General features: G+C 64.7%; 53 protein-coding genes and 1 tRNA gene (1 of these 54 only partly in view). 20 read left to right on the top strand and 34 right to left on the bottom strand.

The features are described from left to right. Nucleotides 1-331 carry the end of a LysR family transcriptional regulator gene (locus tag ACODTA_RS12565; protein ID WP_489066255.1) on the top strand. Its footprint begins 578 nt before the window's first position, so 331 of the gene's 909 nt are visible here — the last part of the coding sequence; its start codon lies beyond the left edge, outside the window; its stop codon occupies nt 329-331. A 189-nt stretch (nt 332-520) separates the two neighbouring features. After that, nucleotides 521-1234, top strand: coding sequence for a response regulator transcription factor CtrA (gene ctrA / locus ACODTA_RS12560; RefSeq protein WP_222993312.1), 714 nt, complete (start codon nt 521-523; stop codon nt 1232-1234). Nucleotides 1235-1307: 73 nt separating this feature from the next. On the opposite strand, the gene ACODTA_RS12555 is transcribed toward ctrA, so the two are convergent. From ACODTA_RS12555 to ACODTA_RS12540, 4 genes are read right to left on the bottom strand one after another with little or no spacing between them, the layout of a single operon-like run. Continuing rightward, nucleotides 1308-1487, bottom strand: coding sequence for a hypothetical protein (locus ACODTA_RS12555; RefSeq protein WP_489066254.1), 180 nt, complete (start codon nt 1485-1487; stop codon nt 1308-1310). Beyond that, the gene (mnmA, locus tag ACODTA_RS12550) at nt 1487-2596 is read right to left on the bottom strand and encodes a tRNA 2-thiouridine(34) synthase MnmA (protein WP_489066749.1); all 1110 of its coding nucleotides are present in this window, start codon (nt 2594-2596) and stop codon (nt 1487-1489) included. The genes ACODTA_RS12555 and mnmA overlap by 1 nt, the downstream gene beginning before the upstream one ends. 30 nt (nt 2597-2626) lie before the next feature. Next, on the bottom strand, nt 2627-3100 hold the full coding sequence (locus tag ACODTA_RS12545; RefSeq protein ID WP_222993317.1) for a DUF2721 domain-containing protein: 474 nt from the start codon (nt 3098-3100) through the stop codon (nt 2627-2629). Nucleotides 3101-3143: 43 nt separating this feature from the next. Beyond that, on the bottom strand, nt 3144-3878 hold the full coding sequence (locus ACODTA_RS12540) for a Crp/Fnr family transcriptional regulator (RefSeq protein ID WP_489066253.1): 735 nt from the start codon (nt 3876-3878) through the stop codon (nt 3144-3146). A 278-nt stretch (nt 3879-4156) separates the two neighbouring features. Here ACODTA_RS12540 and murA point away from each other — a divergent pair, with 278 nt between their 5' ends. Then, entirely contained in the window at nt 4157-5440 is a 1284-nt protein-coding gene (gene murA / locus ACODTA_RS12535) for a UDP-N-acetylglucosamine 1-carboxyvinyltransferase (protein WP_489066252.1), read from the top strand. A gap of 9 nt (nt 5441-5449) precedes the next feature. Here the strand turns inward: murA and ACODTA_RS12530 are convergent, their stop codons facing one another. The 4 genes from ACODTA_RS12530 to ACODTA_RS12515 all read right to left on the bottom strand — a co-directional run bounded on the left by ACODTA_RS12530 (nt 5450) and on the right by ACODTA_RS12515 (nt 12786). Further along, on the bottom strand, nt 5450-7063 hold the full coding sequence (locus ACODTA_RS12530) for a hypothetical protein (RefSeq protein ID WP_489066251.1): 1614 nt from the start codon (nt 7061-7063) through the stop codon (nt 5450-5452). Between the two features lie 81 nt (nt 7064-7144). Then, nucleotides 7145-8416 carry a DUF445 domain-containing protein gene (locus ACODTA_RS12525; RefSeq protein ID WP_489066250.1) on the bottom strand — a complete coding sequence of 424 codons (1272 nt, stop codon included), beginning with the start codon at nt 8414-8416 and terminating at the stop codon, nt 7145-7147. Nucleotides 8417-8474: 58 nt separating this feature from the next. Further along, nucleotides 8475-11558 (bottom strand): efflux RND transporter permease subunit, encoded by a 3084-nt coding sequence (locus ACODTA_RS12520; RefSeq protein ID WP_489066249.1) that lies wholly within the window; start codon nt 11556-11558, stop codon nt 8475-8477. A 46-nt stretch (nt 11559-11604) separates the two neighbouring features. Continuing rightward, nucleotides 11605-12786, bottom strand: coding sequence for an efflux RND transporter periplasmic adaptor subunit (locus ACODTA_RS12515; RefSeq protein WP_489066248.1), 1182 nt, complete (start codon nt 12784-12786; stop codon nt 11605-11607). Between the two features lie 163 nt (nt 12787-12949). On the opposite strand from ACODTA_RS12515, the gene ACODTA_RS12510 reads away from it, so the two are divergent. From ACODTA_RS12510 to ACODTA_RS12500, 3 genes are all read left to right on the top strand, one after another. Beyond that, nucleotides 12950-13096, top strand: a complete 147-nt coding sequence (locus ACODTA_RS12510; protein WP_489066247.1) for a hypothetical protein — start codon at nt 12950-12952, stop codon at nt 13094-13096. A gap of 40 nt (nt 13097-13136) precedes the next feature. After that, on the top strand, nt 13137-13406 hold the full coding sequence (locus ACODTA_RS12505) for a GlsB/YeaQ/YmgE family stress response membrane protein (protein ID WP_489066246.1): 270 nt from the start codon (nt 13137-13139) through the stop codon (nt 13404-13406). 74 nt (nt 13407-13480) lie between these two features. Further along, entirely contained in the window at nt 13481-14206 is a 726-nt protein-coding gene (locus tag ACODTA_RS12500) for an SIMPL domain-containing protein (RefSeq protein ID WP_489066245.1), read from the top strand. Nucleotides 14207-14286: 80 nt separating this feature from the next. Here the strand turns inward: ACODTA_RS12500 and ACODTA_RS12495 are convergent, their stop codons facing one another. The 4 genes from ACODTA_RS12495 to ACODTA_RS12480 all read right to left on the bottom strand — a co-directional run bounded on the left by ACODTA_RS12495 (nt 14287) and on the right by ACODTA_RS12480 (nt 16508). Beyond that, on the bottom strand, nt 14287-14544 hold the full coding sequence (locus ACODTA_RS12495; protein ID WP_489066244.1) for a GlsB/YeaQ/YmgE family stress response membrane protein: 258 nt from the start codon (nt 14542-14544) through the stop codon (nt 14287-14289). Nucleotides 14545-14729: 185 nt separating this feature from the next. Beyond that, nucleotides 14730-15029 (bottom strand): CtrA inhibitor SciP, encoded by a 300-nt coding sequence (gene sciP / locus ACODTA_RS12490; protein ID WP_222993335.1) that lies wholly within the window; start codon nt 15027-15029, stop codon nt 14730-14732. A 96-nt stretch (nt 15030-15125) separates the two neighbouring features. Further along, nucleotides 15126-15404, bottom strand: coding sequence for a hypothetical protein (locus tag ACODTA_RS12485; RefSeq protein WP_489066243.1), 279 nt, complete (start codon nt 15402-15404; stop codon nt 15126-15128). Nucleotides 15405-15962: 558 nt separating this feature from the next. Then, nucleotides 15963-16508, bottom strand: coding sequence for a hypothetical protein (locus tag ACODTA_RS12480; RefSeq protein WP_489066242.1), 546 nt, complete (start codon nt 16506-16508; stop codon nt 15963-15965). Between the two features lie 134 nt (nt 16509-16642). Between ACODTA_RS12480 and ACODTA_RS12475 the strand changes: the two genes are divergently transcribed. Beyond that, a complete protein-coding gene (locus ACODTA_RS12475) occupies nt 16643-17920 on the top strand; it encodes an MFS transporter (protein ID WP_489066241.1) in 1278 nt (425 codons plus the stop codon). A 22-nt stretch (nt 17921-17942) separates the two neighbouring features. Here ACODTA_RS12475 and ACODTA_RS12470 read toward each other — a convergent pair whose 3' ends face one another. Continuing rightward, the gene (locus tag ACODTA_RS12470) at nt 17943-18191 is read right to left on the bottom strand and encodes a DUF2171 domain-containing protein (protein ID WP_489066240.1); all 249 of its coding nucleotides are present in this window, start codon (nt 18189-18191) and stop codon (nt 17943-17945) included. Nucleotides 18192-18249: 58 nt separating this feature from the next. Then, nucleotides 18250-18738, bottom strand: a complete 489-nt coding sequence (locus tag ACODTA_RS12465; protein ID WP_489066239.1) for a thermonuclease family protein — start codon at nt 18736-18738, stop codon at nt 18250-18252. Nucleotides 18739-19009: 271 nt separating this feature from the next. On the opposite strand from ACODTA_RS12465, the gene ACODTA_RS12460 reads away from it, so the two are divergent. Next, nucleotides 19010-19321 carry a hypothetical protein gene (locus ACODTA_RS12460; protein ID WP_489066238.1) on the top strand — a complete coding sequence of 104 codons (312 nt, stop codon included), beginning with the start codon at nt 19010-19012 and terminating at the stop codon, nt 19319-19321. Nucleotides 19322-19375: 54 nt separating this feature from the next. Here the strand turns inward: ACODTA_RS12460 and ACODTA_RS12455 are convergent, their stop codons facing one another. Together ACODTA_RS12455 and ACODTA_RS12450 are read right to left on the bottom strand one after the other, a co-directional pair. Continuing rightward, nucleotides 19376-20176 carry a LytR/AlgR family response regulator transcription factor gene (locus ACODTA_RS12455; RefSeq protein ID WP_489066237.1) on the bottom strand — a complete coding sequence of 267 codons (801 nt, stop codon included), beginning with the start codon at nt 20174-20176 and terminating at the stop codon, nt 19376-19378. Then, nucleotides 20173-21270 carry a sensor histidine kinase gene (locus tag ACODTA_RS12450; RefSeq protein ID WP_489066236.1) on the bottom strand — a complete coding sequence of 366 codons (1098 nt, stop codon included), beginning with the start codon at nt 21268-21270 and terminating at the stop codon, nt 20173-20175. Before ACODTA_RS12450 ends, ACODTA_RS12455 begins: the two co-directional genes overlap by 4 nt. A gap of 134 nt (nt 21271-21404) precedes the next feature. On the opposite strand from ACODTA_RS12450, the gene ACODTA_RS12445 reads away from it, so the two are divergent. From ACODTA_RS12445 to ACODTA_RS12430, 4 genes are read left to right on the top strand one after another with little or no spacing between them, the layout of a single operon-like run. After that, nucleotides 21405-21815, top strand: a complete 411-nt coding sequence (locus tag ACODTA_RS12445) for a hypothetical protein (RefSeq protein WP_489066235.1) — start codon at nt 21405-21407, stop codon at nt 21813-21815. 56 nt (nt 21816-21871) lie between these two features. After that, entirely contained in the window at nt 21872-23869 is a 1998-nt protein-coding gene (locus ACODTA_RS12440) for a TonB-dependent receptor family protein (protein WP_489066234.1), read from the top strand. Nucleotides 23870-23876: 7 nt separating this feature from the next. Next, on the top strand, nt 23877-25175 hold the full coding sequence (locus ACODTA_RS12435; RefSeq protein WP_489066233.1) for a PepSY-associated TM helix domain-containing protein: 1299 nt from the start codon (nt 23877-23879) through the stop codon (nt 25173-25175). A gap of 40 nt (nt 25176-25215) precedes the next feature. After that, nucleotides 25216-25809, top strand: coding sequence for an HD domain-containing protein (locus tag ACODTA_RS12430; RefSeq protein WP_489066232.1), 594 nt, complete (start codon nt 25216-25218; stop codon nt 25807-25809). Nucleotides 25810-25889: 80 nt separating this feature from the next. Here the strand turns inward: ACODTA_RS12430 and ACODTA_RS12425 are convergent, their stop codons facing one another. From ACODTA_RS12425 to lepA, 3 genes are all read right to left on the bottom strand, one after another. Continuing rightward, on the bottom strand, nt 25890-28478 hold the full coding sequence (locus ACODTA_RS12425; RefSeq protein WP_489066231.1) for a TonB-dependent receptor: 2589 nt from the start codon (nt 28476-28478) through the stop codon (nt 25890-25892). Between the two features lie 318 nt (nt 28479-28796). Continuing rightward, nucleotides 28797-28976, bottom strand: coding sequence for a hypothetical protein (locus ACODTA_RS12420; protein WP_489066230.1), 180 nt, complete (start codon nt 28974-28976; stop codon nt 28797-28799). After that, entirely contained in the window at nt 28976-30769 is a 1794-nt protein-coding gene (lepA, locus tag ACODTA_RS12415) for a translation elongation factor 4 (protein WP_489066229.1), read from the bottom strand. The genes ACODTA_RS12420 and lepA overlap by 1 nt, the downstream gene beginning before the upstream one ends. Before the next feature lie 239 nt (nt 30770-31008). Here lepA and ACODTA_RS12410 point away from each other — a divergent pair, with 239 nt between their 5' ends. From ACODTA_RS12410 to ACODTA_RS12400, 3 genes are all read left to right on the top strand, one after another. Next, the gene (locus ACODTA_RS12410) at nt 31009-31782 is read left to right on the top strand and encodes a CsgG/HfaB family protein (protein WP_489066748.1); all 774 of its coding nucleotides are present in this window, start codon (nt 31009-31011) and stop codon (nt 31780-31782) included. A 100-nt stretch (nt 31783-31882) separates the two neighbouring features. Continuing rightward, nucleotides 31883-32845, top strand: coding sequence for a YVTN family beta-propeller repeat protein (locus ACODTA_RS12405; protein ID WP_489066228.1), 963 nt, complete (start codon nt 31883-31885; stop codon nt 32843-32845). 105 nt (nt 32846-32950) lie between these two features. Continuing rightward, nucleotides 32951-34831, top strand: coding sequence for a CocE/NonD family hydrolase (locus ACODTA_RS12400; protein WP_489066227.1), 1881 nt, complete (start codon nt 32951-32953; stop codon nt 34829-34831). 35 nt (nt 34832-34866) lie between these two features. On the opposite strand, the gene ACODTA_RS12395 is transcribed toward ACODTA_RS12400, so the two are convergent. Further along, the gene (locus tag ACODTA_RS12395; RefSeq protein ID WP_489066226.1) at nt 34867-35835 is read right to left on the bottom strand and encodes an AAA family ATPase; all 969 of its coding nucleotides are present in this window, start codon (nt 35833-35835) and stop codon (nt 34867-34869) included. Beyond that, the gene (gene pnuC / locus ACODTA_RS12390; RefSeq protein ID WP_489066225.1) at nt 35832-36404 is read right to left on the bottom strand and encodes a nicotinamide riboside transporter PnuC; all 573 of its coding nucleotides are present in this window, start codon (nt 36402-36404) and stop codon (nt 35832-35834) included. Before pnuC ends, ACODTA_RS12395 begins: the two co-directional genes overlap by 4 nt. Before the next feature lie 96 nt (nt 36405-36500). On the opposite strand from pnuC, the gene ACODTA_RS12385 reads away from it, so the two are divergent. The 3 genes from ACODTA_RS12385 (at nt 36501) to ACODTA_RS12375 (ending at nt 38224) form a co-directional block, all read left to right on the top strand. Continuing rightward, nucleotides 36501-37799, top strand: a complete 1299-nt coding sequence (locus tag ACODTA_RS12385; RefSeq protein ID WP_489066224.1) for an FAD-dependent oxidoreductase — start codon at nt 36501-36503, stop codon at nt 37797-37799. 76 nt (nt 37800-37875) lie between these two features. Then, a tRNA-Pro gene (locus ACODTA_RS12380) sits at nt 37876-37952 on the top strand. 32 nt (nt 37953-37984) lie between these two features. Further along, entirely contained in the window at nt 37985-38224 is a 240-nt protein-coding gene (locus tag ACODTA_RS12375; RefSeq protein ID WP_489066223.1) for a hypothetical protein, read from the top strand. A gap of 47 nt (nt 38225-38271) precedes the next feature. Here ACODTA_RS12375 and ACODTA_RS12370 read toward each other — a convergent pair whose 3' ends face one another. From ACODTA_RS12370 to ACODTA_RS12325, 10 genes are all read right to left on the bottom strand, one after another. Further along, the gene (locus tag ACODTA_RS12370) at nt 38272-40284 is read right to left on the bottom strand and encodes a TonB-dependent receptor (RefSeq protein ID WP_489066222.1); all 2013 of its coding nucleotides are present in this window, start codon (nt 40282-40284) and stop codon (nt 38272-38274) included. After that, nucleotides 40281-40919, bottom strand: coding sequence for a maleylacetoacetate isomerase (gene maiA, locus ACODTA_RS12365; RefSeq protein WP_489066221.1), 639 nt, complete (start codon nt 40917-40919; stop codon nt 40281-40283). The genes ACODTA_RS12370 and maiA overlap by 4 nt, the downstream gene beginning before the upstream one ends. Continuing rightward, complete coding sequence (locus ACODTA_RS12360; protein ID WP_489066220.1) at nt 40916-41917, bottom strand: DUF2891 domain-containing protein; 1002 nt, start codon at nt 41915-41917, stop codon at nt 40916-40918. The genes maiA and ACODTA_RS12360 overlap by 4 nt, the downstream gene beginning before the upstream one ends. 27 nt (nt 41918-41944) lie before the next feature. Continuing rightward, nucleotides 41945-42895 (bottom strand): DUF979 domain-containing protein, encoded by a 951-nt coding sequence (locus ACODTA_RS12355; protein ID WP_489066219.1) that lies wholly within the window; start codon nt 42893-42895, stop codon nt 41945-41947. Next, a complete protein-coding gene (locus ACODTA_RS12350) occupies nt 42892-43584 on the bottom strand; it encodes a DUF969 domain-containing protein (RefSeq protein WP_489066218.1) in 693 nt (230 codons plus the stop codon). The genes ACODTA_RS12355 and ACODTA_RS12350 overlap by 4 nt, the downstream gene beginning before the upstream one ends. 36 nt (nt 43585-43620) lie before the next feature. Then, nucleotides 43621-47202 carry a hydantoinase B/oxoprolinase family protein gene (locus tag ACODTA_RS12345; RefSeq protein ID WP_489066217.1) on the bottom strand — a complete coding sequence of 1194 codons (3582 nt, stop codon included), beginning with the start codon at nt 47200-47202 and terminating at the stop codon, nt 43621-43623. 7 nt (nt 47203-47209) lie between these two features. Continuing rightward, nucleotides 47210-48085, bottom strand: coding sequence for an S-methyl-5'-thioadenosine phosphorylase (locus ACODTA_RS12340; protein ID WP_489066216.1), 876 nt, complete (start codon nt 48083-48085; stop codon nt 47210-47212). A gap of 68 nt (nt 48086-48153) precedes the next feature. After that, a complete protein-coding gene (locus ACODTA_RS12335; RefSeq protein ID WP_489066215.1) occupies nt 48154-49104 on the bottom strand; it encodes an SO2930 family diheme c-type cytochrome in 951 nt (316 codons plus the stop codon). Between the two features lie 148 nt (nt 49105-49252). Next, entirely contained in the window at nt 49253-50455 is a 1203-nt protein-coding gene (locus ACODTA_RS12330; RefSeq protein WP_489066214.1) for a parallel beta-helix domain-containing protein, read from the bottom strand. A gap of 11 nt (nt 50456-50466) precedes the next feature. Then, nucleotides 50467-51867 (bottom strand): amino acid permease, encoded by a 1401-nt coding sequence (locus ACODTA_RS12325; protein WP_489066213.1) that lies wholly within the window; start codon nt 51865-51867, stop codon nt 50467-50469. Between the two features lie 203 nt (nt 51868-52070). Between ACODTA_RS12325 and ACODTA_RS12320 the strand changes: the two genes are divergently transcribed. After that, nucleotides 52071-54500: a TonB-dependent receptor gene (locus ACODTA_RS12320; RefSeq protein ID WP_489066212.1), complete on the top strand. Its 2430-nt coding sequence runs from the start codon at nt 52071-52073 to the stop codon at nt 54498-54500. 120 nt (nt 54501-54620) lie between these two features. Here the strand turns inward: ACODTA_RS12320 and ACODTA_RS12315 are convergent, their stop codons facing one another. Both ACODTA_RS12315 and ACODTA_RS12310 read right to left on the bottom strand, forming a co-directional pair. Continuing rightward, nucleotides 54621-55526 carry a crotonase/enoyl-CoA hydratase family protein gene (locus ACODTA_RS12315; RefSeq protein WP_489066211.1) on the bottom strand — a complete coding sequence of 302 codons (906 nt, stop codon included), beginning with the start codon at nt 55524-55526 and terminating at the stop codon, nt 54621-54623. 31 nt (nt 55527-55557) lie between these two features. After that, nucleotides 55558-56175 (bottom strand): 2-hydroxychromene-2-carboxylate isomerase, encoded by a 618-nt coding sequence (locus tag ACODTA_RS12310; RefSeq protein ID WP_489066210.1) that lies wholly within the window; start codon nt 56173-56175, stop codon nt 55558-55560. Between the two features lie 75 nt (nt 56176-56250). Here ACODTA_RS12310 and ung point away from each other — a divergent pair, with 75 nt between their 5' ends. Continuing rightward, the gene (gene ung, locus ACODTA_RS12305; RefSeq protein WP_489066209.1) at nt 56251-56937 is read left to right on the top strand and encodes a uracil-DNA glycosylase; all 687 of its coding nucleotides are present in this window, start codon (nt 56251-56253) and stop codon (nt 56935-56937) included. A gap of 94 nt (nt 56938-57031) precedes the next feature. On the opposite strand, the gene ACODTA_RS12300 is transcribed toward ung, so the two are convergent. Then, the coding region (locus tag ACODTA_RS12300; RefSeq protein WP_489066208.1) for a hypothetical protein at nt 57032-57228 on the bottom strand (197 nt) is incomplete at its 5' end.

Below are 57228 nucleotides of genomic sequence, written 5' to 3'. Positions count from 1 at the left end.
CTACACCAATCTCGCGACCCCCGATGTCTGGCGGTTCCGCAACGCCGCGCGCGAGGAAGCGATCGTCCGGCTCAAGGGCCCCATCCGAACCAATAGCGGCGAAGCGATGGTTCCGGCGCTCTGCGCCGGGCTGGGCATCGCGGTGTTGCCCGGCTTCATCGTCGATCGGCATATCGCCGAAGGCAGGCTCGTCACGATCCTGCAAGAGTGGACACGGCAGGATCCCGTCGGCCTGCACCTGCTGAGCCCGCCGGGAAGCCATCGCCCCGCGCGCGTCGAGCGGCTGATCGATTTCCTGTCGCAGCGCTTCCGAAAATTGTGTGCGTCCTGAGCGCACCGCTCCGAATCACTAACATGTCCTGCGCGAATCTCTCCAGAACTGGTTACCGGACTCGCCGCGACTCGCGGATTTCCTTGGCTTAATCTGAAATTAACCTTTTGCGTTCAGAGGTCCTTTGGTTAATGGATATGTCTGGAAGCGCGGCCCGAGCGGTCCCGCAGCCACACAGGGGGTTGTCACATGCGGGTGCTGCTGATCGAGGACGAGCCGACGACGGCCAAGGCCATCGAGCTCATGCTCACGACCGAAGGGTTCAACGTCTACACGACCGACCTTGGCGAGGAGGGCTTGGACCTCGGCAAGCTGTACGATTACGATATCATCCTGCTCGATCTCAACCTGCCGGACATGCACGGCTATGACGTGCTCAAGAAGCTGCGCGTCGCCAAGGTGCAGACGCCGGTGCTGATCCTGTCAGGCATCAACGAGATGGATTCCAAGGTGCGCAGCTTCGGCTTCGGCGCCGACGATTACGTGACCAAGCCTTTCCATCGCGAAGAGCTGATCGCACGTATCCATGCCGTAGTCCGCCGTTCCAAGGGACATAGCCAGTCGGTGATCCGCACCGGCAAGCTCGCCGTCAATCTGGACGCCAAGACCGTCGAGGTCGATGGCTCGCGCGTCCATCTGACCGGCAAGGAATATGCGATGCTGGAGCTGCTCTCGCTCCGCAAGGGCACCACCTTGACCAAGGAAATGTTCCTAAACCACCTTTATGGCGGCATGGACGAGCCCGAACTCAAGATCATCGACGTCTTCATCTGCAAGCTGCGCAAGAAGCTGAGCCTGGCGTGCAGCGGAGACAATTATATCGAGACCGTCTGGGGACGCGGCTATGTGCTGCGCGATCCCGACGATGTCGAAGGCCGTCTTGCGGACGCACAGGTCGCCTGACGTTCATTCCCTGGTGCAAAGGAGCCGGCGGAGCGATCCGCCGGCTTTTTTGTGCGCGATCAGCCTGCCTCGGTCAGTCGATCCATTCCACCCCGCCAGGCCAGATCATATCCTCGACCCAGTCGCCGAGTTCGACCAGCCCGCTCAGGATGAGCACCGCGACCGCGATGTCGAGCAACAGGATCAGCGCATAGAGCGCCCATTGTGGACGCGGATTGCGGACCGCCCCGCGCCAGCGCGGATCGTCGCGCATCAGGCCGCCACCGCCAGCATCGCCGGCTCCGTCTCCGCGATCCAGCCGCCGCCGAGCACCCGATCCCCCTCGTAGAGCACCGCCGCCTGCCCCGGTGCCACGCCATATTCGGGGGCGTCGAAGATCAGCCTGCCGTCATCCAGCCGCGCCGGGACCGGCTTCGCCAGCGAGCGCACCTTGGCGGTGAGCGGACCGTCACGGTCTCCGCCCAGCCAGTTGATATCGGTCAGTCTCGCCGCCGCGACCGCCAATGCCTCGCGCGGGCCGACGACGACGCGGCGCGTCTCGGGCTCCAGCCGCACCACATAGAGGGGCTGTGCCTGCCCGCCGATCTCCAGCCCGCGCCGCTGGCCGACGGTGAAATGGATGAAGCCGCGATGGCGGCCTAGGACGCGACCGGCAAGATCGACGATCTCACCCGAGGTATCGGCCTCCGGCCGCACCTTGCGCACGATCGCGGCATAATCGCCGTCGGGCACGAAGCAGATATCCTGGCTGTCGGGTTTCAGCGCCACCGCCAGACCCAGCTCCGCCGCGACCTCGCGCACCTGGGGCTTGGGCAGGCCGCCCAAGGGAAAGCGCAGATAGTCGAGCTGCGCGCGCGTCGTCGCGAACAGGAAATAGCTCTGGTCACGCGCAGGATCGGCGGCGCGGTGCAATTCGGCGCCGTCCACGCCGACGACGCGGCGGACATAATGGCCGGTCGCCAGGCAATCGGCGCCGAGTTCCTTGGCCAGCCGGAACAGATCGGTGAACTTCACCCCCATATTGCACTTCACGCAGGGGATCGGCGTGCGCCCGGCCATATATTCGTCGGCGAAATCCTCGATCACCGACTGGCGGAACGCGCTTTCGTGATCGAAGACATAATGCGCTATGCCCAGCCGATCGGCGACCGCGCGCGCATCGCGTATGTCCTGCCCCGCACAGCAGCTTCCGGTTCGCCCCACCGCCGCGCCATGATCGTAGAGCTGGAGGGTGATGCCGATCGTCTCCGCACCACTGCGCGCCGCGAGCGCGGCCACCACCGAACTGTCGACGCCACCGGACATGGCGACGACGATACGGCGCTTCGAAAGCGGCGCTTCAAGCTGGAAATCGGGGATCATGATGCTGCGCGCCATAGCGCAGCCGCGCGTTCAAGGCAAAGATCGGCGTCCCTTGCGCTCCAGCAGTTCCTCGCGGATGCGGATGCTGCGCAGCGCCAGCCGCACCTCCAGCAGGAACAGGCCGAGCGCGAGGATCAACAGCGCCATCGCCAGGACGAACACGATCGCGACCGCATTGCCGATCTCCAGATGCGTCAGTTCCGCGATGAACAACAGCGCGACAAGCAGGCAGACCGCGATCGCGCTCATCACGATCACCGAAATGGAGGCGTTGATCACGGAGATGCGGCGATCGAGCAGCCGCAATTCCCAGACATGGCGATCATGTTCGGGGCCAACGCTCTTGGGATGCAGTTGCTCCAGCATGCGCGCGCGATCGACCACCCGGCCCAGCCGACCGGCCATCACGTTCAGGATCGCACCGATGCCCGCGAGCAGGAAGACCGGCGCGACCGAAAGCTGGATGGTCTGCGCGATCGTGCTGACGGCGTTCGATGTGAGCATGGAACGATCAATCGCGCGCTCCACAAGCGCCGGTCAAGCCCATTCAGCGCGGCTTGGGAAGCCACCGCAGATCGAGTTCGGCGTAGCGGTTCACATAATTGGCGGTGTGCGCGAGCGCGGCCTCGTTCAGGATGCGGACATGGCCGTCGCGGCGGGCGATCAGCCGCTCCTCGCTGAGCGCGCGCATCATGCGGTTGACGTGAACGGCGGTGAGGCCGGTGGCGTCGCCGATTTCCTCCTGCGTCAGCTTGAGCGGGATGGTGTCGACGATCTGCGTGTTGAGGAACCGCAGCCGCACCAGCACATCGACCAGCAGCGCCGCCACGCGCGCCTTGGCGGACGTGCGGCCGAGCGATGCGAGCCGGTCGGTCAGCGAAACGCGTTCGGCCTGGGCGACGATGTGGAACAGCGCGGCCAGGCGGGGATGCTCCTCGAAGATGACGCGCAACGCGCTCTTGTCGAACGGGCAGATCGTCGCTTCGCTGAGCGTGACCAGGGTTTCCGGCGCCTCGGCAAAGGCGGTGCTCGACATGCCGATCATGTCGCCCGGAAAATGGAGCCGCAGGATCTGCCGGCTGCCATCGTCGAGGATGACATAGCTCATCACCCAGCCATGGCGGATCACATAGATGTCGTCGGTGGCGTCGTTCTCGCGCACGATGGTCGTGCCACGCGCCAGTTCGCGCTGATGGTCCTCCAGCGACGCGAGCGCGTGCGCCTCCCGTTCCGTCAGCGGCAGATACCGCTCCAGCCTTTCCGCGAAGCAGCTTCGCGTCATCAGGACCCGACGACTTCCCGCACGAAATACCCCCTCCGACCTGGACAGTCCCTGGCCGAGACCGGCCCCGGGCGCGCGGCGCGGCCCCGCCATGACGCGGGCCCGGTTCACGCTTTCGACGAACGCGGGCAGCGTGGCCCCCGTCCATGGATCGGCTCTAGCGGATGGATTCGCCTGCGCGCCTTAACACCGATCAATGCCCGCCCAATTTTATTGATAAGGCGCAATGACTTGTGACCCGTTTGCGTGAGCCGGGGACGAGCGGCTAAGGAGGCGGAATGGACAGCATCATCATCCGGGGCGGCAAGACGCTCCAAGGCCGCCTTCCCATCTCCGGCGCAAAGAACGCGGCGCTCACGCTGCTGCCCTGCGCATTGCTCACGGATGAGCCGCTGACGCTCAGGAATCTGCCGCGTCTGGCCGATGTCGACAGCTTCGGGCATCTGCTCAATCAGCTTGGCGCCTCGACCATGGTGGAAGGCGCGCGGCCCGAGGATTTCGGCCGGGTGATGACGCTGCGCGCCGGCAAGGTCACCTCCACTGTCGCTCCCTATGACATCGTCCGCAAGATGCGCGCCTCGATCCTGGTGCTTGGCCCGCTGCTCGCGCGCGAAGGCGAAGCCACCGTGTCGCTGCCCGGCGGCTGCGCGATCGGCAACCGCCCGATCGACCTGCACCTGAAGGCGCTGGAAGCGATGGGCGCGGATATCGAGCTGGCGGCCGGCTATGTGAAGGCGAGCGCACCCGCCGGCCGGCTGCCCGGCGGCGACTTCACCTTCCCTGTCGTCTCGGTGGGCGCCACCGAAAATGCGGTGATGGCGGCCGTGCTCGCCAAGGGCGGAACACGGCTGCACAATGTCGCGCGCGAGCCCGAGATCGTCGATCTGTGCCGCTGCCTCGTCGCGATGGGCGCCCGGATCGAGGGCATCGGCAGCGAGACGCTGACGATCGAGGGCGTGGATCGGCTCCACGGCGCAACCTATCAGGTCATGCCCGATCGCATCGAGGCGGGCAGCTATGCCTGCGCGGCGGCGATCACCGGCGGCAACGTCGAACTGGCGGGCGCTCGCGCTGAGGACATGGGCGCGACGATCGCGGCGCTGCGTCAGGCCGGCGTGACCGTCGAGGAGGTTCGCGACGGGCTTCAGGTCTCGGCGAGCGGCAAACTGCAGCCGCTCACCCTCTCCACCGCACCCTTTCCCGGTTTCGCGACCGACATGCAGGCCCAGTTCATGGCGATGGTGCTGCTGGCGAACGGCGCCAGCGTCTTCACCGAGACGATCTTCGAAAATCGCTACATGCACGTGCCCGAACTGGCGCGGATGGGCGCCGATATCGAAGTGCGCGGCCGCACCGCGGTGGTCCGCGGCGTCGCGGGGCTCAAGGGCGCGCCCGTGATGGCGACCGACCTCCGCGCCTCGATGAGCCTGATCATCGCCGGGCTCGCCGCCGAGGGAGAAACCCAGGTGAACCGTATCTATCACCTGGACCGCGGCTATGAGCGCCTAGAAGAGAAGCTCCAGGCCGTCGGCGCGGATATCGAGCGGGTCAGCGCGGGATAAAGCGATGCATCAGCGCTTGCCGTTGGCCGCGCGCTCCCGGATTGCCTTGCGCGCAGCCACTTCCTCGGGCGTCGGTATCACCGTCCTGAGCTCGGCGATCACGGCATCGGCATCGAGATAAAGATCGGATGTGATGCCCGGATCACCGGGCTTGCCGAAGCGAACCCAGCCGATAGCGGGGTTCTGCGGCCTCATCATCATGAAGAAGCCGGGAAAACCGCGCGCCTTGGCCGTCACCGCAGAATGCAGCACCATCGCATCGACCTGCGTCAGCGGCCCGGCCTGTCCCACATAAATGGGATAGGCATTGAGCGTCTTGTTCAACGTCTTGCCGACCATGCGGGACTTATCGCCGTTCCAGACCGCCTTGGACTGGCTTTCATACGCGGTGGCCGAAGCATAAGGCAGGATGCGCGCCCAGAGCCGCTTGTTGTTCTTGTCCGCTTCGAGCAGGGCGGCCAACGACTGGTCGCGCCGCTCGGTCCACATCTGATCGGGCGATTTCGCGAGCGCCCCGAACAACTCGTCCGGTTGCGCACCCGCACGCAACATGGCGTTCACCGCCGTCACCTGTCCGAAGCTCGGCGACAGCCACTGCGAGCGCGCCGCGAAATTGCGGCGCGCGGGCGCCAGCTTGCCATCATGGACAAGCCGGACCACATCATAAAGATCGAGCAGTTCGACGATCGCCGGTGCGTTGCTCTCGGGTTTGCCGCTCGCGGCCCGGCTCGCAAGGTCGGCGCGCGCCTGCTTGGCACGCTCCTCCGCGCCGGGCCAGTCGCCCGCCAATGCGTGGGTCAGCGCAGCCGACGCCTTTGGAAACAGGCCACGGTTCTCCTGGTCGAAGCTGTTCGACAGCAGATCGACGGAATCGCGCAGACGCGCGGCTTCCTCGAAGCGCCCCTCCTCTTCCATATGCGCGGCGGCAGCGGACAGCGCGTTCGGCGAGATCCGGGCCAGCGCCTTGAATCGGGTCAGCCCCATCGGATCGAGCGGCCGAGCGAATGCGCGGAAATCATCGGCACCCACCAGCGCGTAATAGCTGTAGGGGTGGCTTGCGACACGACGCAGCGAAACCGCGCGGGCTCGCGCGACATCGCCGTCGCGCAACAGCGCTTCGGCCTCGATCATATCGAACGATACTCCCATCGAACGGTCGAAATAGGGATCTTCGGCAAGCTTCGCGGCTGCCGCTTCCTCACGCGCGCGCGCGACGTCGGCGAGCGCGCCCTTGTAGTCCTTCGCTTCGATCCGGTGTAGCGCCCGCCCCAGGATCAGCGGCAGGCGACGGATCGTCTTGCCCTCCGCCTTCTCTCCGTCGATGAGTCCGGTGCACGCGGCGACGCCAGCCTCGCCGAACTTGCGCTTGGACGGATCAGGCGATTCGACGGGCGGCGCGAACAACGCCAGCAGCGTAACGGCGCCGACGAAGCGCGCCACGCTTTCTCCCGCCGACATATTGTTGGGATTGCCGTCGCACTGAAGATAGAGCGACCCCGCCTTGGGGTCGACGGCCTCGACCGGGACGGGCGGTGATGCGACCACGTCCTGTGCCAATGCCACAGTCGCCGATGCGCAGCACAGCAGCGCAGCCAATCCGCGCCGCACGAACTTGAACGTCATGATTCCCCCCTGAAACGCCCCGGATCATGGCGTTAGCGCAAGCATCGCCTCATCGGAAGCGTCGAAGGTCTGAAACGCCGATCAGAACCAGACGTTGAGCGCGTGGATGGTCAGGCCGACCAGGCCGCCGACGATCGTGCCGTTGACGCGGATATATTGCAGATCGCGGCCAACCGCGTTTTCCAGCCGTCCGGTGACGGTATGCGCATCCCAGCCGCGCACCGTATCCGAAACCAGCCGGACGATGCCGTCGCCATAGCTGGCGGTGGCGCCTACCGCCGCACGGCGCGCGAAACGGTTGATCGTGGTGCGCAGCCGTGCGTCATGCTGCAATGTCTGGCCGAGCTGGCGCAACATCTCTCCGAACTTGCCGGCAAGCACCGCATCGGGATCGCGCGCCGCCTTGAGCAGGCTGCCGCGCGCCTGTTCCCATAGTCCGTCGAGCCAGCGCTGAAGCGCGGGGTTGTCGAGGATCACGCCCTTCCACTGCGCGACCTTCGCCTTCATCGCCTTGTCATGCTGCATGTCGAAGGCGAGGTTCGCGAATGCCTCGTTCACCTTGGCGCGCAGTGGATGATCGGGATCGTCCGCCATGTCGAACAGCAGCTTGTGCAGGCCCTTGATGATGGCATTGGCGATATCTTCGTCCAGCCCGGTCCAGCGCAGCAGCGTATTGGCGCGTTCGTGCACCATCGCACGGATCAAATCCTCGTTGGCGGCAAGCGTCTGGCCTGCCCAGTCGATGATGCTTTTCTGAAGCGGCAGGTGCCGCCCTTCCTTCATCGCGGCTTCCAGCGCCTGGCCCAGGATTGGCGAGACGTCTAGCGCGCGCAGGCGCTGCCCGATCGCGGACTTGACCATGCCGCCCAGCCGTTCCTGGTCGAGCGCGTCGAGGATCGTCGCGAACAGGCGCGAAGCGCCCTGCCGCAGCCGCCCCTCCCCCGTCACGTCCGGATTGTCGAGGAAACGCCCGATCGCGGCGGCGACATCAACCTTGTACATGCGGCGCGCGACCACCGTCGGCGTCAGGAAATTGTCCTTCAGGAACAGCGCCAGCGTGTCGCCGATGCGATCCTTGTTGCGCGGGATGATCGCGGTATGCGGGATCGGCAGGCCCAGCGGATGGCGGAACAGCGCGGTGACCGCGAACCAGTCCGCCAGCCCGCCGACCATCGCAGCCTCCGCGAAGGCACGAACGAACCCCAGCGCCGGATGACGATCCTCGAAAGCGCGCGCGGCCAGATAGACGCAGGCCATGACGACGAGCAGTCCGGTCGCGACGACGCGCATGCCAGCGGCACCGCTCTGGACGGGGCTGAGCCGCGAGATGCCCGTGCGTGCGAACACATTCATAATGTTAGAATGATCCGCCCGCGAAATGGTTCAAGCCCTTTTCGCGAGCGGATGCGGATCACTCCGCCGGATATGGCGTCGCCGCCGCCTTGTCGTCACCCGGCTTGTACGTCAGCAGGCTCCGGCGCAGCTTCGGCCCGATCTTCTTTTCGAAGCCGTCGGCCAGGCTAAAGCCGGCCGGTACGATCAGCAAAGTCAGCAATGTCGACATGATCAGCCCCCCGATCACGACGGTGCCCATCGGCGCACGCCAGGCGCCGTCGCCCGTCAGCGACAGGGCCGTCGGGACCATGCCGGCCACCATCGCGACCGTCGTCATCACGATCGGCTGGGCGCGCTTGTGCCCGGCCTCCATGATCGCATGGAACTTGTCGGCGCCCGACTGCATCTCCTCGATCGCAAAATCGATCAACAGGATCGAGTTCTTGGCGACGATGCCGAACAGCATCAATATGCCGATGAACACGGGCATCGAGATCGGCTGGCCGATCAGGGCGAGTGCCATCAGGCCGCCGAGCGGCGCCAACAGCAGCGATCCCATGTTCACCAGCGGCGACATGAAGCGCTTGTAGAGCAGCACCAGCACCGCGAAGACAAGCAGGATGCCGGAGACCAGCGCGATGCCGAAGCTCTTCATCATCTCCGCCTGCCATTCGTCCTCGCCAAAGGGCGCGTTGGACACGCCGAGGGGCAGGTTCTTCATGACCGGCAGATTGTTGATCGCCGTCATCGCCGTGCCCTTGACGGTGCCGGGCGAAAGATCCGCGCCGACGAAGACGCGCCGGTTCTGGTTGTAGCGCTGGATCGAAACCGGGCCGGATCCGAAGCCGATCTCGGCAACGCGGCTCAAGGGCACCGATCCGCCATCTGCCGTCTGGACCGGCAGATTCTCGATCGTCGCAAGGTCGCGCCGCGATCCTTCGGCCAGCATAACGCGGATCGGCACCTGACGGTCCGACAACGAGAATTTGGCGCTGTTCTGATCGATATCGCCCAGCGTCGCGATGCGGATCGCCTGGCTGAGCGCCGCCGTGGTCACGCCAAGCTGCGCGGCCAGATCGAGCCGGGGCTTGATGATCAGTTCCGGCCGCCGCATGTCTGCGTTCACACGGGGCGAACGAATCTGCTTCAATCCCTTCATCTGCTCGACCAGCTTCACCGCCGTCTGATCGAGCAGCGCAGGATCGGAGCCCGACAACATGACCGAGATGTCGCGACCGGTGCCGCCACCGCTGTTCTGCGCCTGGAAATAGACGCGCGCATCGGGGATGTTGGCCAGTTGCGGCGCCAGATCGCGTTCGAACTCGATGCTGGTCCGCTCCCGCTTCTTCTTCAGGCTGATATAGATCTGGCTATTGCCTTCGCGCACGCTCTCCATCGTCACTTCGGTTTCAGGCTGTTGCTTGAGCAGCGCGTTGACGCGCTCCGCGACCGCCTCGGTCTGCTGCAGCGTGGTGCCCGGCACCATCTCGATGCGGACCTGGCTGGTGTCCTGATTGACCGTTGGAAAGAACTGCATCGGGATGATCTTGAACATGCCGATCGTCGCCACGAAGGCGAGAACGCCGATCCCCATCGTCCACCAGCGATTGTGGAGCGACCAGTCCAACACCTTCATATACCGGTCCATCAGCGCGCCGCCGCCATGTTCGGCCTCGCCATGCGCCTTCAGGAAATAGGCGGCGATCATCGGCGTGATCATGCGCGCGACCGCAAGGCTGATCAGCACCGACGCGACGACGGTCAGTCCGAAATTCTTGAAGAACTGCCCCGACACGCCGGGCATCAGGCCCACGGGCAGGAAGACCGCGACGATCGAGAACGTCGTCGCCACCACCGCCAAGCCGATTTCGTCGGCGGCGTCGATCGACGCCTGATAGGCGGTCTTGCCCATTCGCATATGTCTGACGATGTTCTCGATCTCGACGATGGCGTCATCGACCAGCACGCCGGCAACGAGGCCGAGCGCGAGCAGCGACAGCGAATTGAGCGTGAAGCCCATGAGGTCCATCACCCAGAAAGTCGGGATGGCGGACAGCGGAATGGCGAGCGCCGAGATGAATGTCGCCCGCCAGTCGCGCAGGAACAGGAAGACGACGACGACGGCAAGTAGCGCGCCTTCGATCATCGCCGCCATCGAACTGTGATATTGCGCTTCGGTATAGACGACATTGTTGAACATCGGGATCACCTTGACCCCGGGATTCTCCTTCTCGATCTGCGCGATCGCCGTTTCGGTGGCATGGAAGACCGAGACGTCCGACGCGCCGCGCGCGCGCGAGATCGAGAAGCTGACGACCTGCTTGCCCGAAACCTTGCCGATGCGAACCTGCTCGCTGTACCCGTCGGTGACGTTGGCGACATCGCCCAGCTGGATGGTACGACCGTTGCCGAGCGAAATCTGGGTCTGCGAAAGCTGATACGCATCCGCGGCGTTGCCGAGCACGCGCACCGACTGGCGCGATCCGGCGATCTCCGCCTTGCCGCCCGCCGCGTTGATGTTCACCTGGCGCAGCACATTGTTGATCTGCGCGGCGGTCACGCCCTGCGCCTGCATCCGCGCGGGATCCAGGATGACGCGGATCTCGCGATCGACGCCGCCATTGCGCTCCACCTTGCCCATGCCGCTGATCGCCATCAGCCTTTTGGCGATGGTGTCGTCGACGAACCAGCTCAACTGCTCCATCGTCATGTCGGATGCCTGGACCGCGAAATAGGCGAGCGGCTCCCCGGCGGTGGTTTCCTTCTGGACGAACGGCTCCATGATGCCGTCGGGAAGCTCGCCGCGGATCTGGTCGATCGCGTTCTTCACTTCGTTGACGGCCTGGTTGATATCCGTGCCGATCTGGAATTCGATCATCGTCGACGAAGAACCCTCGCTCGCCGTCGAACTGATGTTGCGGACCCCGTCGATGCTGCGCACCGCCGATTCGACGCGCTGCGTGATCTGCGTCTCGATCTCGGTCGGCGCGGCGCCGGGCTGGGAGATCGACGCGATCACCAGCGGGAATTCGATATCGGGCTGGTTCTGGACCTCCATGCGCATGAAGCTGACGATGCCGGCAAGCGTCAGACCGACGAACAGCACGATAGGGACGACCGGATTGCGGATCGACCAGGCGGAGATGTTCCTGAAGTTCATCGTCTCATGTCCATGTTTCGATGCCCGTCATGACGGGCGATCGATATCAGTTCTTGCCCGCCAGGGCCGGCTTGACGGTTTCACCCGGGTTGAGAAAGCCGCCGGCGCGCATCACCACCTTCTCGCTGCCGTTCAGGCCGGAGGTGATCGCGATGCCGGTCGCCGTCACCGTGCCGGTGGTCACCGGACGGCGCTCGACCTTGTTCCCCTTGCCGATGAGATAGACGAAATTGCCCTTCTCATCGCTCAGCACTGCGGATTCGGGCAGCAGCGGCTGCTGCTGCGTTCCGCGCACGATCCGGGCCGTGGCGAAGCCGCCGGGGCGGATGGCGGGATCGTAAGGCAGGACGAGCCGGGCGATGCCCTGGCGCGTCGCCGGATCGATGACGGGAGACACCTGCCACACGCGGCCGGTGAAGCTGCGATCGGTGCCGACGGGCGTGACCGCCGCCTGCGCGCCGACCGGCAGGCCCGACAGGTCGGTTTCGCTCAACCGCGCAAGCAATTCCATCTCGCCGCCCTTGGCCATGCGGAACAATACGCCGCTGCCCGAGCTGACGACCTGACCCGGTTCGACGTTGCGGGTCAGCACGAGGCCGGCTTCGGGGGCGCGGATGTCCAGCCGGGCGGTACGCGCACGCGATTCGCCGAGCGATGCCTCCGCCACGCGCACGCGCGCGACCGTCTGATCGCGCGTCGCGATCCGGCGATCGACATCGGCCTTCGAAACGAAGCCGCGCGCGACCAGCGACTGGGCGCGCTCGAGCTCGGACTGGGCAAGTCGCGCATCGGCGCGGGCGACATTGATCTGCGCGGCAAGCTGGGCGTCGGTCTGGACCTGGACGGAGCGATCGATGGTCGCGAGCACCTGGCCCGCCGACACCCACTGGCCGGGCTCGACCAGCACGCGCGACACCATGCCCCCCTCGCCCGCGACGCCAACCGGCATTTCGCGGCGCGCCGCCAGCGTGCCAGTGACCGAGATCACGTGATCGACCGCCTGCTGGCCGGGTTGGATCACCGTCACCACGGGCATAGCCTGGCTGGGCGCCGCATCCGTTCCCGCGCCGCCGAAGAAAGCCCTGTAGGCAAGCAGACCCGCAAAGGCGACGGCGATCAGCGCGACGACGCCGATCATCATGCGACGACGCCGAGCCTGGCGCGCGGCCTCCTCATCGGAAAGCAGCTCGACGCCTTGGTTGGCCGTCAAACGCGTCTCGTAGTTCATCATCTTCTGCCTTCAGCTTCGTGCCGGTTCCCAGGACGGCGGTGTATTACATCAATAAGTCAGTAGTCTCAAGCAGGACTTTTCGTGCCGGGCACGGAAAGTCGAACCAGGATTTTCCGCCGAATACGGCGCGACCATTGCAGGACGGGCGCCTCTGCGCCTGATGACGTCGCCGATCAAGCGGAACCGTAGCGATTCCGGCAATAATTCCAAGCAGCAAGCACTCAATGCCCCTACCGGCCATCAATCGAACATTATCACTCAAGCTTGTGGTTATCTGACGTTACGGCTTGCCAAAGCCGTGCATTGACGAAACAACATGCGCAGAAACTGCACAGCAGGAACGGCCGATGGACATTTTCTGGTGGATCTTCGTCGGATTGATCGCGGGCGCGCTGGGCAAGTTCATCATGCCCGGCCGGGATCCGGGTGGTTTCTTCGTCACCATATTGATCGGCATCGCCGGCGCGGTGCTGGCCGGCTATGTGGGGCAGATCATCGGCCTTTCCGAACCCGGCGAACCCTCTAGCCTGTGGAAGACGATTCTTGGCGCCACGCTGGGCTCGATCGTGCTGCTCATCCTCTACCGCCTGATCATGACCGGCCGCACGCGCCATTAAGCTTCCGTGCAGCGTCGCTCTGCTTATGCAGCGGCACCGCCGCGTTTTGGCGGAACAGAGGAGTATATGAGTTCATGACCAAGGCCCCGATCGCCGTGGCGCTCGCCGCCCTTGCCCTGACGCCCGCCACCCTGGCGGCGCAGACGACCGTTCCGGTGCCCGTCGCCGTCCTCCAGGGGACGCGCCTCGACATCGTCGCGACCGGAGAGACGAAGCGCGTGCCCGACATCGCGGTGATCAGCGCCGGCGTCGTCACACAAGCGGCCGACGCAGCCGGCGCGATGCGCGAGAATGCGCAGCGCATGTCCGGCGTCGTCGCCGCCCTCCGCAAGGCGGGCGTTGCCGAACGCGACATCGCCACCGCCACGATCAGCCTCAATCCGCAATATCGCTATGGCGAGAATGTGCCCCCGGTGATCACCGGCTATCAGGCGACGAACACGGTTTCGATCCGCTTCCGCGACGTCGCCAAGAGCGGTGCGATCCTCGACGCGCTGGTCGCGCAGGGCGCCAACCAAATCAACGGCCCGAACCTCCAGATCGACAAGCCCGAGGCAGCCGAGGACGAGGCGCGCACCGACGCGATCCGCAAGGCGCGCGCGCGCGCCGAGCTTTACGCGAGCGCCGCCGGCCTGAAGGTGAAGCGCATCCTGTCGATCAGTGAATCGGGCGGATACGCACCGCCGCCTCCGATCGCCTATATGCGCGCGAACATGGCGGGCAAGGAAGCCGATACGATGGTGGTGGCCGGCGAACAGTCGGTCGGGATCACCGTTTCGGTCAGCTTCGAGCTCGAATGACGTCAACGCCGATCACGGCGGGCAAAAAAAGGGCCGCGCGGGCAACCCGCGCGGCCTTTTCTTTCTTCGGGTTCAACCGATCAGCGCAGCCGGCCACGGCGCACGAGATTGACGATCCCGAGCAACACGATCGCGCCGACGAACGAAGCGATCAGCGAACGCGCGTCGAAACCCGCATTGTTGATCGAGCCGCCGGTAACGAACAGTCCGGCGATGAACGCACCGACGATACCGACGATGATGTTCAGGAAAATGCCCTGCTGCGCGTCGGTACGCATCACGATGCTGGCAAGCCAGCCGATAATGCCACCCACGATGAGCCAAATAATGATACTCATATGGAAGGTCCTCCTGTCGCTGCCATCCGTTGACCGCCGGATGGCCTGAGCAAGGACAATACGATTGGCCCATGGCCTTTGTTCCGTTGGCGTCACGGCCGCAAATAGCTGCCGGACAAGAAAAACCCCACCGCGCCATCGTCTGGCGGGTGGGGTGAAATCAGCCGGCTGGGCCTACGGGAAGCTCAGTAACGCTGCTGCCGTTCGTACAGCGAACGATAATGCTGGATGCGCGTCACACGCAGACCGGGCATGCCCGAGCGATCGACCGCCCGCTGCCAGCCAGCAAATTCCTCGAGAGTCAGGCCATAACGCTCGCACGCCTCATCGACGGTCAGCAAGCCGCCGTTGACGGCCGCGACCACTTCGGCCTTGCGGCGAACGACCCAGCGGGTCGTCGACGGCGGCGGCAGCGTATCGAGCGTGAGCGGCTCGCCGAGCGGACCGATCACTTGCGCGGGCCTTATCTTCTGATTTTCGATCATTCCTACCTCAAACCAGTTCGCGGTCTGTCAATGTGCTGAATCGCGTTACACCAGGGACGTTGAAATAAGCCTAAACCCGGAGAGTAAATATTCCGGTCATGTTTGCAGTCCGGATGAAATGCGGCGAGCCGCGGCGATATTGAAACTGCCGCTGAGTTCGGCCGGCGAGATCGCCGCGCCATCGGCGAACATCATGATCATCGGGTCGTGCGACGGCCCCGTATCCACCGCGTCGCGCTCGATCAGGATCTGGCACCGCGCCGTCGCGGTCACCGATTGGCGCGCGGAAAGCCCGGCGAGCAGTACCGGAAAATCGGGTACCACTCCCAGTGGCCGCGCGAGCAGCCTTTCGAACCGGGCGAATGCAAAATCCATCCGCGAGGGTGTAGGGAAAGTGGGTGAATCACTGGTAAAGACCCAGCCGAAAATTACGGTTTTGAGACAATCCGCACCGTAGCGGCGATCAACCCTTGGTGAAGGCCGCGCGAAATCTGAAACGCACGAGCCGCTCGGATGGTCGTGATCGCATCGCTGTTACGGAATGCAGATTCCCAGCCTCGACTCCGCGGTGGCAGGCTTTTTCCACACGATGCTCTTAATTTCCTCGCGGACTGCCGTCCGCATCGCTTCATTATCAATCATGCCGGATATGAAAAGAGGCTGCCGGGCCTGACGGCCCGGCAACCCCCTAACATGGTCAGCGGCCGGAGTATCCAGCCCGGGAGACCATTTATCGCGCTATTAGCCGCGCGTCCCCCGAACGGACTGAACCGACCTCATTGCTGAACCATGAGACATCGGATCACCTCCTTTCGCTTGTTGAAGCCCTTGTGCCTCTTGGCACGCCCCATGTGTGAATCATCGCGATTCGCGACACAAGACTTGTTTTGATTTTTTTTCTGGGCAAGATTCAACGCTTCGCGCCGAGCCGCGTCAGCCCCGGCAATCCTCCACCACCCGCGCGACCTCCGCCCAGCCTGGCAGGACCATTTCCTCCGCCCCGTCCGCCCGCACGAGAAAGCGGCCGCGCGTGTAGACAAGCTTGTCGAGAAAGGCGTCGTTCGCTGCGGTCGATGCCCCCACGCTCGGCGGCGAACCGCCGATATTGGCAAGCGCATAGCTCGCGGTCCCAGCCGTCGACGTCAGCGTCAACCGTGCGCTGCTCCCCGGATCGAGCACACCCGAACGCTCGAAACGAATGCGCCGCGACGCCTTTTCGCAGCGCACCGCGAAACGCGGCGGGACACCAGGCAGACCGAACTGGGCAACCGAACCGCCCGAAACGTCGCGATAGCTCCAGTCGCCCGGTGTCGCCGCACGATCCGTCCATTCTCCGGGAGGTGGCGGCGGTGGCGGAACCGGCGCGGGCGCGGGAACGGGCGGCGGAGGTGCCGGCGGCGGTGGAGCAGGCTCGCTCGGGCGGACGCACCCGCCAAGCGCCGCCAAGACGACTACCGATACGAGGCAGGCCTTACGCATTCCAATCCTTCCAGAACCACCGATACCGGCGCCAGCATAGGCGCTGGCCCGACCGGCACAAGCCGCACCCGTCGCGCGACCGCGCTTGCCCGTCGCGACGGCGCCGCACATAAGGTGTCGAAACAGGGGGATGCATGTCGATCGAAGCCAGGAGACTGAAGTCCATCATCGGCGGATCGGCCGGCAATCTCGTCGAATGGTACGACTGGTTCGCCTATGCGTCGCTCGCCATTTATTTCGCGCCGGCTTTCTTTCCGAAAGGCAATCCGACCGCGCAACTGCTGAGCACCGCGGCGATCTTCGCCGTCGGCTTCCTGATGCGGCCGCTGGGCGCGTGGATCATGGGCATCTATGGTGACAGGCACGGCCGCAAGGCCGGGCTGGCGCTATCGGTGGGGCTGATGTTCGCGGGTTCGCTGATCATCGCGATCGCGCCGACCTATGATCAGGCCGGTGCGCTTTCGCCGCTGATCCTGCTGTTCGCGCGCATGCTGCAGGGGCTTTCGGTCGGCGGCGAATATGGCGCGAGCGCCACCTATCTTTCCGAAATGGCGACACGCGACCGGCGCGGCTTCTATTCGAGTTTCCAGTATGTGACGCTGATCGGCGGCCAGTTGACCGCGCTCGCCGTGCTGCTGGTGATGCAGGCGGTGCTCAGCGAGGCCGCGATCGAGGGCTGGGCCTGGCGCATCCCCTTCCTGATCGGCGCCCTGCTCGCACTCGCCGTCTATCTGCTACGTCGCAATCTGGCGGAAACCGCGGCGTTCCAGGCGATGGACCGTACGAATCTGCCTACCTCGTCGGCACGGCATCTGGTGAAGGCGCATCTGCGCCCGACGATCCTGCTCGTGATGATGACGGCGGGCAGTTCATCGGCTTTCTACGCCTACACCACCTATCTCCAGAAATTCCTGGTCAACACCAGCGACTTCGACCGCGAGACCGCCACACAGATCACCGCCCTGGCGCTCGTCGTCTTCATGCTGCTCCAGCCGCTGCTCGGCCTGCTGTCCGACAAGATCGGGCGCAAGCCTTTGCTCCTCTGGTTCGGCATCACCGGCATGATCGTGACCGTACCGGTGTTCACGATGCTGTCCACGACCACCGATGCGGCCGTCGCCTTTGTGCTGAGCCTGATCCCGCTCGTCGCGATCGCGCCCTACACTGCGATCGGCGCGGTGGTGAAGGCGGAGATGTTCCCCGCCCATATCCGCACGCTGGGTGTCGCCCTGCCCTATGCCATCGGCAACGCCGCGTTCGGCGGCACCGCCGAGACGGTCGCGCTCTGGCTCAAGAACCAGGGCGTCGAGGCGGCCTTCTACTGGTATATCACCGCGCTGATCGGCATCGCGACGATCGCGTTCCTGCTGGTGCCCGATACGCGGCGCAACAGCATGATCGTGGAGGACTGAACCCGGATCCGAGCGCGGGCGATCAGCCGGCCTCTTCCTCCTCGAACGTCACAGCAACGTCGCCGTTCGCGGACAGGCGAACCTTGTCGCCCTCAATGTCGGCGACAAGGCCGATCGATATGAAATGATGATGCCCTTCGTGGCGGCCTTGCCCGCTATCGGCCTTGGTCAGCTTGATCCGGTGCCCATCGACCTTGTCGACGGTGCCGACATGGACGCCGTCGGCGCCGATCACTTCCATATGTTCGCGGATGCGGCTGGTGTCGGTCATGGACTATCTCCTTCGAATGCCCGCGCTCAACGCACGATCGTGCCGCAAGGATGCATGATCAATCACACCAGGATCGCCGGCCACGCCCATAGGGCCGCGCCAGGCCTTCGGCGACGAGCAGGTCACCGATCGACCTGCCATCACGCGTAACCGTGCGGAGCTGGCGACCGTAACGATCCGTGGCACGCCCGCTGATTTCCAACTCGAAAGGCCCCTGGTTGAGCAAGGCCTGCAGACGGCGCGTCGCACGTGCGCCCAGTTCAGCCTCCTCCGCGCAACGCGGCGGATGGGTTTCGGGTGTATCGATATCGGCGATTCGGATTTTCGCGCCGTCCACCCGGAAGGTATCGCCGTCGACCACGCAGTTGCGCCCGCCACCGCTGTGACAGAGTCCGAACCGAACCGCCGCCCGGCCCGCTCCAGTCGCCGCCAGGCCATCGGGCTGGGCATGCTCCGCGGGCGGTGCCGCCGTATCCACCGCGACCGGATCGATCCGGAAATCGATCTGCGTATAGCCCAGCCCGGCCAGGCAAGCGGCAAGCAACAATATGAAGAATCCGGGCCGGCGTGGGCGCCTGCCCCGCCCCCATCCAGTCCGACGATAATATCCCTGCTGACTGCGTCTCGGCCCGCCGCGAAATGAAACGATATTGTGCATCACCCGCCCCGATTAGGCGGCACCGGACGAACCGTGGCTTAAGCACCTGCCTGCGGAATCATCGCATCAGCCCGGTGCCGCCACGGCCCGGCGCAAGCCCCGGTAGAAGACGCGATGGCGATCCGTTGGCGGGCGGTGTTCAACGATGAGGAGACGAGCCATGCAGGTTACCATGATCGCGCTCACCCTGGGCGGAATGGCGCTCGCAGCGCCCGCCATCGCCCATGACAGCCCGGCACCGGGCGATCCCGACAATGCCTATTGGCGCGACTATCAGACCGATCTCAGCGAAGCTCGGCGCGAGCTCGCCAGCGATCTGCGCCGCGCGCGCAAACCCAGCGATCGTGAAGAGGCCTGGAGCGAATATCGGCGCGAACTCGCCGATGCGCGCAGCGATTATCGCAAGGAAATGATCGAGAAAGGCTATTCCGTGGGAACAGTGCAGGTTCTCGATGATGCACCGGAAGATTGAGGCTCCTGGCGTCCCGCCCCGGACCGGCCGGGGCGAGATGCTGGTCCATGACGATCAGTGGACGAAGCGCGCCACCACGTCGCGATAGGAACGGCTGACCTTCACCTGCGCACCCGAATCGAGCACCAGGAAACATTCGCCATTGGTATGCGGCTTCACCTGCTTGACCAGATCGAGGTTCACGATGGTCGAACGATGGACGCGCTGGAAGCGGCGCGGATCGAGCCGCTTCTCCAGATCCTTCATCGTCTCGCGCAGGATCAGCGTGTTATCGCCGGTATAGATGCACATGTAATCGCCGGCAGCGTCGATCCGCTCGATCGAATCCACATCGACGCGGAAGATCTGACCGCGATCCTTGATGTTGATCAGTTTTTCGTAGCGGCTGGCGGCGTGCGCGTCGCTATCGCTGGCGATCTGGTCGACCGCATCGGGCGCGACTTCGGAAAGCACTTCCTTCAGCCGCTCCACTTCCTCCTGGCCGCGCTTCTCGGCAAGGCGCTGGCGCACGCGATCAAGCGTGTCGGCAAGCCGCTCGGGCTCGACCGGTTTCATCAGATAGTCCATCGCCTGCGCCTCGAACGCGCGGATCGCGTGATCGGAATAGGCGGTGACGAAAACGAACAGGGGCGGTTCGACTTCCATCAGGCCCTGAACGACGGAAAAGCCGTCGAAACCAGGCATCTGGATATCGAGGAAGACAAGATCGGGCTTATGAGTCTTGATCGAACGAATGGCCTCACGACCATTCAGGCAGGTATCGACGATTTCGACATCGTCATGGGCTTCCAGTCTCAGCTTCAAGCCCTGAATCGCCAGGGATTCGTCATCGACCAGAATGGTGCGTATCGTCATGCGGCCACTTTCGGCTGTTCTTCCAATATGAGCGGGAACTCTAGCGTAACGCTGAACCCGCCACTTGGTTTCGAACCAGCATCGAAACGATGCTCGGGACCGAAGGCCTGGGCGAGACGGTCGCGAATATTTGCGAGACCCACTCCGGTCGAATAGCTGGGCCTGATCGCGTTCTCCTTCAACCCCGGGCCGGTATCGGACACGGTGATCTGCACCCGATCTCCGGCCAACCGCGCATCGACCGAGATGTCGGCGCCCTCTTCCTGCGGCGTCACCGCATATTTGATCGCGTTCTCGACAAGCGGCTGAAGCAGCAGCGAAGGCAACCGCGCCTTCGCTGCGCCATCCTCGATCGAGAAATGCGTGCGCAACCGGTCCTCGAAGCGCATCTTCTCGATTTCGAGATACAGCTTCAGCGTCTCGACCTCCTGCGCCAGCGTCACCTGCGCGGTCGGCTCGTTGGCCAGCGTGTAGCGCAGGAACGACGACAGGCGCGAGAGCATCGTGTTGGCGCGTTCGGTCTGCTTGAGCAGGACCAGCGTCGAGATCGAATTGAGCGTGTTGAACAGGAAATGGGGATTGAGCTGGTAACGCAGCATCGCGAGTTGCGCCGACGTCGCCTGGACGTCGAGCTTGACGAGCTGATCGGCCTGCTCCTCGACGATCAGGTAGAAGTTGATCGCGTAATAAAGCGCCGACCAGGCCGCGAGGATCGTGAAATCGAGCGTCAGCGTGCCGAGCACCAGATTGGTCGCCAGCGGCGTATCGGGCTTGTTGATCGTCGAGAACACCCAGGCATCGATCACCGCGAACAGCAAGGTCGCGATCAGGATCGCCGCCACCGATACGCCCCAGGTGACGATGCGCGCGCGACTGATCACCATGCGATAGATCACGCCGAGCACGAGCGTAAGCGAATAGCCCGTGACGACATGGATCAGCAACGGCACCAGGAATTCGAGCGGAAAGCCGTTCGAGAAGCCCGACAGCGCGCGCAGCACGAGATAGCCCGCCCAGCCCGCCGACTGAAGGTTCCAGAAAGCCCGGTTCTTGTCGTCGAAGAACGGCCGTTGCTTGAGCCCGATGCTCGCCATCGCGCCGCTGTATCGCGTCACGGCGCGAAGGTGAAGCCGCAGGCTGCTCGTCCGGTCGCCGGCAATATGTCAAATCGCCCCACCATCGCGAAACCCATTGCACCCACCCGCGCCCGCGCGCATAGGCGCGGCCCATGAACGCATGGCGGCGCAGCTTCACGGGACGAAACAGGGCGCTCGCGCTCTGGATCCTCGCAGCCGCGCTGATGCTCCGGATTCTTGTGCCGACCGGGTGGATGCCGATGGTCGGCGCCGATGGCATGACCCGGATCACGCTGTGCACGGGCGAAGGACGCGTCGTCGCATGGGTCGATCGCTCGGGCGACGTTCATAAGCAGGGCACGCCCAAATCAGATCCGCGCCACGACCAGCCCTGCGCCTTTTCGGGTCTCGCACTGGCGGTTGCCGACGCACCGCCGCCGGCGATCGTCGCATCGCACGCCATTCCGGCCGATCAGCCAGATAGCTTCCCCGCCATTATCTCCATCGGCCGCGGCCTCTCCGCACCGCCGCCACCCGCGACCGGACCACCCGTCACCGTCTGAAAACCCAGCCTGCCCGCATGATCGCGGGCCGATCCCGTTTTCAGGAAGGTCTTTCCATGCCCCGCATTTCCCACGCGCTTGCCAGCGCGTCGCTGCTGCTGTCCGCCATCCCCGCCCTTGCCGAGGACAGCCCCGAAACCACGGCCGAACCCATCATCGTCACCGCGGATCGTCTGGACGACGCCGAGGCGCGAACGACGCGCACGCCCGGCGGCGCGAACGTCGTGTCCGCCAAGGATTATGCCGACAAGGCGGCGGTCTCGCTGCGCGACGCGCTCGCCTTTTCCCCCGGCGTCTATACCCAGCCGCGCTTCGGGCAGGAGGTCCGTCTGTCGATCCGCGGCTCCGGATTGAGCCGGGGCTTCCACATGCGCGGCCTCACGCTGCTGCAGGACGGCATTCCGATCAACATGGCCGACAATAATGGCGACTTCCAGGAACTGGATCCGACGATCATGTCGCATCTGGAGGTCTATCGCGGATCCAACGCGCTGCGCTTCGGCAGCTCGACACTGGGCGGCGCGATCAACGCGGTGACGCCGACCGGCCGGACCGCGCCTGGCATCACGCTGCGTATCGACGGCGGCAGCTTCGACACGCTTCGCGGCCTCGCCTCGGCCGGCTTCTCCGACGACCGCGCCGATGCCTGGGTGGCGCTCGCCGCCGACCGGTCCGACGGAGATCGCGACCATGCCCGCCGCTCGGCGCTACGCTTCAACGGCAATGTCGGCATCAGGCTGACCGACCGGATCGAAACGCGCTTCTACGCCAGCGTCCAGCAGATCCGGCAGGACCTGCCCGGCGCGCTGTCGATGGCCGATGTCTTGACCAACCCCGCCACCTCGCTGCCGGCCAACATCACCGGCGATCAGCAGCGCGACATCGATTCGATCCGCCTGCAGAACCGGACACGTTTCGCGCTTGGCGACGGCACGCTCGATATCGGCCTGTTCCTCAACGCCAAGCAGCTTTTCCATCCGATCTTCCAGGTGATCGACCAGAAATCGACCGATTGGGGCAGCTATGCCCGTTACGATCGCGACTGGGGGCGTTTCGCGTTGACGCTTGGCGGCACCGCACGTTGGGGAAATGTGGCCGCGAAGCAGTTCGCCAATGTGGCGGGGCGACGCGGTGCACCGACCGCAGATGCCCGCCAGAGCGCGCGGACGATCGATCTCTATGGCGAATTGCGCTTCAGGCCGATCGACACGCTCAGCCTGATCGCCGGCGCCGTCCATGTCGAGGGGCGGCGTTCGGTGGACAATCGCTTCAACCCTGTCGCGAGCGACAGCCAGTCGTTCAGCCAGTTCTCACCCAAGATCGGCCTGTTGTTCGAGCCGGGTTCGACGTTGCAGTTCTATGCCAATTACAGCCGCTCGGCGGAGATTCCCGGCTTCAGCGAACTGGCGCAGGCACAGCCGGTCCCCGGCTTTGTCCCGCTCGATGCGCAGACGGCCTGGACAGCCGAGATCGGCACGCGCGGCGAATGGGGCCCGGCCCGGTGGGACATCAGCCTCTATCGCGCCGACCTGAAGGGCGAATTGCTGCAATATTCGATTATACCGGGCTTGATTCCCGCCGCGACCTTCAATGCGGGCCGCACACGGCATCGGGGAGTGGAGGCGGGACTGGATCTCGATCTCACACGCTGGGCGCGGCTGCGCCAGAGCTGGCAATATGCCGATTTCCGTTTCCGCGGCGACGTCCAGTTTGGCGGCAATCGCCTGCCTGTCATTGCTCCGCATTTGTACCGCGCGGCGCTCCGGCTTGGCGGCGACCGTTTCTCCGTCACACCCAATGTCGAATGGGTGCCACGCGGCGCCTGGGCCGATTATGCCAACAGCGTTCGCACCGATGGTTATGCGCTGCTTGGCGCCACCGCCCATGCCGAACTGCGCCAGGGCATCACGCTGTTCCTCGATGCCAGAAACCTGACCGGTAAAAAAGCTGTCGGAGATATATCTGCAGTGGTGAAAGTGAGTGGCCCGGCCCAGGCGCTTTATTACCCCGTCGAACGCCGGGCGGTCTCCGTCGGCGTCAACGCCCGTTTCTGAGGGCACCATGCGGGAGTCGCTCTATCGCGCGGTCTGGCGCTGGCATTTCTACGCCGGGCTGATCATATTGCCCATGTTGATGTGGCTCGCCGCGACCGGCGCGCTCTATCTCTACAAAGCGGAGCTGGAGCGCGTCGTCTACGGCGCATGGACGCAACGTCAGTTCACCGGGCCACCCACGGCACTTGCGCCGATGCTCAATCACGTCGCGGCTCAGGCTCCGGGGCGCGTGACGCGGATCGAGCGACCTGCCGATCCGGACGCGAGCTGGCGGATGACCCTGGTCCGACCCGACGGCGAACGACGGACATTGTTCGTCGATCCCGCCTTCGGCCAGGTGCTCGGCAGTACCGCCGAGGGCGGCGTGATGGAGACGGTGAAGCGGCTGCACAGCCTGGCGATCACCGGCCCCGTCGGCAATGCTGTGATTGAGATCGCGGCAGGCTGGGTGATCCTGCTCTGCCTTTCGGGCTTCTATCTCTGGTGGCCACGCGCAGGACAACGCGCGCTCGCATTGCGCGGCCGCGTCGGGCAACGGTTGTTCTGGCGTGATTTCCATGCCTCTACCGGCGCGCTGGTCGGCGCGGTGATCCTGTTCCTCGCCGTCAGCGGCATGCCCTGGTCCGGCTATTGGGGCGGCTGGCTGCGCGGCGCGGTCACAGCCTCCGGCGGCGGACGCCCGGCCGCACCGGGGCCGGCGCGCGGCGAGCATGTCGATCATGGCTCCGCCGATCCCGCCCTGCCATGGTCGATGCAGCATCGCGGCCATCCGATGGGACATGGCGGCGCCGATATCGGCCCGGACCGCGCGATCGCCATCGCCTCTGCGCGCGGGATCGGGCCTGCCTGGAGCCTGACGCCACCCGCCGAACCCGCCGCGCCCTATCTGGTCGCGGCAGCCGCCACACGCGCCGGCGATGCGCGCGTGCTCTATCTCGACGCCGCCGATGGCCGGGTGCTGCTCGATGCGCCCTATGCGACATTCGGGCGGGGTGCCCAGGCGATCGAATGGGGCATCGCCGTCCATCAAGGCCAGCATTATGGCGAGGTCAACAGGCTGGTCATGCTCGCCGGCTGCATCGGCGCATGGCTGCTTGGCCTGAGTGCACCGATCCTCTGGTGGAAGCGCCGCCGCGCGGGCCGCCTCACAACCCCGCCCCGCGCCGACAACCGCCGCGCCAGCCGGGGCGTCGCCGCGATCATGCTGACAGTGGGCGCACTGTTCCCGTTGACCGGCGCGACGATGCTGGCGGCACTGGCGGGAGAATGGCTATGGCGGGCGATCAGGTCGCGTTTTGCAACTTGAGCGGATTCGGCGTTATCCTCTCCGCCGGAGGAGAGGATCAATGAACGACCAGACTCATGATCGCGCGACATTCACCGCGATGACCGAGGGCACCCAGGCCGATTGGCAGGCGATCAGCAGCCATTTCATCCCGTTCGCCGCCAAGGGCGGCCGTCGCGTGCTCGATCATCTCAAGCTGCTCGACGGCGATTATGGCGGCTTCCCGGTCGATCGGCTCCAGCATTCGCTACAGACCGCGACGCGCGCGCATCGCGACGGACGATCCGACGATTATGTGGTGATGGCGCTGATCCACGATATCGGCGACACGCTGGGCGCCTATAACCACCCCGATATCGGCGCCGCGATCATCAGGCCCTTCGTATCGGAGGAAGTTCACTGGATCACGGCCCAGCACGGCATTTTCCAGGGTTATTATTTCTTCCACCATCTCGGCATGGACCGCGATCTGCGCGAGAAGTTCCGTGGCCATCCGCATTTCGAGGCCTGCGCGGAATTTTGCGAGAAATACGATCAGACCGCGTTCGACCCTGCTTATGAAAGCGCGCCGCTCGATTTCTTCGAACCGATGGTGATGAAGCTGTTCGAACGGCCCAGGCAGAGCCTCTATTCGAGGGCGGCGGAAGCCGATTAACCCGGCCCTTGACCCGCATATAAAGCAAAACCGCCGCCCCTTTCGGGACGGCGGTCCTGCTATGAACCATTGGCTCGCGATCAGAACGCGACGACGAGCGAACCCATCACCGTGCGCGGCGGGCCGATCTGCACGAAGATCGGCGAGGTGTAACCGCTCAGACTATTGTTGGTATAGATCGGCGACTGGTTGCCGCCGTCGAAGCTGCCAACATAGAGCTTGTCGAACAGGTTCGTGACGTTGAGCTGGAAATAGGTCTTGTCGTTGAGACCCAGGAACTCCAGCGACAGACGGGCATCCAGATCCACCAGCGTATAGGCCGGCGTCGCGGCCGGGAACACGACGGTGCTGTTGGCGCCGGTGTAGATCGGCAGGTTGGAGTCGTTCACATAGCGCTTGCCGGTGCGCTTCGCCTGGACGCCCAATTCGAGCGGGCCGAGGTTGCCCTGCACGCGACCACCGAGCGTGAAGACCGGCGCACCCGATTCCCGCTTGCCCTTGGTCGGCGAATAGATCGGCGTGATCGTATTGCCGTTCACGAGTTCCGTGATCAGCAGGTCGTCCTGGATTTCCGACTTCATGTACGAACCGAAGGCGTAGAGCGAAATCTCCGGAATGGGCTGATACGAAACACTGCCGTCGATGCCGTACTTGTTGACGGTGCCCAGGTTGCGGAACACGCTGCGATCCAGTTCGGGATCATAGGCCTCCGCGAGGCGATCCTTGTACTTGGTGTACCACACCGACAGCTGCGCAATCAGCTTCGACGAACGATAGCGCATGCCCAGGTCGAAATTGGTGGTGGTCTCAGGCCGCGGATTGGCCTGCTCCGTGCCGGCGGGATAGAAGAAGGAGTTGTACAGCGTATCGGTACGCGGAACCTGCAGGCCCTGCGAATAATTGGCGAAGACGCTCGCCCGATCGGTGACGTCATAGGTCAGGCCGAAGTTCGGCAGCAGCTTGTCGTATTTGAACACGCGCTGCTGCGGCCCCTGGCGCGGCGACGTGCCGCCGGCGATCGCAACCGTCGGGTTCTTAGCCAGATAATCCGCCAGCGCCGTGGCGTTCGTGCCGAAGCAGTCGACGAAGCCCGACACGCTGGTCGTCGCGCAATAGTTGTTCAGCTCGCGCTTGAAGAACGGCGCGCGCAGGCCGGCATTGACCGTCAGGCGCTCGTCGAAGAACTCGCCGCGATATTCGCCAGCGAACTGATGCAGGATCGCGTACGAAAGGCGATCGCGCTTCTGCAGGACATTGCCGTCCCGATCCTTGAGCGGATCGTTGACCGGGAAGACGTCCAGCGGGCCGCCGTCGAGATCGAGCAACTGGGTCTCGCCGGTCTGGCGGTGGCGCGCACGATCCCAGGAATAGGCGACGCGGACCGTGTTGTGCTCGTTGATGTCGTAACGGAGCGACGCGATCACGCCGAAACGCTTGGTCTTGGTCTGGCTGGGCGCCAGCACGCGGATCTGGTCGAGGATGTCGCCGTCACCGTTGAGATCGCGACCGAAATAGGGCGAGCCGCCGATATAGCCGGTGCGATTGGAAACGGCCGCGCCGGGATCAACATCGAAGAAACCTTCACGGGCGGTTGCAGTGCCGCCGCCATTCGCCTTCACATATTGGTAGCTCGGATCGACCGTCAGGACGAGGCCGTCGGCCAGCGTGAATTTCGAAGCGATGCGGATATTGCCGGTGTTCGACGGGTTGAAACGCTCGTCAAAGGTCGAGCCGCAGGTGTTCGCCAGGTCGGCCACGCCCGGACGCGCCACCGTGTTGATCTGGCAGCGCGCGATTTCGTAGAAACGCTCGTCCTTGGTCAGCGGGAAGCGGTTGGTGACCGCCAGGTTCGCATCGGTGCGCAGCGAGACCGAACCGAGGAAATTGTTGCGATTCTGATTGTAGTGACCCGCGATCGAGATGAAGTCGCCGTTCGAGCCGATCGGCTGATAGATCCGGGCGTTATATTGCTGCTTGTCGATGCGGCCGACATTACGACCCGGACCGGTCAGGTTGAACACGTTGTTGTTCTCGGCATGGCTCGCGGCGAAGAACGCGCGGGTGCCCCAGGGGCCGATCTCGCCGGTATCGACCGAACCGAATACGCGGAAAAAGCCATATTCGCCGACCGAGCCGGCAATCTTCGCGCCGAAATCCTGATAGGGATTACGCGTACGATAGTTGACCGTCGAACCGGAAGCCGCCGCGGTCGGGCTGTCGACGTCGGTCGAACCGAGGTTGACGTTGACCTGCTCGATCAGTTCGGGATCGACCTGCTGGTTCGAATAAAGCGCATAGCTACCCGAATCGTTCAGCGGCACGCCGTCGAAGGTCTGGCTGATGCGCGTATTGTCGAAACCGCGGATATAGAGCTTGCCGCCCGCCGAACCGAAGGGATCGTTGTTCTGGAAGGAGACACCGGGAAGCTGGTTGATGATGTCGTTGACCGTCTGGCCAGGCGCCTGGCGACCGATGAACTCCTGCGTCAGCACGGCCTTGGCCTTGCTCGTGTCGGGCGCGATCACGCCGGCGACGCCGTTGTCGGTGCGCGCACCGGTGACGACGATTTCGTTTTCGTCGAAGTCGATCGAGCCGGTCGACTGGGCGAACGCCGCGCCCGGAATCGCGAGCGCAGCAGCGGCTACACCGACGTAAAGCATATTCTTCATGGATAGTCCCCTTGATGGACCCCCGGTCGTCTTCCCTCAAAGCCGACTCGTGATCCGAACTCCTAGGTTGCACTGCAACAGCACGGCGGCCCCTTAAAGGCCCAAATGTTGCACTGCGATGACGATGGGTTCTTTATTTTTCAAACTGATGCAGGACTGCCACAGTCGCAGGAAATAATGACCCGAGGCGCGCGATCGGACGCTCATTCAGCCCACAGCAAGGATTCAGCCCGGATTTGCCATATCCAATATTGAATATGGTTGCGCGACACCTACGAATATTTACCCTTTTGGCACTTTTAACAGGTGGGTGGCCGATCAGCGCAGTTTCGCGATCTTCAGCCCGTCGAGCTTGGCGCGATCCTTGATCGACTCCTCACTGCGCGTCATCGCCTTCGAAATCGCCTTCAGCGCCATGCCCTTCTTGGCGAGTTGGTGCAGCTTCTGGATCTCGTCACTCGTCCAGGGCTGGCGATGCCGTTCGAAGCGCTCGGCCATCAGGCGTCATCCCCCATGCGCAGCGCCGCGATGAAGGCCTCTTGCGGGATGCTCACGCTGCCATATTCGCGCATCCGCTTCTTGCCTTCCTTCTGCTTGTCCAGAAGCTTCTTCTTGCGGCTGATGTCGCCGCCATAGCATTTCGCGGTCACGTCCTTGCGGAGCGCGGCGATCGTCTCGCGCGCGATCACCTTGCCGCCAATCGCCGCCTGGATCGGAATCTTGAACAGATGGCGCGGGATCAGGTCCTTCAGCCGCTCGCACATATGGCGCCCGCGCGCTTCGGCGGCGCTGCGGTGGACGATCATGCTGAGCGCGTCCACCGGTTCGTTGTTCACCAGGATGTTCATCTTGACGAGGTCACCGGCGCGATGGCCGATCTGGTGATAGTCGAAGCTGGCATAGCCCCGGCTGATGCTCTTCAGCCGATCGTAGAAATCGAACACGACCTCGTTGAGCGGCAGTTCATAGGTGATCTGCGCGCGGCCGCCGACATAGGTGAGGTTCTTCTGGATGCCGCGACGGTCCTGGCACAGCTTCAGGATCGGACCCAGATATTCGTCGGGCACGTAGATCACCGCCTCGATCCAGGGTTCCTCGATTTCCTCGATCCGGTTGGGATCGGGCATGTCCGCCGGATTGTGCAGTTCAAGCTGGCCGCCGCCATGCGTGAGCGTCAGGTGATAGACCACCGACGGCGCCGTCGTGATCAGATCGAGATCATATTCGCGCGTCAGCCGCTCCTGGATGATCTCCAGGTGGAGCAGCCCCAGGAAACCGCAGCGGAACCCGAAGCCCAGCGCCGCGCTCGTCTCCATCTCGAAGCTGAACGAGGCATCGTTGAGCCGCAGCTTCGAGATGCTTTCGCGCAACTTCTCGAAATCATTCGCGTCGGTCGGAAACAGGCCGCAGAACACCACCGGCTGCACTTCCTTGAAGCCAGGCAGCGCTTCGGCCGCGGGCTTCTTGGCGTCGGTGATGGTGTCGCCGACCATGGTCTGCGCGACTTCCTTGATCTGCGCGGTGATGAAACCGATCTCGCCCGGCCCGAGTTCGGGAAGCTGCTCGATCTTGGGGCGCATACAGCCGGTGCGGTCGACCAGGTGCGTGGTGCCGGCCTGCATGAACTTGATCTGCTGGCCCTTCCTCAGCACGCCGTCGATGACACGGACGAGGATGACGACGCCCAGATAGGGATCGTACCAGCTATCGACGAGCATCGCCTTCAAGGGCGCGTCGCGATCGCCCTTGGGTGGCGGGATCTTGGCGACGACCTGATCGAGGATCTCGTCGATGCCGATACCGGACTTGGCGCTCGCCAGCACGGCTTCCGACGCGTCGAGGCCGATGATGTCCTCGATCTCGGCGCGCACGCGCTCCGGTTCGGCTGCCGGCAGGTCGATCTTGTTGATGACGGGCAGGATCTCGTGATCATGCTCGATCGACTGATAGACATTGGCGAGCGTCTGCGCCTCGACGCCCTGCGCGGCGTCGACGACCAGCAGCGCGCCTTCGCAGGCAGCGAGCGAGCGCGAGACTTCATAGGCGAAGTCGACATGGCCCGGCGTGTCCATCAGGTTGAGGACATAGCCCTTCCAGTCGAGGCGCACGGTCTGCGCCTTGATGGTGATGCCGCGTTCCTTCTCGATCTCCATATTGTCGAGAACCTGGGCGGACATCTCGCGCTCGGACAGGCCGCCGGTGCGCTGGATCAGCCGATCGGCCAGCGTCGACTTGCCATGGTCGATATGCGCGATGATTGAGAAGTTGCGGATCTTGTCGAGCGGAGTCATCGGGCGCGCCTAGCATCGCTGCCGCCAGATGTCATCGACCAACAATTGATGACGAAGCCCGTCATGTGATCCAGAGCACTTACGCACTTGCGGCTTTGATGATATGGCGGCGTCACACCGTCAACAAGCGGGTCGCGCACAGGATTTTGCATCTCGGCTTCCGGGGGGCGTGGAAGATCACACGCAACAAGGTGCCGATTTTGATTGGGGAGAATATCGTGTCCGTCAAACTGACTTCGTTGCTTGTCGCATCCTCGCTCTGCATCGCGGCTTCGCCAGCGCTGGCGAAGGATACGAAGGGCTCGTCCGCACGCCAGGAGCAGTCGCGCGGAACGCAGGAAATTCCGCGCTGCACCCGCAAGCTCGGCTCGGTCGCAATCGTCGAGCCCGACACCCAGTGGTGGCGCGACTATAATCTCGGCAGCCCCGAAGCGATCCTGAAGGTGTTCGTCCAGCAGTCTGGCTGCTTCACGATCGTCAATCGCGGCCGTGCGATGCAGAGCCGCGCGATGGAACGCGCCATGGCCGACTCGGGCGAACTGCAGGCGGGATCGAACCTCGGCAAGGGCCAGGTGAAAGCGGCTGACTATTATCTCGAGCCCAACATCGTCGGCGCGAACGCCAATGGCGGCGGCGGCGGCGCGGGCGGCGCGCTCGGCGGCGCGCTCGGCGGCCTGTTCGGCGGCGCTGGCCGCGTGATCGGTGGCATCGCCGGCGGCATCTCCGTCAAGAAGAAGGAAGCGAACGTCACGCTTTCGATCGTCAACGGCCGCACCACCGAGGAAGAAGCGCTGACCGAAGGCTATGCCCGCAAGTCGGACGTCAGCTTCGGCGGCGGCGGCGGCGCGCTTTGGGGCGGCGGCCTCGCCGCGGCCGGCGGCGGCGGCTATCAGAACACCGAGATCGGCCAGGTCATCGTGCTCGCCTATCTCGACGCCTATACCAAGCTGGTCACCCAGCTCGGCGGCCTGCCCGAGAACGCGGCAGCAGCGGCGCCCGTCGCGCGCAAATAAGCAGCACGGCAAGTCAAACGAAGCGCCGTCCCGGTCCACCGGGGCGGCGCTTTGTTTTTGCGCGGTTCCTGCGTATTCATCCGCGCAAAGGAGAGACCCGATGCGCCCATTCGTCCTGCTGGCCCTGAGCCTTGCCTCCAGCTTCACCCTTGCCACCCCCGCCGCCGCCGAGACCCTGCTGATCGGCAACAAGGCGGAGGACACGGTGAGCTTCATCGATCTCGCCACCGGCAAGGAACGCGCGCGCGTCGAAACCGCGCATATGCCGCACGAGATCGCGATCTCGCCGGACGGCAAGCAGGCGGCGGTCGTGGCCTATGGTGGCACCACGCTCGATATCTTCGACGTCGCGAGCGCCAGCCGGGTCAAGAGGATCGACCTGTCGCCCAATGTCGCGCCGCATGGCATCGCCTGGCTGCGCGACGGCCGGCTGGTCGTCACCACCGAGAAGAGCAAGTCGCTGACATTGGTCGATCCGGCGACCGGCGCCGTCAGCGCGGTTGCTACGAACCAGAACGGATCGCACATGGTGGCGATCGCGCCCACTGGCGGACGGGCCTATGTCGCCAATATCGCGTCGGGCAGCGTCAGCGTGATCGATATCGACAAGCGCGTGAAGATCGCCGACGTCGCGGTCGGCGGGCGCCCCGAGGGCATCGCGCTGACGCCCAATGGCAAGCAGCTCTGGGTCGGCGACCTGTCGGCGCCCCATGTCCGCATCGTCGACACCGCGACGCTCAAGACCGTCGCGACACTGCCCGTCGATCCGGTGGCGATCCGTGTCGCGATCAGCCCGGACGGCAAGACCGCCGTCACTTCCAATCTCGAATCGGGTACGCTGACGCTGATCGATGTCGCGAAGCGCAAGGTGCTGAAGACGATATCGGTGAGCGGCCAGAAGGATGCGGGCCAGGTCACGATCCTGTTCTCGCGCGACGGCAAGCGCCTCTACGCGGCCGAAACCTATCGCAACGAGATCGCCGAGGTCGACATGAAAAGCGGCACCGTGCTCCGGCGCATCCCTGCCGGCAAGAATGGCGACGGGCTCGGCATCGCGCCCTGACGCCGCATTTTCAAATAAGAAAAACATGTCCTGATTGCGCCGATTTCTTGACAATATGCATGATTATCGAGACAATTGCCGCATAGAATTAGGGGAGATTGTCGGATGAAGCGCACCGTCCTAGCCATGTCCGTGGCGTTGACGCTCCACATGCCTGTCGCGGCACAGGATTATTCCAAATACACGCCTGAAGCGGCGGCCAAGGAGATGGCGGAGACCGCCACCGCCGAAACCGCCGTGCTCGTGCCGATGCGCGACGGCGTCGGCCTGTCGACCAACATCTACAAACCCAAGGGCGCGACAGGCCCACTGCCGGTAATCCTGTGGAAGACGCCCTATAACGAGCATGTGCTGCGCGGCATGACGCAACAGCTCGCGCTGGAAGCGGTCAAGCGCGGCTATGTCTTCATTGTCCAGAACGAGCGCGGCCGCTATTTCTCGGAAGGGAAATACGAGATCCTGGGCTATCCGCAGACCGATGGCTACGACACGCTGAGCTGGATCGCCAAGCAACCCTGGTCGAACCAGAAGGTCGGCACGCTCGGGTGCTCCTCCTCCGCCGAATGGCAGCTTGCGCTCGCCGCGCAGAACCATCCGGCGCATGCGGCGATGGTGCCGATGGCATCGGGCGCGGGCATCGGCAAGGTCGGCCGCTTCCAGGAACAGGGCAATTGGTACACCGGCGGCGTGCCGCGCAACCTGTTCTTCGTCTGGCTCTACGGCGTCGACAATCCGCTGCGCGCCGAACTGCCCAAGGGGCTCGATCCCGCGATGCGTGCGCGCATCGCCAGCTATAACGACCTTGCCGCGACCAAGCCCAAGGTCGACTGGAACAAGCAGATCAAACATCTGCCGGTGGACCAGATGCTCTCCGATCTCGGCGAGCCGCCCGCAACCTTCGAGCAGTTCATCAAACGCAGCCCCGCCGATCCCGCCTGGCGCAAGGGCGGCCTGTATCACGACGATATGGGCTGGGGCGTACCGGCCTTGTGGTTCAACAGTTGGTACGACGTCTCGATCGGGCCCAATCTGGAACTGTTCAACCATGCTCAGGCGGCCGGCACCGACAAGGAAGCGAGCGCCAACCAATATGCGGTGATCGGCCCGATGCCGCATTGCCAATATTGGCAGCAAGGGCCCAAGACCGTCGTCGGCGAACGCGACATGGGCGATACCAGCTTCGACACCAGCGGCACGATCTTCGCCTGGTTCGATCGCTGGCTGAAGGGCAATGCCGCCGCCTGGCCGGCCGCCACGCCGCGCGTGCAATTCTACCAGATGGGCGCCAATCGCTGGCAGAACGCGGCGAGCTGGCCGCCCAAGGGAGCTGAGCCCATGCGCCTTTATCTGCGCAGCGCCGGCGGCGCCAACAGCCTGAACGGCGATGGCCGGCTCGAAGCCACCGCACCGCCCAGGGGCGAAGCCGCCGATCGCTACCGCTACGATCCGATGAATCCGGTGCAGACCGTGGGTGGTGGCGACTGCTGCAATGGCGGGATCGTCGTGCCGGGTGCTTTCGATCAGCGCGGCGTGGAAACGCGCAACGATGTGCTCGTCTATACCAGCGAACCGCTGAAGGCGCCGGTCAACGTCAGCGGCTTCGTCGATGCGGTGCTCAAGGTCTCGTCGAGCGCCAAGGATACCGACTATACGGTCAAGCTGGTCGATGTGGCGCCCGACGGCACCGCCTGGATCATCGCCGACACGATCTTCCGCGCGCGCTATCGCGACGGATATGACAAGCCGAAGATGATGGAGCCGGGCAAGGTCTACACGATCCGCCCGACCCCGATGGCGACGAGCATCCAGTTCGGCGCCGGCCACCGCATCCGCGTCGAGGTCAGTTCGTCCAGCTTCCCCAAATTCGTGCGCAACCTGAACACGGGCGGTCCGAACGAGAGCGAAGCCAAGGGCGTGGTGGCGGACAACAGCGTCCACCATGACGGCGAGAATGCATCGTACATTGAGTTGCCCGTGGTGCGCTGATGCCAGTCCCCTTCCGTAAACGGGAGGAGAGCAGGTCACGCCAATCCCGCCTCCGCGATGGCGGCGAGCGCAGCCTCGAACCGCGCTTCGCCCTCGCCGCCGACGATTGCCCAGCGAACCCCGCGCCGCTCCAGTTCGGCGCGGGAAACATCCAGGAAACGCGCACGATCCGCCGGCGCGCCGAACAGGCGCGTACCATCGTCACGCCATAGCAGATCGGTATCGAGCAACAGATAGAGATCGGCCGTCGCATCCCAGCGATCGAACCAGGGGTCGCGGCGACCGAAGAGCATCTCCGCCCAGGCTGCGGTCATCAGCGGATCGGTATCGAGGATCAACCGGCGATTGCACTGGCGCAGCGCGGCGTGCGTCATCGCGTCATGCCCGCGCGCGATCCAGACAAGATCGTCCATCGTCAGGTCGGTGCCGAACTGTTCGCACCAGGTGCGTCCATATTCGGGCACCAGACCGGTTTCGAAATGCGCGGCCAGCCGCGCCGACAGCACCGACTTGCCCACGCTTTCCGGACCGTGCAGGCAGATGCTGCGCGCATAAAAGGGGCGCACGAGCGCGGGAATGTCGCGCCAGTGCCGCCAGGGATCAGCGCGGACGGCGCTGCCCGAAATCGGCGCCGCCTGCCGCTCCGGATCGACCGGCAGGAAACGCGCGCCAAGCTCGTCGGCAAGCCGCTGGCCATAGGCGTCGGACGCGAAGACGAAATCGATCGGATCGGGATGCGCGGTCTTCACGATGCCGCGCCAAATCGGCCAGAAGTCCGGATGGTCGGCGGGCTCCTGCGGCACGATCGCACCATGGCCGATCACGTCGCAATCCGGAAACAGCTCGCGCATCCATTGCAGACGCAAGGGGCCCGGCACGGGATCGTCGGGCAACCAACAGACCAGGATGGTCAGGCGATCGACCAGAGCGCGCGCCGTTTCGCACAGCAGCACATGCCCCCGATGCGGCGGCATGAACTTGCCCAGCAGGAATCCAGTGGTCACGCCCCGTGCCCGCTCACCCTGCGTGCGCGCATCCATTCCTCGAATCCCCAGATCGAAAGCGCCAGGAAGACGACGTAGAGCGCAGACGTCAGCTTGAGATCCTTGACCCAGTAGAGCCCAACCGCGAGCACATCGACCAGGATCCAAAGGATCCAGTTCTCCAGGAAACGCCGCGACATCAGGATCTGCGCCGCCACGCTCATCATCGCGATCGCGCCGTCCCAATAAGGGAAATGCGCGTCGGTGCGCGTATCCATCATCCAGCCCCAGAGCGCGGTCAGGACCAGCAGCGCCGCAACCCAGGCGGCGCGGGCGCGACCCGAGAGCAGTTCGACACGCACCTCGCCCGCCTCCGCCCTGGCACGGTGCCAATACCACCAGCCATAGATCTGAATGACGAAGAAGAAGATCTGGAGCAGCGCGTCGCTGTAGAGCTTCGTCTGGTAGAAGATCACCGCATAGAGCGAGACCATCACGATCCCGAACGGATAATTCCAGATGCTGCGCAGCACGATCAGCGTGACGTTGATCACGCCAAGGATCACCGCGATGATTTCGAGCGCGCTCACGCCCATTCGATAGCAGCGGCGCGGCGCGCTTGCCAACGCCCCTTGCGCCGCCTTTCCGCCGCGTTACGATCCTGAAAAAGCAAGGAGAGATGATCCATGCGGCACATCGCGGTGATCGGTTCGGGGCCAGCCGGCTATTATACGGCGGAGGCCTGCCAGAAGCTTTTCGGCGGCGACGTCCGCATCGACGTCATAGACGGTCTGCCGGTGCCCTACGGCCTGATCCGCTTCGGCGTGGCCCCTGATCACCAGTCGATCAAGGCGGTCTCCAAACGCTATGAGGCGGTGGCGCTCAGCGACAATGTCCGCTTCGTCGGCAATGTCCTGGTCGGACGCGACGTCAGCATCGACGAGCTTCAATCGCTCTACGATGCGGTGGTGCTGGCGACAGGCGCACCACATGACCGCCCGCTCGGCATAGAGGGGGACGATCTGCCCGGCGTCGTCGGATCGGCCGCCTTTGTCGGCTGGTACAATGGCCATCCGGAATTCGCCGACCTTTCCCCGCGACTAGATGTCGACGGCGTCGTCGTCATCGGCAACGGCAATGTCGCGCTCGACGTCGCGCGCATCCTTTCCAAGACGCCCGCCGAATTCGCCGGATCGGACATTGTCGACCATGCGCTGGCGACACTGGCGGAATCATCGGTCACCAGGGTCTCGATCCTCGGCCGGCGCGGCCCGCACCAGATCGCGATGACGCCCAAGGAGTTGGGAGAACTCGGCCATCTCGAGCGCGCTGCGCCGCATGTCGATCCGGCGGATCTGCCACCGATCGGCGACGACGCGCTGCTCGAACCCGGCATGCGCAAATCGGTGACGCATCTTCGCGACTTCGCGGCCACGCATGCGGAAAAGCCGATCGCGATCGATTTCGATTTCTTCGCGATGCCCGTCGCGATCGAGGGCGACGGCAAGGTCGAGCGCGTGATCGTCGAACGCACCGAACTCGACGCCAACCTCCGCTCGCACGGAACCGGGGAGCGCTATGCGATTCCCTGCGGGCTGGTGGTGAGTTGCATCGGCTACAGCACTCCGCAGATCGAGGGAGTGCCCTATGAACATGGCCGCGGGCGATTCGCCAATGACGAAGGCCGCATCCTGCCCGGCCTTTATTGCGTCGGCTGGGCCCGGCGCGGGCCGACCGGCACAATCGGCACCAATCGGCCCGATGGGCAGATGATCGCCGAGAAGATCGCCGCAGACTTGCCCGAACCGTCGAGAAAGGCCGGCCGCGCGGGGCTCGATTCGCTGCTCGCGCGCCGCGAGGTCGATGTCGTCACCTTCCGTGACTGGCAGAAAATCGAGGCGGCGGAAGTCGCGCGGGCACGCGACGGCAGCCCGCGCGGCAAGTTCGTGAACGTCGCGGAGATGATCGCGGCACGGAGTGATTGAAGCGGGCTTGCGGTGTGCCAAACCGCTGCTATAAGCCGCCGCCTGCCTACCGGCTTCGTGCCGGTTCCGCATCGGTCGGGGAGTAGCTCAGCCTGGTAGAGCACTGTCTTCGGGAGGCAGGGGCCGGAGGTTCGAATCCTCTCTCCCCGACCAACATGTTCTGGATCGCGTAAGCGGAGTGCCGGATGGCTGACGACACGCCCGAATCGAAACAAGCTCCGAAAAAGCGCGCCGTGCCCAAGCGCACGGCCAAGGCCGCTCCGGCAAAGCGCGCGCCGGCGAAAGCCAGGGCCGAGACCGCATCGAAGAGCGAAGCGCGCTCGTCGCGCTGGTCCAATGCTGGACTCGGCGCGGCCATCGGATCGGCCGCGATCGTCGCCGCGCTGCTCTACGTCAATCGCAGCACCAAGAAGAAGCCCGACTGAGGCCGGGCAGGAGCGCCGGAAACGGCGCCCCCTTCCCTTCAATCCGATCAGGTCGCGATTCGCACACCCAGCCAAAGGGTGCGCGGGCTAGCGCGTTCGATCACGCCATCGTCGCTACGCGCGGCATCGACCCGAACATTGCCGAGATTCTCGCCGCGCGCCTCGATCGACAGGCCCTTGGTGACCGGAAACAGGATGCGCGCATCGGCGGTCAGTGCATCGCGCAGCGGCACGACGTTCAAGTCATCCTCATATTGCACCGAGACATAGCGCAGCGTCACCGACGCGGCCGGCCCCGACGGCCGCTGCCAGCCGAGCGTGGCCGATGCCATATGCCGTGGCGTCTGCGCAGGGCGCAGCCCATCGAGCGGCAATGCCAGGCCGGACGCGCGCACCACGCTTTCGGTATAGGCATAGGATGCAGCGAAGCGCAGATCGCCCGCCACATAGCTCGCGTCGAGTTCGACACCACGCGCGCGCACCGCATCGAGATTCTCTCGGCGGCGGGTGACGCGCGGCACCACGGTCACGTTGGCAATCGCGTCCTTCATCCGGTTGGTGAACACGGTCACGCCGATCCGCGCTGAATCGCCCGGCCGCCAGTCGATGCCCGCTTCGACGCCAGACAGCCGCTCGGGGCTGAGCGCCGCATTCGCCTGCGTCGTTTCATTGCCCACGCGGAACGGACGATAAAGTTCGTTGAGCGTCGGCAGGCGCCAGCCGAGATAGGCGGCGGCGCGCAGCGTGATCGCTTCCGCCGGGCGATAGGCGACGCCGCCTCGCGCCGTCGGTTCCCAGCCCTGACGCGCGGCATAGGCGGCGTTGGTGATCAGCGGCCCACCCGACAGGTTACGCTCCCGCAGGAAGCCCTGTCCGATCCACCAGCGATCGATCCGCGCCGCCCCCGTCAGCGTCAGCGCATCACCCAGATCGGCGCTCAGTTCAGCAAAAGCGCCGGCGGTGTCGCTGTGCCCGCCCGCTTCGCGCCCGCGCTGCGGGGCGCCAGCGGCGTTGTAGAAGAAATATTCCTTGGTGACGCCACTCGTCCGCCGCCAATCGGCGCCCAGCCGCAATTCCATGGCCTCGCCCACCGGCGGCCGCAGTTCGAGCCGCGCGCCAAGGCCGGTCGAGGGCACATTATATTGTTCGGCGACGGCAGTCGCCGTCGTCCGCCCCGGGCTGAGGCTGGCGAAACCGCTGTAGAAATCGCGGACCTGAAGATAGGCGAGCGCCGAATAGCCCCAACGTCCACGCCCAACCAGGCGCAGGCTGGCATCCGCTCCGTCGCCGCCATTGGCGCTGAACGCAAAACCGCGATCGCGATCGTCGGTGAAGGCGAGCATATTCGCCTGAAGTTCGGTCTCGTCGCCGACCGGGATCACTGCACGCGCCGCAACGCTGGCCTGCTCATAGGGCGCCCGCCGGTCGGCGGGGCCGCGATTGGCTTCGGCGATTGGAATGAAGCCGTCGCTGCGCGCATAATCGGCGCTGATCGTCGCAAAGCCGGCGCCCAGCTTCAGTGCCGCCGTCGCATCGGCGGCGATCGATTCGCGGCTGCCATAGGCGACGCCGCCGCCGAAGCGCGGCAACGTGTCGGTACCGGCGCTGGTCAGTTCGATCGTCCCCGCAAGCGCACCCGCACCGAGCGCGCCGCTGCCACCGCCACGCGTGACGCGGACCTGGTCGAGCCGCCCCGGTGCGAAAGCCGGCCAACTGATCCAGCCGCCGAACGGATCGCTCTGCGGCACGCCGTCGAGGATCACCAGCGCGCGGCTCGACGCGTTGCCGCCAAGCCCGCGCAAGGTCACGCCCTGACTGGTCGGATTGGCGGAACGCGCATCCGAACGGCGGAACTGCTGCAGCCCGGCGACATCCTTCAGCACATCCTCCAACCGCCCGCTCGCGCTGCCGGTCAGCCGGTCGCGGTCGATCCGAATGATGTCATAAGCGGCATCGCCCTTCGCTTCCTCCAGTCCATGGCCGGTCACGACGATGTCGGGATCCTCTGCCAACGCGGGCGTGGCGATGCAGGCGAGCGCGAAGCCGAGGCGTCGGATCATGCCGATGCTCCGACGCGATCGGGATGCGCCGCCGCGAACGGCTCCAGCGCGGTGCAGGCCGCGTCGATGCGCGTCAGGATCGGATAGTCGTCGAGCGGCAATGAGAAGCGCCGCGCGTTGAACAATTGCGGCACCAGGCAGATATCGGCGAGGTTCGGCTGGTCGCCGCCCAGGAACGGGCCGGCATCCGCCGCCATCGCCTCGAGCGCGCGAAGCCCTTCGGCGACCCAGTGACGATACCAGGCGTCGCGCCCGGCCTGATCGACGCCGAGCACATCGCGCAGATAGTTGAGCACACGCAGATTATCGATCGGATGGATGTCGGCCGCGATCACCAGCGCCTGGGCAAGGGTGCCGGCGCGCACGGCCGGATCCCTGGAAACCAGCGGGGGCTCCGGATATTTCGCGTCAAGATAATCGATGATCGCCAGACTCTGGGTCAAGTGATGGCCGTCGATGTCCAGCGTCGGCACGAAGCCCTGCGGGTTGCGCTCCAGATTGGCGGGGCTCCGCTGATCGCCGTCGAGCAGACTGATGTCGACGCGCTCATAAGCGACGCCCTTCAGATTGAGCGCGATACGGACGCGGTAGCTCGCGGACGAACGAAAATAGTCAAACAGGGTTACGCCGCTCATTCACTCTCCCCTGCGGTCAAGGCCAGAAGCGCGAAGCTCGCCAGCCAATGCTCGCCCATATAATCGCCCGACACGTGTGGCAGGCTGGCGGCGAAATGCGCGTCGGCAGCCTTGAGCGCAAGTCCTTTCCCGGCTTCGTCGAGCGCGGAAGCGAGTGAGTGCCAGCACCAAGCACGGCTGAGGTTGAAGCCGTCGAGATGCGCGATCTTGCCGTCGCTGCGATCGGACACGAACGCCGGCGTGAACAGGCTCGCTGGCTCGCCGGCCGCCAGGCCGGGCAGGAAGCCGGCGAACCAGGTGCGGAATTCGGATGCCGGCAGAACGCGCCGCATGCACAGCGCCTCGATCAGCGCCGACGAAAGAAACTCGTCGCCCCCCGGCTCCCATCCCGGGCAAGCGCGGTCACCACCGAAATAGTCGATCGCACGCGCACGGATGAGGTTCGCCAACGCCGGATCATGCAATTCCGCCCAGTCGAGCGCGAGCACCAGCGCGAAGGCAGTGTTGTAGTGTGTGCCGGTGCGGATCGGGTAGGTCTGTCGCGGCAGGAAATCGCGGAAGCGTTGTGCGAAGGCGCGCGCCAGCGGCTCCAGCGCTTCACCCCATTCCGCATCCGCATGCCGCACCGCTTCGCCATGGAGCGCGAGCAGCCAAGCCCAGCCATAGGGCCGTTCGAAGCCGCCGGTATAGGCACGGTCGAGATAGGCGAGTTCGCCCGCCACCTTGCCGGCGGTCAGCATCCTCTCGGCCAGCACGCGAACCTCGGCAGCGAATGGCGCCTGAGGAAAGCGCCGCGCCAGCGACAACAGCAACCAATAGCCATGGACGCAACTGTGCCAGTCGAAACTGCCATGGAAGATCGGATGCAGCGCCCTGGGGCCAAGCACGTCCTCCGGCCCGTCCATGACGTGATCGAGCTTGTGCGGATATTCGAGCGTGACATGGCCGAGCGCGATCGTGGCGAAGCGCGTGGCGAGATCCTGGGTGAGAGCGGTCATGCCGCGCGCCCTATCAGATCGAGGCGATCAGAAGGCGAGAAAATAGATCAACAATAGGTTGCAGAGGAGCAGCGGCAGCGCCGTACCGACCTGCGCCTTGATCACGCCGTTGCGATCCTTGAGGTCGAGCAACGCGGCGGGCACGATGTTGAAATTGGCGGCCATCGGCGTCATCAGCGTGCCGCAAAAGCCGGCGAGCATCCCGATCGCGCCGATCACCGCGGCGTCGCCGCCATAGCCCTTGATCAGCAGCGGTACGCCGATCGCCGCCGCCATCACCGGAAAGGCGGCGAAGGCATTGCCCATGATCATGGTGAACAGCGCCATGCCGAGCGCATAGACGACAACCGCGACGAAGCGGTTCCCCTCCGGGATCGCATGACCGGCAAGGGTGCCGATGATATCGCCGACACCGGCGAGCGCGAACACCGCGCCAAGCGCAGCGAGCATCTGCGGCAACACCACCGCCCAACCGATCGAATCGATCAGCCGCCGCCCTTCCTGCAACGGCGCCGTTGCCGGCGGCTTCAGCCAGATCATCGTCACGGCGACCGCCACCAGCGCGCCGGTACCAAGCAGGATCAACGTCACCCATTTCGGATCGAACAGCCCCGATTGCCCGAACGGCGTGTAGTTATAGGCAAGCGTACCGAAAAAGGCGGTGGCGGGAATGATCAGGGCCGGCAGGAACAGCCGGTTGCCCAGGTGCCGCGAATAGTCCTCTCGCTCCTCGTTGTTCGTCGTCTCCGGTGCACCCCGGCCGATCGCGCCGAAGCCTGCCAGTCCGACCAGACAAAGCACCAACACCCCGTTGCCGACGTCACCCAGCACATTCCCGCCGAGGAAGCTGAGCGCGAGCAGACCCCAGAAAGCGGCATTGCCCCAGCGCCTGGGGTTGAGGCGATCGCGTGCGCTGAGCACCGCATAGGCGGCGAACATCGCGCCACCGAGCGTGTAGAGCCACCCCAGCGTGATCATGGTTCCCGCCCCTGCCCCTCAGCGGCTGCACGCGCCTTGAGACGGCGGTCGAGCAGCAACAGCCGCGTGCCGTGGATCAGGAAGGCGAGGATCGCGGTCGGGATCGCCCAGACCGACAATTGCAACGGCGCAAGCACGATGCCGTAGGTTTCGAAGGTGCCCTTGATCAGCAGGATCGAGGCGATGGCGATGAAGATATCCTCGCCGAAGAACAGCCCGACATTGTCGGTGGCGGCGGCATAGGCCTTCACCTCTTCGCGCGTGTCGTCGTCACCCGCGCCCTGACGTTCGGCCGCGGCCTCCGCCATCGGCGCGACCAGCGGACGCACCGTCTGGGGGTGGCCGGCGACCGAGGTGAGGCCGAGCGCCGACAGCCCCTGGCGCAAGGCGAGATAGAGCAGCAGCAGTCGACCGGTCGTGGCGCCCTTCATGCCCGAGATCAGCGCGCGTGCGCGCTGCTGAAGACCGAAGCGTTCGAGCAGGCCGATCACCGGCAGCACGACATAGACGACGGTGACGAAGCGATTGTCGTTGAACGCCTTGCCAAGCGCCGCGAGCACGGCGGCGAAGTCGAAACCCGCCGCCAGGCCGGTGACGAAGGCCGCGACAGTCACCACCAGCAGCGGATTGAAACGCAGCACGAAGCCGACAATGACGACGAGGATACCGAGCAGTGGGAGGTAGCTCATCGCCCCTTCCCCCCATCAGAACAAGCGATCGACCAGTCAGTCCTTCGCACCATAACCGCCACCCCCCGGCGTCTCGATCACGAACACGTCCCCCGCCGCCATGTCGACCCCGGCGGTTGCCGCCAGCACTTCCTCGCTGCCATCGGCACGGATCACGCGATTGATCCCCGGTGCGCCGTCTTCGCCACCGTTCAGGCCGCGCGGCGGCACCGCGCGGCGGTTCGACAGGATCGACGCGCGCATCGGCGCAAGGAAGCGGACGCGGCGGACCACACCGTCTCCGCCCGTCGCCGCGCCCGCACCACCCGACCCTTCACGCACCGCGAAGGATTCGAGCAGCACCGGCAGGCGCGTTTCCAGTATCTCGGGGTCGGTCAGCCGGCTATTGGTCATATGCGTCTGCACCGCGCTCGCGCCGTCGAAGCCCGGCCCGGCACCGGCGCCGCCCGCGATCGTCTCATAATATTGGTGCAGCGCATCGCCGAAGGTGAAATTGTTCATCGTGCCCTGCGATCCGGCCAGCGCCCCGGTCGCGGCGAACAGGGCGTCGGTGATCGCCTGGCTGGTCTCGACATTGCCCGCGACCACCGCCGCTGGATAGGCGGGATTGAGCATCGATCCAGCGGGTACCACCAGGTCGATGGGCTTCAGGCAGCCGTCATTCATCGGGATCGCATCGTCGACCAGGGTGCGGAAGACATAAAGCGTCGCCGCGCGGCAGATCGAATAGGGCGCGTTGAAATTATTGGGCAATTGCGCGCTCGTGCCGGTGAAATCGATGCGCGCCGAACGTGCCGCCTTGTCGACCGAAACCGCGACATGGATCGCGGCGCCATTGTCCATCTCGATCGTCGCGGCGCCATCGCCAAGCCCCGCGATCAGACGGCGGACGGCCTCTTCGGCATTAGCGATGACATGGCCCATATAGGCGCGAAGAACGCCCGCGCCATATTCGGAAACCACACGGCGGAACTCGCTCTCCCCGCGCGCGCAGGCTGCCACCTGCGCCTTCAGATCGGCGATGTTGCGATCGGGATTGCGCGCGGGCCAGGTGCCGGACGCGAGCAATGCCCGCGTCTCCGCCTCGCGGAAATGGCCGGCATCGACAAGCAGGTGATTGTCGATCAGCACGCCTTCCTCGTCGACGCTGCGGCTATCGGGCGGCATCGATCCCGGCGCGATCCCGCCGATATCGGCATGATGACCGCGCGCGGCGACAAAGGCGGCGGGCGCCGCTTCGCCATCAACGAAGATGGGCTTGATCACGGTGATGTCGGGCAGATGCGTACCGCCACGATAGGGCGCGTTGAGGACATAGGCATCGCCGGGCTTCATGCCGCGCCCGTCGCGCGGGACGCCGCGTTCGTCGGCGCCGCGTGCGTCGATGATCGTGCGGATGCTGTCGCCCATCGATCCCAGATGCACCGGGATGTGCGGCGCATTGGCGATCAGCGCGCCGCCGGCATCGAAGAGCGCGCACGAGAAGTCGAGCCGCTCCTTGATATTGACCGAGTTCGCGGTGTTCTGGAGTGCGACGCCCATTTCCTCGGCGATCGCCATGAACAGGTTGTTGAAGATCTCCAGCATCACCGGATCGGCATCGGTGCCGATCGCATGCGACGCCTCACGCGGCGTCGCCCGCGTCAGCAGCAGATTGCCGATCGCGTCGACCTCCGCCTGCCAGCCGGGTTCGACGACGGTGGTGGACGAGGCATCGACGATCAGCGCCGGCCCCATGACGAGATCGCGTTCGCGCAGCATTGCGCGATCGTGAACCGCGCCATAGCCCGACGCGATGTGCGTATCGTTCGCCGGCCGGTCCAGCGCGGCTTCGGGAATGTCGAGCAACCCGCCTTCGTCCCATGACCGGCCGATCGCCTCCGCGATCAGCGTCTCGACGATGACCGGCGTACCGGGAGAGGTGAAGCCGAAGCGCGTCTGGTGACGCGCCTCGAATTCGACGAGCATCTCGTCGGCGAGGCCCAGGGGCAGTTCGATCGTGCTGTCGCTGCCTTCGTAGCGGAGCGCGACACGGCGCTGCACCACGCTGTGCGCCAGCGGTACATCCTGTCGGCGCAGCGTTGTCAGCGCCTCGCGCGCCAACCGGTCGATCGGCACCAGATTGCTGCCGAGCGGCCGCCCGAAACTTTCCTGGCGCAGCACGCTGATATCGGCGAGCCCCATGCCATAGGCGGAAAGCACACCGGCAAGCGGATGAATCAGCACGCGCTCCATTCCCAGCGCATCGGCGACAAGACAGGCGTGCTGGCCACCCGCGCCGCCGAAACAGGCCAGGGTATAGCGCGTGACGTCATGGCCGCGCGCGATCGAGATCTTCTTGATCGCATTGGCCATATTGTCGATCGCGATGCGCAGGAAGCCTCGGGCTATCTCTTGCGGCGTCATCCGCCGGCCCGTCGCCGCCGTCACCTCTTCGGCCAGCGCGGCGAATTTGGCGTGCACGATGTCGGCATCGATCGGCTGGCTGCCGTCGGGTCCGAACATGGCGGGAAAATGCTCCGGCCGGATCTTTCCCAGCAGCAGATTGCAGTCGGTGACAGTCAGCGGCCCGCCGCGCCGGTAGCAGGCGGGACCGGGAACCGCACCGGCGGAATGGGGGCCGACACGGAAACGCGTGCCATCGAAATGGCAGATCGATCCGCCCCCGGCCGCGACGGTATGGATCTCCAGCATCGGCGCGCGGACGCGCACGCCCGCCACCATGGTCTCCACCGTCCGCTCATATTCGCCCGCGAAATGCGAGACGTCGGTGGAAGTGCCGCCCATGTCGAAACCGATGACGCGGTTATGGCCGGCCTGCGCGGCGGTCCGCACCATGCCGACGATGCCACCGGCCGGGCCGGACAGGATCGCATCCTTGCCCTGCAGTCCGTCATGCTCGATCAGCCCGCCGCTCGATTGCATGAACAGCAGGTGCGCATCGCTGTTGAGCGACGCCACGACACGATCGACATAGCGCCTGAGCACAGGCGACAGATAGGCGTCGACCACCGTGGTGTCTCCGCGACCGATCAGCTTGATCAGCGGGCCGACAAGATGACTTGCCGACACCTGCGTGAAACCGATCCGGCGCGCGAGTTCGGCCAGCGCCGCTTCGTGCCGGGTCCAACGCCAGCCATGCATCAGCACGATGGCGATCGCGGTGATGCCGTCGGCATGGGCGGCGCGGAGCGCGGTTTCGGCGGCATCCAGATCGATGGGCTGGAGCACATCGCCATCGGCGGTCACGCGCTCGTCGATCTCGACCACGCGTTCGTACAGCGGATCGGGCAGGATGATCCTGCGCGCGAAGATGTCTGGCCGCGCCTGATAGCCGATGCGAAGCGCATCGCCGAAGCCACGCGTGATGGCGAGCAAGGTCCGGTCCCCCTTGCGTTCGAGCAGCGCGTTGGTGGCGACGGTGGTGCCCATCTTCACCGACTCGATTGCGCCGCCGCCATGCTGGTCCATCAGCATGCGGATGCCCGCCGTCGCGGCATCGTCATATTGCTCGGGGTTTTCGGAGAGAAGCTTGGCGGTCAGCACCCGCCCTTGTGGTGTTCGTGCAACGATATCGGTGAAGGTGCCGCCACGATCGATCGAAAAAGACCAGCTCACGCGTCGATCACCGTCCGCCCAGCACCCGCGCGGTGATCGCGTCGAGCTTCGCCATCAATGCCGGATCGCGTTTCTCCGGTGCGGTCATCAGCGCGACATCAAGCGCGGTGTCGATTGGTGACGGCGTCCGTTCGGCAGGAAGCGACCGCGCGAATTCGACGACGAGTTGCTTGGCGAGGCCACTGTTGGCGATGAGCTGCGCGATGACCTCGTCCACCTCGACATGGCCTTCGCCTTCGCGCCAGCTGTCATAATCGGTGACCATGCCGACCACCGCGTAGGGAAGCTCCGCCTCGCGGGCGAGCTTGGCCTCGGGCATCGCGGTCATGCCGATCACGTCGCAGCCCCATTGGCGATAGAGCCGGCTTTCGGCGCGCGTCGAGAATTGCGGCCCTTCCATCACCAGTTGCGTCGCCCCTTCGTGCATATCGGCGCCGACCGCGCGCCCCGCCGCCGCCAGCATCGCCGAAAGCCGGGGGCAGACCGGATCGGCGACCGAGACATGCGCGACGCAGCCGGTGCCGAAAAAGCTCTTCACGCGCGCGAAGGTGCGATCCACGAACTGGTCGATCACCACGAATTTTCCGGGCGGCAGATGCTCCTGGAGCGAACCGATCGCCGAGAGCGAGATCACATCAGTGCAACCGGCGCGCTTCAGCGCATCGATATTGGCGCGGGCATTGAGCTCGGTCGGGGAAATGCGGTGGCCACGGCCGTGACGCGGCAGGAAGACGAACTTCACGCCCTCGATCCGGCCGGTCAGCAGTTCATCCGAAGGTGCGCCCCAGGGCGTATCGATCGTGATCCACTCGGGATCCTCGAGACCGTCGATCGCGTAGACGCCGGATCCCCCGACCACGCCGATGGTCCATTCGCTGCTCATGCCGTCACCTTGATTGAGATTGGTCGCCCATGAACACCGAAGGGGCGCGATCGGCAAGGCCTTTGCGATCAGTTCATCGCCCGAATCCATTCCTCCAAAAGGACAAGCGCTTCGTCATGAACAGTCGCGCGGCCAAGTTCGGGCATGGCGAGCCCCGGTTCGGTGGTTTTCATGCGGAACGTCAGGATCGAACGCTCGGGATGGCCGGGCGCGATATCGAAATCCAGTCCACCGCTGCCGCGCCCGGCGGCGACAGGCCGTTTGCCGATGCCGATCGCGGTGCGGTCCTTTTCTTCCCAGGTGAGGAACAGCCCCGAGTTGCTCGCCGCGCCCTTCGGGTTGTGACAATGCCCGCAATTGACGTCGAGATAAGCGCGGGCGCGCCGGTCGAGCGAGCCGGTCGCGGGATCGTCCCATACCGGCAACGTCGCTCCGGGGCCGCCACGCATATTGCGCGCCTTCGGCCCGATCGGCGTGATCTCGCCCGACAGCGCGTGGCATTCCTTGCATTGATTCTGGTTCGGCACGGCGTAGCTGACGCTGCGGCTTTGCCCAAGCGCATCGATCCAGTTGACCGGCAGGCGCTTTCCGCCACGCTTCAACTCCGCATCGCCGAGTTCGGCATTCCAGACATAGGGCAGAGCGACCCAGCCGGTTGCCCGGCGGATCAGCAGACGGGTTTCGAGAATGCGGACGTCGCGCTCTGGCCGGCGCATATCGGCGGGATAGCCGAAGCTCTTGACCAGCACCGTGCCCAGCGGAAAGTCGGGCAGGCCGTCGCCATCGGGTCGCTCCCTGGTGCCCGGCGGCAGATAGAGATAGCGGAACTTCTCCGCATAGTCGGAGAAGAGCGGCGTGTTGAGGCTATAGGGTTCGACGCCGGCATTTGGTTTGGTGCCGCGCGCATCGGTGAACAGCCTGAAATCGGAAAGCCGGGGCGGCAGCGTGTCGCCAAGGATGAGATCGAGCGCGACGGGCGCTGGCGCGGCACTGGCGAGGAGCAGCCAAGCGATGGCCAAACTCGGACGGTAAATCATCAAAACTCGGCTGTCGCTCCAGCGGAAGCTGGAGCCCATACTGAATCGGCCATCGTCCGAGCAGTTTGAAAGATCGCATGGACCCCAGCTTTCGCTGGGGTGACGATGAAGGGATGTCTATCCCCTGCAATCACCGGATCGCCGCCTCCATCGCCGCCGGCAGCACCACCGGCTTCGGCTCCGCGATATCCGCGCCGTCCGAAAGATCGGCGGGCGCCGGCTTCGCCTCCGTTACCGGTGAGGTCGGCTTGGCGAGATTGAGGCTGAGCACCCCTACCCGATCGGTCACCCGGATATTCGCATCCGCGCCGCCGACGCCGTCCCAGAAGATCGGCGGCAGCGATCCGCCCATCGCGGCGGCCAGATCCTTGCCTCCGGGAAAATCGGGCGCAAAGCCGGCGCGGCCGTGCAGATTGTCGCGCACCACCAGATTGCGCACACGCGGTTCGTATTTCGGATCCTCGAACGGTTGTTTGTAAGCAACGATCATGACATTGGCGGTCGCATTGCCCTCCAGCGCGTTGTTGAAGACATGGACGTCGCGATTGGCCATGATCATCACACCCGTCCCCATCGGCACGGTCGCGACGATATTGCCCTTGGGCGCGAAATTGGGCGTGTCGTTGTCCGAGACGATATTGTCGAACACGCGGATCGAATGCCCGCCCATCTGCGGCAGATTGGGCAGGTCGAACACCAGGATTCCGCCGGTGTTGTACTGCGCGATATTGTCGTGGACGTCGGCCTCGAAACTGTTCTCGATCTCAATGCCCGCCACATTGCGTTCAGCGCGCGAATTGCGGACCACGATCCGGCGTGACTGGCCGACATAGATGCCGGCATCGGACGCGCCGCGCACCAGCACGGTATCGATCAGCACATCCTGGGATTCGACGGGATAGACGCCGTAGGCGCCGTTGGTCGAGTTCGGCCCGCCGGTCCATTCGACGCGGATATTGTGATAGACGATGCGATCGGCGCTCTTGGACTTGATGCCGTCGCCCTTGCTGTCCTCCACCGCGAAATCGCGCAGCACCACATCGTCCGAGGTGACGAGCAGCCCCTCGCCCGCGCCCTGCTGCCCCTTGAAGCTCAGCACGGTGCCGTCGATGCCGGTGCCGCGCACGGTGACGCGCGGCACGTCGAGCGACAGGCCGTCGGTCAGCTCGAACCGTCCCTCCCCGATCTGCACCACATCGCCCGGCCCCGCCTCGATCAGCGCGGTCTGCAGCCGCTCCTGCGCGTCAGGCCCCGCCTCGACCGTGATGGTCCTGGCGAGGGCTCCCGTCGAACTCGCGGCGATCAGCGCCGCGAGGCAAAACATCCTTCCCATAGGCACCCCTCTTATTTTGCGAGGCTTTTGTGCATTCCATATCCAAAATAGACGAGAAGCCCCAGCCCATTCCAGACGAGGAAATAAAGCTGCGTCTTGGAAGGGAGGCTGAGGAAGAGATAGGCGCATCCGAGGATGGCGATGAGGCCGACGAGGAGAGCGGCGGGCGTACGGAAAGGCCTGGGCGCATCTGGAGCGCGACGGCGCAGGATGAGCATGCAGAGTGCGACCGCGGCGAAGGCGGCGAGGGTGCCGGCATTGGCCAGGGCGGCGATCTCGTCGATCGGCAGCACGCCGGCGATGATCGAGACGAGCGCGGCGGTGATCATGGTGATGCGGACGGGTGTGCCGCGTGACGAGATCCGGGCGAGTGCGGGCGGCAGGAAGCCGTCACGCGCCATCACCAGGAAGATGCGGCTCTGGCCGTAGAGGAAGGCGAGGATGACGGTGGGCAGCGCGATCACAGCGGCGGCGGCGATGATGGTGGCGATGCCGGGCTGTTGCAGATCGCGCAGGATCAGCGCCAGCGGTTCGGGGCTGTCGGCGAAGCTGGTGAAGGGCAGCGCGCCGACGGCAGCGGCCGCGACGACCATGTAGATGACGGTGCAGGCGAGCATCGATCCGACGATGCCGATCGGCAGGTTGCGTTCGGGGTTCTTGGTCTCCTCCGCCGCGGTGGAGATCGCGTCGAAGCCGTAGAATGCGAAGAAGATGATCGCGGCCGCCGCCATCACGCCGCGTTCGACGCCGTCGGGCGCCATGTGCTTGCCGAAGCCGAAGGGCATGAAGGGTTCGAGATTGGTTGCATCGAAATGCGGCAGCGCGACCGCGACGAACAGCGTGAGCGTGGCGATCTTCACCAGCACGAGCACCGCGTTGAGCGTGGCGCTTTCCTTCGTCCCCACCGAGAGCAGTCCGGCCACGACCGCGATGATGAAGATCGCGGGCAGGTTAATGATACCGCCAAGTTCCGGCCCCCTGGCGAGTTCAAGCGGATAGCCCAGCCAGTCATGGAGCAAGGGCGCGGCATAGCCCGACCAGCCGACCGCGACGGTCGAGACCACCAGCGAATATTCGAGGATCAGGCTCCAGCCGATCACCCAGGCGAAGACCTCGCCCAGCACGGCATAGCTATAGGTGTAGGCGCTGCCCGATGCCGGCATCATCGTCGACATCTCGGCATAGGCGAGCGCCGCGCAGGCGCAGATGAGCCCGGCGACCGCGAAGGAGATGAGCACCGCCGGCCCCGCGCGATCCGCGCCGACGCCGATCAAGGTCAGGATGCCGGTGCCGACGATCGCCCCCACGCCCAACGCCACCAGATGCGGCCATGACAGCGTCCGCGCCATCCGCTGGTCCGCAGGCTGCGCCTCGCCTACAAGAATCGTCTTCCTTCTCAGCAATTTACTCATATTCCGCTCCCCTTCGAGCCCGACCCTAGCGCGGCAGGATGGACAAAGTCGAGCCGATGCCACCGCGATTCTCGGTTTGGCGCAGATTCCGGGCGTTCGAGCGAACCAACAAAGACAACTAGATTGATAGACAAGAAAATCTATGTTCCAAAGTTTTCAATCGAATCGGTAGAGAATGACCCGAATCAAAGGGAGGCTACTGCGTGACCATTCGACATCTGCTCTTCGCCGGGACGGCTTTCGTCTCGCTGGCGTTGCCAATCGCCGCGTCCGCGCAGGAGCCGGCACCCGCGCAGGCGGAGGATCCGCAAGCGGCCGACGCCGCGCCCGGTCAGGGCGAAATCGTCGTCACCGCGCGTCGCCGCGCTGAAACCGCGCAGGACGTGCCGCTCGCGATTTCGGTGATCGGCGCCGAAAGCATCGAGGCCTCCGGCAACTTCAACATCAACAAGCTCCAGCAGCTCACGCCGACGCTGCAGGTCTATTCGTCCAACCCGCGCAACACGGCGGTCAATATCCGCGGTCTGGGCGTGCCGTTCGGCTTGACCAGCGACGGCTTCGAACAGGGCGTCGGCATCTATGTCGACGACGTCTATAATGCGCGCGTCGCGGCGGCCGTGTTCGACTTTCTCGACGTGGCTCAGGTCGAGGTGCTGCGCGGCCCGCAGGGCACGCTCTACGGCAAGAATACCACCGCCGGTGCGATCAACATCACCACCAACCAGCCCACCTTCGACTTCCAGGGCAGCGCCGAAGTGTCGGTGGGCAATCTGGAATTCAAGCAGGCGAAGGTCGCCGTATCCGGCCCGCTGTCCGACACCGTCGCGGCGCGCATCGCGGTCGCCACGACCAGTCGCCGCGGGACGATCTTCAATACCACCAGTGATCGCTGGATCAACGAGCAGGACAATCTGGGCATCCGCGGCCAGTTGCTGTTCAAGCCGAGCGAAGACCTCAGCATCACGCTCACGGGCGACTATAGCGATCAGCAGCCCGAATGCTGCGGCACCGTCTATGTCCGCACTGGCCGTACGCAGCGCGCCCTGGCCCGCCAGTATGACGCGCTCGCAGCCCTTCAGGGCTATAGCGTCGTCAGCAAGAATCCGTTCGATCGCCTCACCGATATCGATGCCAGCCTCAACGCCGGCAACAAGATCGGCGGCGCGTCCTTGAAGGTGAAGTGGGATGTCGGCCCCGGCACGCTGACCTCGATCACCGCCTGGCGCTTCTGGGACTGGAAGCCGGAGAACGACCGCGACTTCACCGGCCTGCCGATCGTCTCCAAATCGCAGAACCCGTCGCAGCAGGACCAATATTCGCAGGAACTGCGCTACAATTATTCGAGCGACAAGATCGACTTCGTCGTGGGCGCGTTCGGCTTCAAGCAGCGGATCGACACCCAGGGTACCGAGCAGCAGGGTGCGGCGTCCAGTAAATGGAACTTGACCGGCGCGCTCGCGAACGACCCGAGCGTTCTGAACGGCCTTACCGCGCTCAACACCCAGTGGCTGAAGAGCACCAGCGCCGCCTTGTTCGGCCAGGTGAGCTGGAAGGTGACCGATGCCTTCACCATCCAGCCGGGCGTGCGCCTCAACTACGACAAGAAGTCCGGCTTCTACGAGCGCAAGGTGTTCGACGCACAGGGCAATCCGGTGCTGTTCGGCCAGACCGATCCGATCAAGGTCGCCCAGCGCGGCGTCTTTTCGCCGCAGACCAGCGCCCCGTCGGTCAGCGACTGGAACTTCGCCTATGATCTGACGCTCAGCTACGAACTCGCGCAGAACATCATGACCTATGCGACCTATGCCAAGAGCTTCAAGACCGTTGGTATCAACCAGAACGGCCTGCCGACTGACGCCGCCGGCAATCCCATCACCTCGGCGGGCGTGATCAAGCCTGAATCGGTCAACCATTTCGAGCTCGGCCTCAAGACCCAGTTCTGGGATCGGCGCGCGACATTCAACCTCTCCGCCTTCCGGACCGAGATCAAGAACTACCAGGCGACGGTCACCAACGGCCAGCTCGGCGTGCTGCGCGGTTACCTCGCCAATGCCGGCAAGGTTCGGTCGCAGGGCATCGAGGCCGATTTCTCGATCCGGCCCAGCGAGCGTTTCTCCGCTTATGCCAGCGGCGCCTATACCGACGCGAAATACGTCAAGTTCGTCGATGCGCCGTGCCCGCCGGAACTCGCGGGCGGCACGACCGTCACCGCCGGCCAGACGCCGAGTGCCCCCGGCACGCCGGGTGGCCTGAGCCCCGCCAATTGCGATATTTCGGGTCAGCGCCTCCCCGGCGTGTCGAAATTCTCCTTCTCCTACGGCGCCGAAGTCAACGCACCGGTCACTTTGCTGGCCAAGGAAGGACAGGTCTATTTCGGCGTCGACGGCAGCTATCGCTCGAACTTCTCGTCCAATCCGTCGCCCTCTGCCTATACCTGGGTCGACGGCTATGCGCTCACCAACTTCCGGGTCGGCTTCCGAACCGACAGCCTCAATATCTATGGCTGGGTCCGCAACGCGTTCGACGTGAACTATTTCGAACTGCTTCAGGTGGCCCCCAGCAATGTCGGCCTGATCGCCGGCCAGCCGGGCGACCCCAGGACCTGGGGCGGGACGGTGAAGTTCTCGTTCTAAAATCGCTTCAGATCTCACCTTCCCGCTTCAGCTTCAGCGGGTTGGTGAGGGCCCCGGACGTGAAGTCACGCACACGTCCGGGGCCTTTTCTTTCCCAAGCTTCCAGCGGGAACCGCGCCCTCAGCGATAGTCGGGGTCGTCCATCCAGCGCGCGAAATGCGGCATATCGGTCGAAACGCGATCGGGGAAATGCGCGGCGCGTTTTTCAAGAAACGATCCAATCCCCTCTTTCGCATCGGCGCTGGCGCCACGTGCCCAGACCAGGCGGCTGTCGAGCCGATGCGCCTCGATCGGATGGGCGGCGCCCGCCATCCGCCAGAGCATCTGTCGGGTGAGCGCGATCGATACCGGCGCGCTTTCCGCGGTGAGTTCCTGTGCAAGCGCGCGGGCGGCAGGCAACAAGGCGTCGCCGGGATGGATGGCGCTGACCAACCCACCGGAAAATGCCTCCGCCGCGTCGAAGATCCGGCCCGAATAGCACCATTTCAGCGCCTGCGGCATGCCAACCAGGCGCGGCAGGAACCAGCTCGACGCCGCTTCGGGGACGATACCGCGCCGTGCGAAGACGAAACCGAACCGCGCATCCTCGCTTGCCAGGCGGATATCCATCGGCAGCGTCATGGTGACGCCGATCCCCACCGCCGCGCCGTTGATCGCACCGATCACGGGCTTGCGGCAATTGAAGATGCGCAACGACACCAGGCCGCCGCCGTCGCGCACGCCTTCATGATCGTAATCGACGCTGCCGTTGCTTCGGACGGGCGATCCGGCGTCGCTCCAGCGCGCGCCCTCGCCATAATCGAACGTGGCGCCGCCCGCGCCCAGATCGGCGCCCGCGCAGAATGCGCGGCCCGCGCCCGTCACGATCACCGCACGCACCGCATCATCGGCATCGGCGATGTCGAGCGCGGCGATCATCTCCTCCATCATCGCCCTGTTGAAGGCATTGAGGCGATCGGGCCGGTTGAGGGTCAGGGTGAGGATGCCGCCGTCGATATCGACCGCGATGGTTTCGAAGCTACTCATCCGCCAATGAGGCGGCGCTTAGTCGATCCTGTCAATCGGGAACCGGGAGCGCCGGTTGAAGCGCGGCCTCGATCTCGTCCAGCCGGTCCTTGCCGAAATACAGCTCCCCTCCGACGATGAACGACGGCAAGCCGAATACGTCCTGATCGATCGCCGCCTGGGTGTTGGCGATCAGCCGATCCTTGATCGCCGGATCCTGCGCGCGATCGGCGATGCGATCGACCGGCAGGCGCGACGCGCGAAAGGCGTCACCGAAGGCCTGCGGATCATCCATCTTCTTGGGCGCTTCCCACATATGATGAAAGGCGGCGGCGACATAGGCGTCGAACACGCCTTCGGCCTCCGCCGCGACGGCGCCACGCATCAGCATCAGCGTGTTGACCGGAAAATGCGGGTTCATCCGGAACTCGAACAGCCGATGCCTGGCGACGAAGCGGTCTATCTCGCGACGTTCATAAGCGAGTTTCGCGGGAATGCTCGCGAACGCAGTCATTGGGGACTGGTTTCCGGTCGCCTTGAAAATGCCGCCGAGCAGCGCGGGCACCATGCGGAAGCGCGTGCCGGTACGGCGCTCGATCGCGGGCAGCACACGCCAGGCCAGATAGGCATTGGGGCTGCCGAAATCGAAATAGAATATGGGTTGGTTCACCAGCATCCTCCGCACGCGCTCACTGCTCACCGCCGCCGATTGACTCGGCGCGGCCCGTCATCGACAAAGCCCGGCATGAGCGACGCGGTCAAGCTGCACGACAGCTGGAAAACACCTTTGCTGCCGGAATTCGGCAGCCCCTATATGGCGACGCTGCGGCAGTTCCTGATCGACGAGAAAGCGAAGGGCCGGCGGATCTTCCCGAAGGGCAGCGAATATTTTCGCGCGCTCGATCTCACGCCTTTGGACAAGGTGCGTGTCGTGATCCTGGGGCAGGACCCCTATCATGGCGAGGGCCAGGCACATGGCCTGTGCTTCAGCGTGAAGCCGGGCGTGCGCACGCCGCCATCGCTGGTCAATATCTACAAGGAACTGGAAAGCGATCTCGGACTTCCCCGGCCCAACCACGGTTTTCTCGAACATTGGGCGGAACAGGGCGTGCTGTTGCTCAACGCGGTGCTCACCGTCGAAATGGCGCGCGCAGCGGCGCATCAGGGCAAGGGCTGGGAGCGCTTCACCGATGCGGTGATCAAACTGGTGAACGAGCGGAGCGATCCCGTGGTGTTCATGCTATGGGGCAGCTACGCGCAGAAAAAAGCCGCGTTCGTCGATAGCTCCCGCCATCTCGTGCTCAAGGCGCCGCACCCCTCGCCGCTCTCGGCGCATAACGGCTTTTTCGGCTGCCGCCATTTCTCCAAGGCCAATGCATTCCTCGAATCGAAGGGCATGAAGCCGATCGACTGGTCCTTGCCGCCCTCCTGATCGTGATTGTGATTGGGATGCTCATCCCAGAGCTGTCCATCGGCCTTTCGACAGGCTCAGGATAAACCGCACCTCTAGCGCCGGCTGGCGTCTTTCAGCCACATCGCCCGATATCCCGCAGCAGATGCCAGCTTGCTCTGGCATGACGAGTTGAATGGAGATTGTTCCGCTTCCCGGATTCCGCGCACAAAAAAAGCTCCCCGAAGGGAGCTTTCTCGTCGGCCGAAGCCGTAACGTTGTGAATGGGTTCTTGTTTGTAACAAATCCGTCTTGCGCCTGCTGCAAAGCCTG

The sequence above is a fragment of the Sphingomonas sp. FG14 genome (assembly GCF_057809675.1).
Note: the sequence above shows the minus strand (reverse complement) of the source record. Positions and strands in the feature narration are given on the sequence as shown.

Bases quoted from the DNA above. Each gene is read 5' to 3' on its own strand.
- ctrA (WP_222993312.1), top strand. From the start codon at position 521: ATGCGGGTGCTGCTGATCGAGGACGAGCCGACGACGGCCAAGGCCATC.
- ACODTA_RS12555 (WP_489066254.1), bottom strand. From the start codon at position 1,487: ATGCGCGACGATCCGCGCTGGCGCGGGGCGGTCCGCAATCCGCGTCCA.
- mnmA (WP_489066749.1), bottom strand. From the start codon at position 2,596: ATGATCCCCGATTTCCAGCTTGAAGCGCCGCTTTCGAAGCGCCGTATC.
- ACODTA_RS12545 (WP_222993317.1), bottom strand. From the start codon at position 3,100: ATGCTCACATCGAACGCCGTCAGCACGATCGCGCAGACCATCCAGCTT.
- ACODTA_RS12540 (WP_489066253.1), bottom strand. From the start codon at position 3,878: ATGACGCGAAGCTGCTTCGCGGAAAGGCTGGAGCGGTATCTGCCGCTG.
- murA (WP_489066252.1), top strand. From the start codon at position 4,157: ATGGACAGCATCATCATCCGGGGCGGCAAGACGCTCCAAGGCCGCCTT.
- ACODTA_RS12530 (WP_489066251.1), bottom strand. From the start codon at position 7,063: ATGACGTTCAAGTTCGTGCGGCGCGGATTGGCTGCGCTGCTGTGCTGC.
- ACODTA_RS12525 (WP_489066250.1), bottom strand. From the start codon at position 8,416: ATGAATGTGTTCGCACGCACGGGCATCTCGCGGCTCAGCCCCGTCCAG.
- ACODTA_RS12520 (WP_489066249.1), bottom strand. From the start codon at position 11,558: ATGAACTTCAGGAACATCTCCGCCTGGTCGATCCGCAATCCGGTCGTC.
- ACODTA_RS12515 (WP_489066248.1), bottom strand. From the start codon at position 12,786: ATGAACTACGAGACGCGTTTGACGGCCAACCAAGGCGTCGAGCTGCTT.
- ACODTA_RS12510 (WP_489066247.1), top strand. From the start codon at position 12,950: ATGACGTCGCCGATCAAGCGGAACCGTAGCGATTCCGGCAATAATTCC.
- ACODTA_RS12505 (WP_489066246.1), top strand. From the start codon at position 13,137: ATGGACATTTTCTGGTGGATCTTCGTCGGATTGATCGCGGGCGCGCTG.
- ACODTA_RS12500 (WP_489066245.1), top strand. From the start codon at position 13,481: ATGACCAAGGCCCCGATCGCCGTGGCGCTCGCCGCCCTTGCCCTGACG.
- ACODTA_RS12495 (WP_489066244.1), bottom strand. From the start codon at position 14,544: ATGAGTATCATTATTTGGCTCATCGTGGGTGGCATTATCGGCTGGCTT.
- sciP (WP_222993335.1), bottom strand. From the start codon at position 15,029: ATGATCGAAAATCAGAAGATAAGGCCCGCGCAAGTGATCGGTCCGCTC.
- ACODTA_RS12485 (WP_489066243.1), bottom strand. From the start codon at position 15,404: ATGGATTTTGCATTCGCCCGGTTCGAAAGGCTGCTCGCGCGGCCACTG.
- ACODTA_RS12480 (WP_489066242.1), bottom strand. From the start codon at position 16,508: ATGCGTAAGGCCTGCCTCGTATCGGTAGTCGTCTTGGCGGCGCTTGGC.
- ACODTA_RS12475 (WP_489066241.1), top strand. From the start codon at position 16,643: ATGTCGATCGAAGCCAGGAGACTGAAGTCCATCATCGGCGGATCGGCC.
- ACODTA_RS12470 (WP_489066240.1), bottom strand. From the start codon at position 18,191: ATGACCGACACCAGCCGCATCCGCGAACATATGGAAGTGATCGGCGCC.
- ACODTA_RS12460 (WP_489066238.1), top strand. From the start codon at position 19,010: ATGCAGGTTACCATGATCGCGCTCACCCTGGGCGGAATGGCGCTCGCA.
- ACODTA_RS12455 (WP_489066237.1), bottom strand. From the start codon at position 20,176: ATGACGATACGCACCATTCTGGTCGATGACGAATCCCTGGCGATTCAG.
- ACODTA_RS12450 (WP_489066236.1), bottom strand. From the start codon at position 21,270: ATGGCGAGCATCGGGCTCAAGCAACGGCCGTTCTTCGACGACAAGAAC.
- ACODTA_RS12445 (WP_489066235.1), top strand. From the start codon at position 21,405: ATGAACGCATGGCGGCGCAGCTTCACGGGACGAAACAGGGCGCTCGCG.
- ACODTA_RS12440 (WP_489066234.1), top strand. From the start codon at position 21,872: ATGCCCCGCATTTCCCACGCGCTTGCCAGCGCGTCGCTGCTGCTGTCC.
- ACODTA_RS12435 (WP_489066233.1), top strand. From the start codon at position 23,877: ATGCGGGAGTCGCTCTATCGCGCGGTCTGGCGCTGGCATTTCTACGCC.
- ACODTA_RS12430 (WP_489066232.1), top strand. From the start codon at position 25,216: ATGAACGACCAGACTCATGATCGCGCGACATTCACCGCGATGACCGAG.
- ACODTA_RS12425 (WP_489066231.1), bottom strand. From the start codon at position 28,478: ATGAAGAATATGCTTTACGTCGGTGTAGCCGCTGCTGCGCTCGCGATT.
- ACODTA_RS12420 (WP_489066230.1), bottom strand. From the start codon at position 28,976: ATGGCCGAGCGCTTCGAACGGCATCGCCAGCCCTGGACGAGTGACGAG.
- lepA (WP_489066229.1), bottom strand. From the start codon at position 30,769: ATGACTCCGCTCGACAAGATCCGCAACTTCTCAATCATCGCGCATATC.
- ACODTA_RS12405 (WP_489066228.1), top strand. From the start codon at position 31,883: ATGCGCCCATTCGTCCTGCTGGCCCTGAGCCTTGCCTCCAGCTTCACC.
- ACODTA_RS12400 (WP_489066227.1), top strand. From the start codon at position 32,951: ATGAAGCGCACCGTCCTAGCCATGTCCGTGGCGTTGACGCTCCACATG.
- ACODTA_RS12385 (WP_489066224.1), top strand. From the start codon at position 36,501: ATGCGGCACATCGCGGTGATCGGTTCGGGGCCAGCCGGCTATTATACG.
- ACODTA_RS12375 (WP_489066223.1), top strand. From the start codon at position 37,985: ATGGCTGACGACACGCCCGAATCGAAACAAGCTCCGAAAAAGCGCGCC.
- ACODTA_RS12370 (WP_489066222.1), bottom strand. From the start codon at position 40,284: ATGATCCGACGCCTCGGCTTCGCGCTCGCCTGCATCGCCACGCCCGCG.
- maiA (WP_489066221.1), bottom strand. From the start codon at position 40,919: ATGAGCGGCGTAACCCTGTTTGACTATTTTCGTTCGTCCGCGAGCTAC.
- ACODTA_RS12360 (WP_489066220.1), bottom strand. From the start codon at position 41,917: ATGACCGCTCTCACCCAGGATCTCGCCACGCGCTTCGCCACGATCGCG.
- ACODTA_RS12355 (WP_489066219.1), bottom strand. From the start codon at position 42,895: ATGATCACGCTGGGGTGGCTCTACACGCTCGGTGGCGCGATGTTCGCC.
- ACODTA_RS12350 (WP_489066218.1), bottom strand. From the start codon at position 43,584: ATGAGCTACCTCCCACTGCTCGGTATCCTCGTCGTCATTGTCGGCTTC.
- ACODTA_RS12340 (WP_489066216.1), bottom strand. From the start codon at position 48,085: ATGAGCAGCGAATGGACCATCGGCGTGGTCGGGGGATCCGGCGTCTAC.
- ACODTA_RS12330 (WP_489066214.1), bottom strand. From the start codon at position 50,455: ATGGGAAGGATGTTTTGCCTCGCGGCGCTGATCGCCGCGAGTTCGACG.
- ACODTA_RS12325 (WP_489066213.1), bottom strand. From the start codon at position 51,867: ATGAGTAAATTGCTGAGAAGGAAGACGATTCTTGTAGGCGAGGCGCAG.
- ACODTA_RS12315 (WP_489066211.1), bottom strand. From the start codon at position 55,526: ATGAGTAGCTTCGAAACCATCGCGGTCGATATCGACGGCGGCATCCTC.
- ung (WP_489066209.1), top strand. From the start codon at position 56,251: ATGAGCGACGCGGTCAAGCTGCACGACAGCTGGAAAACACCTTTGCTG.